The organism is Streptomyces puniciscabiei (genome assembly GCF_006715785.1).
Classification (GTDB): Bacteria; Actinomycetota; Actinomycetes; order Streptomycetales; family Streptomycetaceae; genus Streptomyces; species Streptomyces puniciscabiei.
Map to the genome: position 1 here is coordinate 3,012,118 of NZ_VFNX01000001.1, position 57,671 is coordinate 3,069,788.

Annotated in this window: 48 protein-coding genes and 1 pseudogene (2 of these 49 only partly in view); 23 read left to right on the plus strand and 26 right to left on the minus strand. The window is 71.2% G+C overall.

Annotated features, from left to right (window positions below; genetic code table 11):
• The 6 genes from FB563_RS13755 to FB563_RS13780 form a co-directional block, all read left to right on the plus strand.
• Positions 1-259: the final stretch of an endonuclease/exonuclease/phosphatase family protein gene (locus tag FB563_RS13755; RefSeq protein WP_055705335.1), read on the plus strand. It extends 695 nt beyond the left edge of the window; only the last 259 of its 954 coding nucleotides appear in the window; its start codon lies off the left edge, out of view; the stop codon is at positions 257-259.
• A gap of 38 nt (positions 260-297) precedes the next feature.
• Positions 298-2,241 carry an FUSC family protein gene (locus FB563_RS13760; RefSeq protein WP_055705336.1) on the plus strand — a complete coding sequence of 648 codons (1,944 nt, stop codon included), beginning with the start codon at positions 298-300 and terminating at the stop codon, positions 2,239-2,241.
• Between the two features lie 72 nt (positions 2,242-2,313).
• The gene (locus FB563_RS13765; RefSeq protein ID WP_142218682.1) at positions 2,314-3,951 is read left to right on the plus strand and encodes a VWA domain-containing protein; all 1,638 of its coding nucleotides are present in this window, start codon (positions 2,314-2,316) and stop codon (positions 3,949-3,951) included.
• 133 nt (positions 3,952-4,084) lie between these two features.
• On the plus strand, positions 4,085-5,800 hold the full coding sequence (metG, locus tag FB563_RS13770; RefSeq protein WP_055704843.1) for a methionine--tRNA ligase: 1,716 nt from the start codon (positions 4,085-4,087) through the stop codon (positions 5,798-5,800).
• Positions 5,801-5,906: 106 nt separating this feature from the next.
• Positions 5,907-6,392, plus strand: coding sequence for a hypothetical protein (locus tag FB563_RS13775; protein WP_079048612.1), 486 nt, complete (start codon positions 5,907-5,909; stop codon positions 6,390-6,392).
• Positions 6,389-9,085 (plus strand): HD domain-containing protein, encoded by a 2,697-nt coding sequence (locus FB563_RS13780; RefSeq protein ID WP_055704844.1) that lies wholly within the window; start codon positions 6,389-6,391, stop codon positions 9,083-9,085. Before FB563_RS13775 ends, FB563_RS13780 begins: the two co-directional genes overlap by 4 nt.
• Before the next feature lie 42 nt (positions 9,086-9,127).
• On the opposite strand, the gene FB563_RS13785 is transcribed toward FB563_RS13780, so the two are convergent.
• The gene (locus tag FB563_RS13785) at positions 9,128-9,475 is read right to left on the minus strand and encodes a DoxX family protein (RefSeq protein ID WP_055704845.1); all 348 of its coding nucleotides are present in this window, start codon (positions 9,473-9,475) and stop codon (positions 9,128-9,130) included.
• 87 nt (positions 9,476-9,562) lie between these two features.
• Between FB563_RS13785 and FB563_RS13790 the strand changes: the two genes are divergently transcribed.
• Complete coding sequence (locus FB563_RS13790; protein WP_055704846.1) at positions 9,563-10,270, plus strand: nucleotidyl transferase AbiEii/AbiGii toxin family protein; 708 nt, start codon at positions 9,563-9,565, stop codon at positions 10,268-10,270.
• Between the two features lie 14 nt (positions 10,271-10,284).
• On the opposite strand, the gene aspS is transcribed toward FB563_RS13790, so the two are convergent.
• Positions 10,285-12,048: an aspartate--tRNA ligase gene (gene aspS / locus FB563_RS13795; RefSeq protein WP_055704847.1), complete on the minus strand. Its 1,764-nt coding sequence runs from the start codon at positions 12,046-12,048 to the stop codon at positions 10,285-10,287.
• Between the two features lie 221 nt (positions 12,049-12,269).
• Between aspS and FB563_RS13800 the strand changes: the two genes are divergently transcribed.
• A complete protein-coding gene (locus FB563_RS13800) occupies positions 12,270-14,558 on the plus strand; it encodes a SpoIIE family protein phosphatase (protein WP_244329018.1) in 2,289 nt (762 codons plus the stop codon).
• Here FB563_RS13800 and FB563_RS13805 read toward each other — a convergent pair.
• Positions 14,513-15,574, minus strand: a pseudogene (locus tag FB563_RS13805) (AI-2E family transporter); the annotation flags it as partial. The gene FB563_RS13800 and the pseudogene FB563_RS13805 sit on opposite strands and share 46 nt — an antisense overlap.
• 219 nt (positions 15,575-15,793) lie before the next feature.
• Here FB563_RS13805 and FB563_RS44900 point away from each other — a divergent pair.
• Positions 15,794-15,919 (plus strand): hypothetical protein, encoded by a 126-nt coding sequence (locus tag FB563_RS44900; RefSeq protein WP_267888674.1) that lies wholly within the window; start codon positions 15,794-15,796, stop codon positions 15,917-15,919.
• Between the two features lie 64 nt (positions 15,920-15,983).
• Here the strand turns inward: FB563_RS44900 and FB563_RS13810 are convergent, their stop codons facing one another.
• Positions 15,984-16,955, minus strand: coding sequence for a pirin family protein (locus FB563_RS13810; RefSeq protein WP_055710018.1), 972 nt, complete (start codon positions 16,953-16,955; stop codon positions 15,984-15,986).
• Between the two features lie 501 nt (positions 16,956-17,456).
• Positions 17,457-17,921, minus strand: a complete 465-nt coding sequence (locus FB563_RS13815) for an SseB family protein (protein WP_031172737.1) — start codon at positions 17,919-17,921, stop codon at positions 17,457-17,459.
• A 127-nt stretch (positions 17,922-18,048) separates the two neighbouring features.
• On the opposite strand from FB563_RS13815, the gene FB563_RS13820 reads away from it, so the two are divergent.
• The 4 genes from FB563_RS13820 (at position 18,049) to FB563_RS13835 (ending at position 22,471) form a co-directional block, all read left to right on the plus strand.
• A complete protein-coding gene (locus tag FB563_RS13820) occupies positions 18,049-18,795 on the plus strand; it encodes an alpha/beta fold hydrolase (RefSeq protein ID WP_234357777.1) in 747 nt (248 codons plus the stop codon).
• A 131-nt stretch (positions 18,796-18,926) separates the two neighbouring features.
• Positions 18,927-20,753: an acyl-CoA dehydrogenase gene (locus FB563_RS13825; RefSeq protein WP_055706623.1), complete on the plus strand. Its 1,827-nt coding sequence runs from the start codon at positions 18,927-18,929 to the stop codon at positions 20,751-20,753.
• A 76-nt stretch (positions 20,754-20,829) separates the two neighbouring features.
• A complete protein-coding gene (locus tag FB563_RS13830; protein ID WP_055706622.1) occupies positions 20,830-22,128 on the plus strand; it encodes a M18 family aminopeptidase in 1,299 nt (432 codons plus the stop codon).
• Between the two features lie 88 nt (positions 22,129-22,216).
• A complete protein-coding gene (locus FB563_RS13835) occupies positions 22,217-22,471 on the plus strand; it encodes a DUF6458 family protein (protein ID WP_055706621.1) in 255 nt (84 codons plus the stop codon).
• A 13-nt stretch (positions 22,472-22,484) separates the two neighbouring features.
• Here the strand turns inward: FB563_RS13835 and FB563_RS13840 are convergent, their stop codons facing one another.
• The 3 genes from FB563_RS13840 to FB563_RS13850 form a co-directional block, all read right to left on the minus strand.
• The gene (locus FB563_RS13840; protein WP_055706625.1) at positions 22,485-24,293 is read right to left on the minus strand and encodes an NHL domain-containing thioredoxin family protein; all 1,809 of its coding nucleotides are present in this window, start codon (positions 24,291-24,293) and stop codon (positions 22,485-22,487) included.
• Between the two features lie 474 nt (positions 24,294-24,767).
• Entirely contained in the window at positions 24,768-25,361 is a 594-nt protein-coding gene (locus FB563_RS13845) for a recombinase family protein (protein WP_055706619.1), read from the minus strand.
• Between the two features lie 67 nt (positions 25,362-25,428).
• Positions 25,429-25,824, minus strand: a complete 396-nt coding sequence (locus tag FB563_RS13850) for a cupin domain-containing protein (RefSeq protein WP_055706618.1) — start codon at positions 25,822-25,824, stop codon at positions 25,429-25,431.
• Between the two features lie 51 nt (positions 25,825-25,875).
• Here FB563_RS13850 and FB563_RS13855 point away from each other — a divergent pair, with 51 nt between their 5' ends.
• Both FB563_RS13855 and FB563_RS13860 read left to right on the plus strand, forming a co-directional pair.
• On the plus strand, positions 25,876-26,874 hold the full coding sequence (locus FB563_RS13855) for a helix-turn-helix domain-containing protein (RefSeq protein ID WP_055706617.1): 999 nt from the start codon (positions 25,876-25,878) through the stop codon (positions 26,872-26,874).
• Between the two features lie 31 nt (positions 26,875-26,905).
• Positions 26,906-27,400 (plus strand): LURP-one-related/scramblase family protein, encoded by a 495-nt coding sequence (locus FB563_RS13860; protein ID WP_055706616.1) that lies wholly within the window; start codon positions 26,906-26,908, stop codon positions 27,398-27,400.
• 19 nt (positions 27,401-27,419) lie between these two features.
• Here the strand turns inward: FB563_RS13860 and FB563_RS13865 are convergent, their stop codons facing one another.
• Entirely contained in the window at positions 27,420-28,214 is a 795-nt protein-coding gene (locus FB563_RS13865) for a carbon-nitrogen family hydrolase (RefSeq protein ID WP_055706615.1), read from the minus strand.
• Positions 28,215-28,396: 182 nt separating this feature from the next.
• On the opposite strand from FB563_RS13865, the gene FB563_RS13870 reads away from it, so the two are divergent.
• Positions 28,397-29,221 (plus strand): maleylpyruvate isomerase family mycothiol-dependent enzyme, encoded by an 825-nt coding sequence (locus FB563_RS13870; protein WP_055706614.1) that lies wholly within the window; start codon positions 28,397-28,399, stop codon positions 29,219-29,221.
• A gap of 100 nt (positions 29,222-29,321) precedes the next feature.
• Here the strand turns inward: FB563_RS13870 and FB563_RS13875 are convergent, their stop codons facing one another.
• Positions 29,322-30,632 carry an MFS transporter gene (locus FB563_RS13875; RefSeq protein ID WP_055706613.1) on the minus strand — a complete coding sequence of 437 codons (1,311 nt, stop codon included), beginning with the start codon at positions 30,630-30,632 and terminating at the stop codon, positions 29,322-29,324.
• Positions 30,629-31,303, minus strand: a complete 675-nt coding sequence (locus FB563_RS13880) for a GntR family transcriptional regulator (protein ID WP_055706612.1) — start codon at positions 31,301-31,303, stop codon at positions 30,629-30,631. Before FB563_RS13880 ends, FB563_RS13875 begins: the two co-directional genes overlap by 4 nt.
• 187 nt (positions 31,304-31,490) lie before the next feature.
• Here FB563_RS13880 and FB563_RS13885 point away from each other — a divergent pair, with 187 nt between their 5' ends.
• Positions 31,491-32,402: a D-alanyl-D-alanine carboxypeptidase family protein gene (locus FB563_RS13885; protein WP_055706611.1), complete on the plus strand. Its 912-nt coding sequence runs from the start codon at positions 31,491-31,493 to the stop codon at positions 32,400-32,402.
• A gap of 73 nt (positions 32,403-32,475) precedes the next feature.
• Here the strand turns inward: FB563_RS13885 and FB563_RS13890 are convergent, their stop codons facing one another.
• Both FB563_RS13890 and murJ read right to left on the minus strand, forming a co-directional pair.
• Positions 32,476-33,276, minus strand: a complete 801-nt coding sequence (locus FB563_RS13890; RefSeq protein WP_142218683.1) for a hypothetical protein — start codon at positions 33,274-33,276, stop codon at positions 32,476-32,478.
• 128 nt (positions 33,277-33,404) lie between these two features.
• Complete coding sequence (gene murJ, locus FB563_RS13895; RefSeq protein ID WP_142219060.1) at positions 33,405-34,979, minus strand: murein biosynthesis integral membrane protein MurJ; 1,575 nt, start codon at positions 34,977-34,979, stop codon at positions 33,405-33,407.
• A gap of 272 nt (positions 34,980-35,251) precedes the next feature.
• Here murJ and FB563_RS13900 point away from each other — a divergent pair, with 272 nt between their 5' ends.
• Positions 35,252-35,635, plus strand: a complete 384-nt coding sequence (locus FB563_RS13900) for an SH3 domain-containing protein (protein WP_142218684.1) — start codon at positions 35,252-35,254, stop codon at positions 35,633-35,635.
• A gap of 411 nt (positions 35,636-36,046) precedes the next feature.
• A complete protein-coding gene (locus FB563_RS13910; protein WP_055710262.1) occupies positions 36,047-37,045 on the plus strand; it encodes a BRO-N domain-containing protein in 999 nt (332 codons plus the stop codon).
• 84 nt (positions 37,046-37,129) lie between these two features.
• On the opposite strand, the gene FB563_RS13915 is transcribed toward FB563_RS13910, so the two are convergent.
• Genes FB563_RS13915 through pdhA (FB563_RS13925) form a run of 3 tightly spaced genes read right to left on the minus strand, consistent with a single transcriptional unit; the run spans position 37,130 to position 40,755 of the window.
• Positions 37,130-38,527 carry a dihydrolipoamide acetyltransferase family protein gene (locus FB563_RS13915; protein ID WP_055710263.1) on the minus strand — a complete coding sequence of 466 codons (1,398 nt, stop codon included), beginning with the start codon at positions 38,525-38,527 and terminating at the stop codon, positions 37,130-37,132.
• 10 nt (positions 38,528-38,537) lie between these two features.
• Positions 38,538-39,515, minus strand: a complete 978-nt coding sequence (locus FB563_RS13920) for an alpha-ketoacid dehydrogenase subunit beta (RefSeq protein ID WP_055710264.1) — start codon at positions 39,513-39,515, stop codon at positions 38,538-38,540.
• A gap of 1 nt (position 39,516) precedes the next feature.
• The gene (gene pdhA / locus FB563_RS13925) at positions 39,517-40,755 is read right to left on the minus strand and encodes a pyruvate dehydrogenase (acetyl-transferring) E1 component subunit alpha (protein WP_055710265.1); all 1,239 of its coding nucleotides are present in this window, start codon (positions 40,753-40,755) and stop codon (positions 39,517-39,519) included.
• Positions 40,756-41,246: 491 nt separating this feature from the next.
• On the opposite strand from pdhA (FB563_RS13925), the gene FB563_RS13930 reads away from it, so the two are divergent.
• Positions 41,247-42,290 carry a phosphotransferase gene (locus FB563_RS13930; RefSeq protein WP_199833036.1) on the plus strand — a complete coding sequence of 348 codons (1,044 nt, stop codon included), beginning with the start codon at positions 41,247-41,249 and terminating at the stop codon, positions 42,288-42,290.
• Between the two features lie 61 nt (positions 42,291-42,351).
• On the opposite strand, the gene FB563_RS13935 is transcribed toward FB563_RS13930, so the two are convergent.
• Entirely contained in the window at positions 42,352-44,022 is a 1,671-nt protein-coding gene (locus FB563_RS13935; RefSeq protein ID WP_079049121.1) for a protein kinase domain-containing protein, read from the minus strand.
• Between the two features lie 343 nt (positions 44,023-44,365).
• Here FB563_RS13935 and FB563_RS13940 point away from each other — a divergent pair, with 343 nt between their 5' ends.
• Positions 44,366-46,033 (plus strand): Stk1 family PASTA domain-containing Ser/Thr kinase, encoded by a 1,668-nt coding sequence (locus tag FB563_RS13940; RefSeq protein ID WP_055710266.1) that lies wholly within the window; start codon positions 44,366-44,368, stop codon positions 46,031-46,033.
• Positions 46,034-46,190: 157 nt separating this feature from the next.
• Here FB563_RS13940 and FB563_RS13945 read toward each other — a convergent pair whose 3' ends face one another.
• Entirely contained in the window at positions 46,191-46,730 is a 540-nt protein-coding gene (locus FB563_RS13945; RefSeq protein WP_055710267.1) for a bacterial proteasome activator family protein, read from the minus strand.
• 173 nt (positions 46,731-46,903) lie between these two features.
• Between FB563_RS13945 and FB563_RS13950 the strand changes: the two genes are divergently transcribed.
• The gene (locus FB563_RS13950) at positions 46,904-47,695 is read left to right on the plus strand and encodes a hypothetical protein (protein WP_142218685.1); all 792 of its coding nucleotides are present in this window, start codon (positions 46,904-46,906) and stop codon (positions 47,693-47,695) included.
• A 353-nt stretch (positions 47,696-48,048) separates the two neighbouring features.
• Here FB563_RS13950 and FB563_RS13955 read toward each other — a convergent pair whose 3' ends face one another.
• The 6 genes from FB563_RS13955 to pdhA (FB563_RS13980) form a co-directional block, all read right to left on the minus strand.
• Entirely contained in the window at positions 48,049-49,029 is a 981-nt protein-coding gene (locus FB563_RS13955) for an NAD(P)H-quinone oxidoreductase (protein WP_055708037.1), read from the minus strand.
• Between the two features lie 81 nt (positions 49,030-49,110).
• Positions 49,111-50,460, minus strand: coding sequence for a molybdopterin molybdotransferase MoeA (locus FB563_RS13960; protein WP_055708038.1), 1,350 nt, complete (start codon positions 50,458-50,460; stop codon positions 49,111-49,113).
• Entirely contained in the window at positions 50,457-51,383 is a 927-nt protein-coding gene (locus FB563_RS13965) for an NTP transferase domain-containing protein (RefSeq protein ID WP_055708039.1), read from the minus strand. The genes FB563_RS13960 and FB563_RS13965 overlap by 4 nt, the downstream gene beginning before the upstream one ends.
• A gap of 69 nt (positions 51,384-51,452) precedes the next feature.
• A complete protein-coding gene (locus FB563_RS13970; protein ID WP_055708040.1) occupies positions 51,453-52,919 on the minus strand; it encodes a dihydrolipoamide acetyltransferase family protein in 1,467 nt (488 codons plus the stop codon).
• Positions 52,919-53,923 (minus strand): alpha-ketoacid dehydrogenase subunit beta, encoded by a 1,005-nt coding sequence (locus FB563_RS13975; RefSeq protein WP_055708041.1) that lies wholly within the window; start codon positions 53,921-53,923, stop codon positions 52,919-52,921. Before FB563_RS13975 ends, FB563_RS13970 begins: the two co-directional genes overlap by 1 nt.
• Positions 53,920-55,074: a pyruvate dehydrogenase (acetyl-transferring) E1 component subunit alpha gene (gene pdhA, locus FB563_RS13980; RefSeq protein WP_055708042.1), complete on the minus strand. Its 1,155-nt coding sequence runs from the start codon at positions 55,072-55,074 to the stop codon at positions 53,920-53,922. The genes FB563_RS13975 and pdhA (FB563_RS13980) overlap by 4 nt, the downstream gene beginning before the upstream one ends.
• 190 nt (positions 55,075-55,264) lie before the next feature.
• Here pdhA (FB563_RS13980) and FB563_RS13985 point away from each other — a divergent pair, with 190 nt between their 5' ends.
• A complete protein-coding gene (locus FB563_RS13985; RefSeq protein WP_055708043.1) occupies positions 55,265-55,783 on the plus strand; it encodes an Lrp/AsnC family transcriptional regulator in 519 nt (172 codons plus the stop codon).
• A 75-nt stretch (positions 55,784-55,858) separates the two neighbouring features.
• Here the strand turns inward: FB563_RS13985 and FB563_RS13990 are convergent, their stop codons facing one another.
• Positions 55,859-56,449 carry a TetR/AcrR family transcriptional regulator gene (locus FB563_RS13990; RefSeq protein WP_055708044.1) on the minus strand — a complete coding sequence of 197 codons (591 nt, stop codon included), beginning with the start codon at positions 56,447-56,449 and terminating at the stop codon, positions 55,859-55,861.
• On the minus strand, positions 56,446-57,671 hold the 3' portion of the coding sequence (locus tag FB563_RS13995; RefSeq protein ID WP_055708045.1) for a 3-hydroxyacyl-CoA dehydrogenase. The gene runs 292 nt beyond the window's last position; the window shows 1,226 of its 1,518 coding nt (coding positions 293-1,518); the start codon falls outside the window, past its right edge — the gene reads right to left on this strand; the stop codon is at positions 56,446-56,448. The genes FB563_RS13990 and FB563_RS13995 overlap by 4 nt, the downstream gene beginning before the upstream one ends.

Below are 57,671 nucleotides of genomic sequence, written 5' to 3' on the forward strand. Positions count from 1 at the left end.
GCTGGCCGGCGACTTCAACGCGACCCGGGACCACGCGGCCTTCCGGCACATCCTGGACACCGGACTGAGCGACGCCGCCCGGCTCGCCGGAGACGACCGCGCCGCCAGCTGGCCCGCGCGCACCGCCGCCGTCGTCGGCACCCAGATCGACCACGTCCTGCTCTCGCCGGACTTCACCGCGACCGGCGCCCGCTTCCTGCCCGTGGCCGGCAGCGACCACCGCGCCCTCGTCGTGGACCTCACCCTCCACGACCGCTGACCCCGGGCCGGTGGTCACGAACCGGTGATAATGGCCGCATGCCGCGCGAGTTCCCCATCGGCCTGACCCCTCCCGACTGGCTGGTCCGGAACCTCCGCCCCCAGCAGGCCCCGGTCAACAAGGCCGCCGTCGCCCGCGCCGCCGTCGCGATGTCCCTGCCCCTGGCGATCGGCCTCGCCACCGGCTACCCGGCGTACGGCGCCCTCGCCTCCATGGGCGCCCTGTCCGGCGTCATCGGCGACACCGCCGACGCCTACCGCATGCGCGTCCTCAACATCGCCGTACCGCAGCTCTTCGGCGCGGTCGGCGTGACGCTGGGCACGCTGGTGTACGGCCACGGCTGGTACGCGGTCGCCGTGGTGACCGGGATCGCCCTGCTCTCCGGCATGATCTCGACGATCGGCGCGGTGGCCTCGGTCTCGGGCCTGCTGCTCCTGCTGAACTGCGTGGTCGGCGCGGGCCTCCCCCTGCCGCACCCCTGGTGGCTGGCCCCGGCCCTGATGACCGGCGGAGGCCTGCTGGTCCTCCTCCTCGCCCTGCTGGCCTGGCCGTTGCGCTCCGGGGTGCCCGAACGCGCGGCGGTGGCGGACGCCTACGACACCGTGGCGGCGCTGTTCTCCGTCGCCGGCACGGACCGGACCGACGAGTACGACGAGGCCCGCCGAGCGGTCACCCAGTCCCTCAACCAGGCCTACGACCTGATCCTGGCCCGACGCGCCCGCCACCACGGCCGCAGCCGCGAACTCACCCGCCTGCTGGCCCAGTTGAACGCCATCACCCCGGTGGTGGAGGCGGCCCCCGCGGCCCATCTGGCAGGCCGGCCCCTGCCGCCCGGGATCCCGCAGGCGATCCGCCACCTGGCCCGGGCGGTCGCGACGGGCCACACGGGCCCGACAGCCCTGAACCTCCCGGCACCGGCGACGGAGACGGCCCGCGCGGTGGACCACGCCCTGCGCCACACGGCCGAGGTGGTGACGGCCCCCGACGTGGACCCCCGGGGCATCGACGACCGCCTGGGCCGCCCGGCGGCGCTGGGCATCCGCACGGCGAGAGCGGCCCGCAACGTGATCCTCTCCGCCAACTCCTGGCGCTACGGGCTGCGCCTCGCGGTCTGCATCGGCATCGCCCAGGCCCTGGTGTCGCTGATCCCCGTGCCCCGCTCCTACTGGGTGGCCCTGACGATCACCTTCGTGCTGAAGCCCGACTTCGGCTCGGTCTTCTCCCGCGCCCTGCTGCGCGCCCTCGGCACGGTGGCGGGCCTGGTCATCGCCGCGGTGGTCCTGGCGGAGGTCCCACTGGGCTGGTGGGACGTCCTGGCGATGCTGCTCCTGGCCCCCCTGATCCCGGCCCTGACCCCCCGGGGCTACGGCTACCAGACGGCGGCGATCACCCCCGTGATCCTCCTCCTCTCGGACATCCTGAACCACCAGGGCACGGCCCTTCTCCTCCCCCGCCTGACGGACTCACTCCTGGGCTGCGCGATCGCGCTCACCGCCGGCTACCTCCTGTGGCCGGAGAGCTGGCGCACCAGGGTCGGCGACCGCCTGGCCGACGCGGTGGCGGACACGGCCCGCTATGTGGAAGCGGCCTTCGCCCCCGACGGCGACCCGGCCGCCCGTGCCCGCATGCGCCGCCGCCTCTACCGCGACCTGTCGGTGATCCGTACGGAGTTCCAGCGGGCCCTGACCGAACCACCGCCGACCGGCCGGCGTGCCGCCGCGTGGTGGCCGCTGGTGGTGGCGGTGGAGCGGATCGTCGACGCGACGACGGCCGCCCGCGTCCGCGTGCGGCACGGGGCACCGCCCCCGGCCCCGGCCGAGATCGCCCAGGTGGTCCTGCAGCTCCGGGAGCTGTCGGAGGGCGTACGGGACGCGGAAACCCTGACGCCGGTGCGCACGGATCTCACCGGTCCCGCGGGCAGTGTCCTGGAGCCCCTCCGCCAGGAGGTCGCGGCGGCCAGGTCGATCGCTTCCCCTCACTGAGCCCTTCGCTAACCTTACGTGTCCGTCCTGGCCAGGGATCGACGGGCATCAACTCACGCGAAGGGTTGCGCAATGGGCATTCTCACTCGCCTGCGGAACGCATTCAGCCGCTCCCGCAAGGGACGCCCCACCGAGGCAGAGGATGCACACCGCCTGCCGACCCAACCGGAAACCACACCCCACACGACCGACCGCACCGTCCCCGAACCCCGCCGCTCCTCCCCCGAGGAGCACGACCTGGTGGCAGCCGCCTTCGACAAGGTGAAGGTCCCCCACCCGACAGAACCGACGAAGCCCGAGCCAGAGCCGAAGCCCGAGCCCGAGGCGCCGGTCGAGCCCGAGGCTGAGGCGCCGGTCGAGCCCGAGGCTGAGGCGCCGGTCGAGCCCGAGGCTGAGGCGCCGGTCGAGCCCGAGGCGCCGGTCGAACCCGAGGCGCCGGTCGAGCCCGAGGCCGAGACGCAGCCCGAGCCGGAGGCTGAGGCGCAGGTGAGGCCCGAGGCTGAGGCGCAGGCCGCGCCGGAAGCCGAGGCGGAGGAGGCCGTCGAGGCGGCGTCCGTGACGGTGGAGGAGCCCACCGCACCGACCGACGAGCCGACCGCCCCGCAAGCCGCCGACGGCGAGGACGCCCCACAGGGGCCACCCGCACCCGACGACGAGACCCGCACGGGTGGTGCGGGTGGGAACGACACCGCCGAAGGCGAAGCCGAGGCGGAGGCGCCCCACGCCGAAGCACCGCAGACAACCCGCGAAGCCGAGGCGGAGGAGGCCGTCGAGGCGGCGTCCGTGACGGTGGAGGAGCCCACCGCACCGACCGACGAGCCGACCGCCCCGCAAGCCGCCGACGGCGAGGACGCCCCACAGGGGCCACCCGCACCCGACGACGAGACCCGCACGGGTGGTGCGGGTGGGAACGACACCGCCGAAGGCGAAGCCGAGGCGGAGGCGCCCCACGCCGAAGCACCGCAGACAACCCGCGAAGCCGAGGCGCACGCCGAACCGGCTCCCACGCCGGAGGCGGTGTCGGCCACGAAGACCCCCGCCACCCCCCTCGCCAGGGTCAAGTCCCGCACCCCCTCCCTCGCCACCGCCTACAAGGCCGCCACAGCGACGCTGAAGAAGACCGACCTCACCGGCACCCGAGCCAAGGTCTACCTCGTGCTCGACCGCTCCGCGAGCATGCGGCCGTACTACAAGGACGGCTCCGCCCAGGCCCTCGCCGACCAGACCCTCGCCCTCGCCGCCCACCTGGACCCCGAGGCCGCGGTCCACACCGTCTTCTTCTCCACGGAGCTCGACGGCACCACCGACCTCACCCTCACCCCGGACCACGAGACCAAGATCGACGACGTCCACGCCGGCCTCGGCCGCATGGGCCGTACCAGCTACCACGCCGCCGTGGAGGCCGTACTCGCCCACTACGACCAGTACGAGAAGGACACCACCCCCCGCACCCCCGCCCTCGTCGTCTTCCAGACCGACGGCGCCCCGGACGCGAAGACCCCCGCCACCCAGGCCCTCACCGACGCGGCGCAGTCGCACCCCACCGTCTTCTTCTCCTTCGTCGCCTTCGGAGAGCACGACAACAAGGCCTTCGACTACCTCCGCAAGCTGAAGACCGGCAACACGTCCTTCTTCCACGCGGGCCCCGCCCCCCGCGAGCTGACCGACGCGGAGCTCTACGAAGGCGTACTCGCCGCCTGGCGGCCGTAACACTCGGTCACCACGGGCAATCCTCGGGCCGCCCCTTCCCACGCTGTAAAACGGGAAGCGGGCGGCCCACCCGTGTCGGCTACGATTTCAAGGTTCGAAACCGCAGAAAAGCAGCGACCTGGGAGCAGCCACGATGGCTCGACACCTCATCACCAGCGCCCTTCCGTACATCAACGGGATCAAGCACCTGGGCAACATGGTGGGGTCCATGCTCCCGGCGGACGTGTACTCCCGCTACCTCCGCCAGCGCGGCCACGACGTCCTGTACATCTGCGCCACCGACGAGCACGGCACCCCGGCCGAGCTTGCCGCGAAGGAGCAGGGCCTGCCGGTCGCCGAGTTCTGCGCCCAGGCGCACGACGCGCAGAAGGCGGTCTACGACGGCTTCCACCTCGCCTTCGACTACTTCGGCCGCAGCTCCTCCCCGGAGAACCGGGACATCACCCAGCACTTCGCCCGCAAGCTGCACGAGAACGGCTTCATCGAGGAGCGGGCGATCCGCCAGGTCTACAGCCCCGCCGACGGCCGCTTCCTGCCCGACCGCTACGTCGAGGGCACCTGCCCGCACTGCGGCTACGACAAGGCCCGCGGCGACCAGTGCGAGAACTGCACCCGCGTGCTGGACCCGACCGACCTGATCAACCCGCGCTCGGCGATCTCCGGCTCCACGGACCTGGAGGTCCGCGAGACCAAGCACCTCTTCCTCCTGCAGTCGAAGCTGGAGAACGAGGTCCGCGAGTGGGTGGCCCGGCACGACAAGGACTGGCCGCAGCTCGCCTCCTCCATCGCCCACAAGTGGCTGACCGAGGGCCTGCACGACCGCGCGATCACCCGTGACCTGGACTGGGGCGTCCCGGTCCCGGCCGACACCTGGCCGGAGCTGGCCGCCGAGGGCAAGGTCTTCTACGTCTGGTTCGACGCGCCGATCGAGTACATCGGCGCGACGAAGGAGTGGGCCGACCAGGACCCGGACAACCGTGACTGGAAGTCCTGGTGGTACGACGCGGACGAGACCGTGCGCTACACCGAGTTCATGGCGAAGGACAACGTCCCCTTCCACACGGTGATGTTCCCGGCCACCGAGCTGGGCGTGCGCGAGCCGTGGAAGAAGGTCGACTACGTCAAGGCCTTCAACTGGCTGACGTACTACGGCGGGAAGTTCTCCACCAGCCAGAAGCGCGGTGTCTTCACCGACCAGGCCCTGGACATCCTGCCCGCCGACTACTGGCGCTACTTCCTCATCGCCAACGCCCCGGAGTCGGACGACTCGTCCTTCACCTGGGAGCACTTCACCGCCACGGTCAACAAGGACCTCGCCGACACCCTCGGCAACTTCGTCAACCGCGTCCTGTCCTTCTCGAAGAAGCGCTTCGGCGAGGAGGTCCCCGCGGGCGGCACCCCCGGCGAGGCCGAGACGCGGCTCGGCGAGCAGATCGCCGAGCTCCTCGCCGAGTACGAGGGCCACATGGAGGCCATGCAGTTCCGCAAGGCCGCCGCGGCCCTGCGTGCCCTGTGGTCGGCGGGCAACTCCTACCTGGAGGAGAAGGCCCCCTGGCTGCAGATCAAGACCGACAAGGACGCCGCGGCCCTCACACTGCGTACGGCGATGAACCTGATCCACCTGTACGCGGTGGTCTCCGAGCCGCTGATCCCGGCCTCGGCGAAGACGATGCGCGAGGCGTTCTCGCTGGCCGACGACACCGCGACCTGGGTCACCGCCGACGAGGCCAGGGCACTCGCCACGGTCCCGGACGGCACCCCCTTCACGGTCCCGCCGGTGCTGTTCGCCAAGCTGACCGACGAGGACCTGGCGGCGTACAAGGAGCGCTTCGGCGGCGAGGAGCAGTAACCCCGCCGCACCTCGCTCTCGTCCACCGCCCGGCAAGTGGCCCGCACAGGCTGCGGCCGGGCGGTGTCTTACCTATCCTGATGACGGATCGGACGGGTGGGGGACGATGACGGCAACGGGGGAGACGGGGCCCGAAGGGGCTTCGGTCCGCAGGGAGTTCGCGTTAGAGCGGTACCGCTACATCCTGCAGCAGATCAACGCGGTGAACGAGAACGCCCACCGCTTCCTCGCCCTCTACCAGACGCTCGCCACCGCACTCGCGAGCGGCGCCGTCGCCCTCTTCGTGGGATACCGGAGGTGGGACATCCCCGCGTCCACCGCGCGCGGCGGTGTGATCGGGCTGCTCACCCTGACCACCGTGGTCGCCGCCTTCACCTGCACCCTGATCCTCGTCGGCGTGCTGTCCTGGCTCGACTACCGCAACGAAGAGTGCGACATCACCGACGAGTTGATCGGCCCCGGCTTCCGCGAGCGTCCCCGCCCCGGCAACTTCGTGCGCTGGTACGAGACGTACGTACTGCTCTTCATCCTCGTCTCGGTGATCGCGATGTGGCTGCTCGCCGGGCTCCTCCTCCTGCCGTCGATGAGGTGATCGTCCCGGTGCCCGAGCACGGCTACCAGAGCACCTTCCTGTGGCGGAGCACCCTGGCCGCGAGGACGGACGGTGACGCCCAGGCCGAGCAGCGCGAACAGCTGCGCACGTCGTACCTCGACCTGCGCCGGAACGCGGCGGTGCTCCTCGGGGAGAACGCCCGCAGCATGCCCGACTTCACGGTGCACGACATCAGCCATGTGGACGCCCTGTGGGAGACGGCCGATCTCGTGTGCGGACACGAGGTCACCCTCAATCCCGCCGAGGCGTACGTCCTCGGGTGTGCCTTCGTGCTGCACGACGCCGCGATGGGCGAGGCCGCGTACCGGACGAGCGTGCGGGACACCCTGGGTGAGTCACGCTGGCACGACCTCGTGTCGATGACGTACTACCACCGCAAGGGGTGCTGGCCGGACCGGGACGAGCTGGACGATCCGCCCGCCGAGATCACCGAGGAGTGCCGGGCGACCGCCATCCGCGAGACGCACGCGGAACAGGCGCGCCGCCTGGTGGACCAGGCCTGGCGGTCCAGCACGGGCCAGGAGATCCACCTCATCGAGGACGGCCGGCTGCGCGAGTTCTACGGCCCGTTGATCGGCGCTCTCGCGGCCAGCCACTGGTGGCCCGTGGACCGGCTCGCGGAGGAGTTCCGCCACCGCAGCGGTCCACTCCCCGGGCAGCCGGGCGAGTGGACCCTCGACAAGCTCAAACTGGCCTGCGTCCTGCGGCTCGCCGACGCCACCCAGATCGACGCCCGGCGCGCTCCGGAGTTCCTGTTCTCGCTGCGCGATCCGCAGGGCGGCTCCCGGGAGCACTGGCGTTTCCAGGTGCACGTCAGCCAACCGGTGCTGGACGGCGACCGGGTCAGGTACTCCTCCAACCGGCCGTTCCTCCCCGAGGACACCGGTGCCTGGTGGCTGGCCCTCGACCACCTGCGCGCCGTCGACCGCGAACTGAAAGCCGTCGACGCACTCCTGCACGACCACGGGCAGCACCGGCTCGCGGCCCGCGCGGTCGCCGGGGTCGACGCGCCGGAGCGGTTCGCCCAGCACTTCCGCGTCCAGGGCTGGCGCCCCATCGACGCCACGGTCAAGGTCTCCGACGTCCCCGCCCTGGTCAAGAGCCTGGGCGGGGAGCAGCTGTACGGCGACCAGCCGGAGGTCGCGGTGCGCGAACTGATCCAGAACGCTCAGGACGCCGTCCTGGCCCGCCAGGCGCTGCAACCCGGCTTCACCGACGGGCGCATCGAGGTCCGGCTGACCCGGACCGACGGCTCCTGGCAGCTGGAGGTCCGCGACAACGGCCTCGGCATGGACGAGGAGACCCTCATCCACGGCCTGCTCGACTTCGGCAACAGCGGCTGGAGTTCCGCCGCCGTCCGCAACCGGCTGCCCGGGCTCGCCGACGGCGGGTTCACGCCCAGCGGGCGGTTCGGCATCGGCTTCTTCTCCGTGTTCCTGCTGGGCGACGAGGTGGAGCTGATCACCCGCCGCTACGACGCCGGCACCCAGGACGCCCGCCGCCTCTCCTTCGACGGCCCGTCCAGCCGCCCCCTGCTGACACCACTGACCGGCCAGGGCTGGGTCCCGGAGGGCACGACGGTCCGCGTCACCCTGAAGAAGGGCCCCAACGACGTGCGGGGTCTGCTCTACTACACCGACGACGACCGTCTCGACCAGCTGGTGCGGCGGCTGGTCCTGGAGAACGCCGTACCCATCCGCATCTGGGAACCGGGCGCGTCCGATCCCGGGGTCCTCGCCCCCTTCTCCCTGGCCACGGGAGAGGCGGACGAGGTCTTCGACCGGCTGCATCCACCGGCGACCCACGGATGGCGCGCCGGGCAGGAGAAGCAACGTCTCCGGCTGCGCGACGACTTCGTGCGCCGGGCCACGGAACTCCTCGACGACCGGGGACGGCGTATCGGCCTGGCCACGCTCGGGGACGAACTGTTCTACGCGGGGCGCGGCAACTACCGGGGGATCGTCACGGTCAACGGGTTCCTGGCGGACGAGTCGACCGCCTTCGCCGGGTACCTCGCCGGCCGGCCCGGCCGGGCCTCGCGCGACCAGGCCGCCCTGGTCGCCACGCAGGACGGGATGCGCGCGTGGATGCGCAGCCAGGAGCAACGGCTCCGCGACCTCGGGCAGTTCAGCGACCCCTTCCAGCTGGAACACGCCTACACCCTGTACAGCGCCTTCAACGGGATCCCGGACGACGTCGCCTTCGCCATCACGGGCCAGGGCCTGCTCCGTCCGGCCGACGCCGCCGGCTGGGTCGCCCGGCGCGACGAGGTCTTCCTGTCCTTCGGTCTTCCCCTGGCATGGCGAAGCCGGCCTCCGGAGGTCCTCCACTACTTGTCGGGGCAGTCCGTGCGACTGCCCGAGGACTGGATCATCATCTGCGGCAGAGCCGCCACCGCGCCCCTGTCGGAGGTGTTCCCTGCGGTGGAGAACTTTGACGCCGACTACGGGTTCGCACGCCACCACACCACGCTGACCTGGCAGAAGGCGTGGTGGCGGATGTCGGGGGAGCTTGAAGGGCTCTTCCTTCGCGCCGTGTGCGAGGCATGGTCGTGCACCCTTGAGGCCGTGCTCGCGCCCGTCGAGCGGCGCAACTGGTACGACATCCGCCACCTGGACGACGAGAGCCTCGGCGGCGTCCTGGGCTACCTCCTGCGCCGACCGGGCCGATGACCGGTGTGCGGAACTACTTGTTGCCGCCCAGCCGCGAGAATCTCAGGCGGCGTGTCCGAGGACGAGCGCGCCGACGACGGGGGCCGCGTAGATCAGCGGGAAGGGGATGTGGGAGTACCAGCGGGCGCGGGCCACGGTGACAGCGGCCCCGAGGAAGTAGAGCACCAGCCCGATCCCGGCCAGCACCCCGATCACCGGCACGAACAGCCCGACGACCAGACCCACGGCCCCGGCGGCCTTGGCCACCCCGAGCAGGGTCCACCACGATCGCGGCACCCGGTAGTCGGTGAGCGTCTTGACGATCCACTGGGCCCGCAGCAGCAGTACGGCGCCGGAGAAACCGGCCATCAGCGCGGCGAGCAGGGTGACGACGATGTGGGCGGTGTGCATGAGAGGCTCCCGTGGAGAGGGGATCCGACTGCGGACACCTCTTTGACCCCCCGGCCCGTGCCCGTGTGACAGAACCCGGAAAAAATCTTGAACGTCCCCGAACCCCACCACCGGCTCCTCGCCGACGTCGTCACCACGGGCGGTCCGTACGGGCTGGTGCTCGCCGGTGGATACGCGCTGCAGGCGCACGGACTGGTGTCGCGTCCGCACGCGAATCTCGACTTCGCCACGGAGAGTTCCGAGGGCATGGACCGGATCGCCGCCGCGCTCGGCACGGCCCTGGAGGCGCGGGGCCGGCAGGTGCGAGTCGGTGCGGTCGCCGCGCTCAGCGCGCAGCTGACGGTCAGCGACCCGCCGACCGGCGGGAGGTGCGCCCTCGTGCTGCACAAGGAGGCCTTCTGGCAGCCGCCGGCGCTCACCGCGTACGGGCCTGCGCTCTCCCTGGAGGACGCCGTCGGCACGAAGATCCGGGCGCTGTACGACCGGGGCGCGGCCGTCGACCTGATCGACGCGCGGGCCGCCGCCGCCCGCTTCTCCCTGCCCGACCTGGAGGAACTGGGCCGTCGGCACGCCCACGACCCGTTCGATCTGCCGACCCTGCAGTCCCGGCTGACGGGTACGGACTTCTATTCCGACGTGGACTTCTTCCGGTACGGGCTGACGGAGGACCAGGTCATGGCCCTGCGCGCCTGGGCCCAGCGCTGGTCCGACGACATCGCCGAGCGCCTCCTGGAAGACGGCGCGTCCCCCGACATCGAGCCGGAGACGGACTCCGGCCCCGACGCGGGGGACTGACGGACGGCGCCGTACTACTTCGGCTGCGGCTTCCTGATGTTCAGGTGCAGCTCGCGCAGGCGGGCCTCCTCCAGCTCGGTCGGGGCGCCCATCATCAGGTCCTGGGCGTTGCCGTTGAGCGGGAAGGCGATCGTCTCGCGGATGTTGGGCTCGTCCGCGAGGAGCATGACGATGCGGTCGACGCCGGGGGCGATGCCGCCGTGCGGCGGGGCACCGAAGCGGAACGCGCGGAGCATGCCGGCGAACTTCTCCTCGACGGTCTCACGGTCGTAGCCCGCGATCTCGAAGGCCTTGAGCATGATCTCCGGCTCGTGGTTCCGGATCGCGCCGGAGGACAGCTCGACGCCGTTGCACACGATGTCGTACTGCCAGCCCAGGATGTCCAGCGGGTCCTGGGTCTGAAGGGCCTCCAGACCGCCCTGCGGCATGGAGAAGGGGTTGTGCGAGAAGTCGATCGCTCCGGTCTCCTCGTCCTTCTCGTACATCGGGAAGTCGACGATCCAGCAGAAGCGGAAGACGCCCTCCTCGAAGTGACCGGCCCGGCGAGCGGCCTCCACCCGCACCGCGCCCATGATCTTGGAGACCTCGTCGAACTCGCCCGCGCCGAAGAAGACCGCGTGGCCGGGGGCCAGCGACAGGCGCTTGGTCAGCTCGGCGACGTTGTCCTCGGTGAGGAACTTCGCGATCGGGCCGGACAGCGCGCCGTCCTCGCCGACACGGACCCAGGCCAGGCCCTTCGCGCCGAGCGAGACCGCGAACTCGCCGAGCTGGTCGAAGAACTTGCGCGGCTGGTCCTGGACGGCCGGGACGGCCAGCGCGCGCACGTGCTTGCCGGCGAACGCCTTGAACTCCGAGCCCTCGAAGACATCGGTGATGTCCACCAGCTCCAGCTTGGCGCGCAGGTCCGGCTTGTCGGAGCCGTACTTCAGCATCGCCTCGCGGAACGGGATGCGGGGGAACGGGGAGGTGACGTGGCGGCCGCCGCCGAACTCCTCGAACAGCTCCGTCATCAGCTTCTCGACGGGCTGGAAGATGTCCTCCTGCTCGACGAAGGACATCTCGATGTCGAGCTGGTAGAACTCGCCCGGCGAGCGGTCGGCGCGGGCGTCCTCGTCCCGGAAGCAGGGCGCGATCTGGAAGTAGCGGTCGAAGCCGGAGATCATCAGCAGCTGCTTGAACTGCTGCGGGGCCTGCGGAAGCGCGTAGAACTTGCCGGGGTGCAGACGCGAGGGGACGACGAAGTCGCGCGCGCCCTCGGGGGAGGTGGCGGACAGGATCGGCGTCGCCATCTCGTTGAAGCCCATCGCCGTCATCTTGTGGCGCATCGCCGAGATGACCGCCGTACGCAGCATGATGTTGCGGTGCATGCGCTCGCGGCGCAGGTCCAGGAAGCGGTACTCCAGGCGCCGTTCCTCGTTGACGCCGTCCTCGGTGTTGATCGTGAACGGCAGCGGCGCGGCGGCGCCCAGCAGCTCGACCTCGGCCACCTCGACCTCGACCTCACCGGTGGGCAGGTCGGGGTTGATGTTCTCGGTTCCACGTGAAACAACGCGGCCGTCGACGCGGACCGTGGACTCCTTGGAGATCTTGTCCAGGGCCTCGTACGCCGGCGTGCCGGGGCGGGCGACCAGCTGCGTGATGCCGTAGTGGTCGCGCAGATCGATGAAGAGGATGCCGCCCAGGTCGCGCCGATTGTGCAGCCAGCCGCTCAGCCGGACGTCGGTGCCGACGTCAGAGGCGCGGAGCTGCCCGCAGGTGTGGGACCTGTACCGATGCATCGTCGTTCATCGTCCTTCGAGAAGAGTTGGCGTCTGCCGGGTTTGCCGCCCCGGCAAGAACGGGCACGGGGCCCGGACCCATCAAGGGTACCGGGCACCCCAAGCTCGGCTCCCCACCATTTCGCGTGCCTCCGCACTGGAGGATCCTCCGAGCCGGAGCGGCTCGGGATCCTCTGTTCCTACGGTGGCACCTATCGGTCAGATCTTCTTAAAGTGGGCGAATGCGTACAGGCGAGCCCCTCCCGTCGGTCGGGGATGTCCTCGCCGCCCTCGCGACCGGGCTGTGGCACTGGGACACGGCCGCCCGAGAAGTCACCGTGGACGCGGAGGCGGCGCGGCTGCTCGGGCTGCCCGCGGAGCCGACCACCCTCACCGAGGTCCAGACCCGGGCCCGGCTGCACCCCGAGGACTGGAACGAGATCACCGGGGTGATCCCGCTGGCCGTCGACGAGGGCACGCTCGCCGAGGTGCGCATCCGGATCATGGACGAGCAGGGGAACGTCCTGCGGGTCGTCCGCAGCCGCTCCAAGCCGTCCTTCGATCCCGAGCGGCGGGCGTACGAGCTGATCGGCACCCTGCAGGAGGTCACCGAGCCGACCCCGGGCACCCGGGCCGCCCGCAGCGCGGTCACCGGCGACTGGCGGCGCTCGCGGGAGGCGTTCCTGCTGGACGCGGGCCGGGCGCTGGCCGAGGCGCGGTCCACCGCCGAGGTGCTGCGGGTGGTCGGCGGCCTGTCGATGCCGGGCTTCTCCCCGGACGGGCTCGTGGTGTTCGGGGTGGAGGGCGACCGGCTGACGATCACCGGCCAGCACGGGCACCAGCCCGGCGACATGGGCCCCTTCTCCCACATGTCGCTGCGCACCCACTACCCGGCGGCCGAGGTGGTCCGCACGGGCCGCGCGGTGTATCTGTCCTCCCCCGCGGAGTACAAGGCCCGCTACCCGGCGACCTGGCCGCTCGCCCGGCGCTTCGGACGCCGCTCCTGGGCCTTCCTGCCGCTGACGGCGGCCGGACGCACGATGGGCGCCTGGATGGCGGCCTTCGCCTATCCGGTGGCGTTCACGCCCGACGAGCGCGCCGTGCTGACGACGGTGGCCCGGATGCTCGCCCAGGCGCTGTCCCGGGCCGGGGCCGAGGAGTCCGAGCGGGAACTGACCGAGGGCCTGCAGCGCTCCATGCTGCCCTCGCTCGGCCCGGAGATCCCCGGGATGCAGGTGGCCGCCCGGTACATCCCGACGGGCGGCGGGCTCCAGGTCGGCGGCGACTGGTACGACATGATCCCGCTGCCCTCCGGCCGCTTCGCGCTGGCCATGGGCGACGTCCAGGGCCATGACGTACGGGCCGCGGGTCTCATGGGCCAGCTGCGCATCGCCCTGCGCGCCTACGCCGCCGAGGGCCACCGCCCGGACGCCGTGCTCACCCGCGCCTCCCGGTTCCTGCACGGCATCACCCACGACGACCAGATGACCGACGTCCGCTTCGCGACCTGCGTGTACGTGGAGGCCGACCCGGCGACCGGGAAACTGGAGATCGCCCGCGCCGGGCACCCGGACCCGGCGATCCGGATGGCCGACGGCACGGTCATGATGAGGCCGACGGCGGGCGGACTGCCGCTGGGCGTGGACCCGGACCCGGACTATCCGACGACCCGGTTCACCCTGGAACCCGGCGAGACGCTGATGCTCTGCACCGACGGCCTGCTCGAGACCGGCGGACACGACCTGGACAGCGGCTGGCGCCGGCTGCGCGCGATCCTGGAGGCGCATCCAGGGGGCGACGGGGCCGAAGACGGGGTCGGCCTGGAGTCACTGGCCGACGCGCTGGTGCAGGGCGTGCACGGACCGTCCTCCCACCACACCACCGGTCCCCTGGCGGACCGCCGCGAGGACGACATCGCGCTGGTGCTGCTGTGCCGGCTGCTGGAGGGCGCCGCGCGGCCCGCCGTACGGCGCACCCTGCTGTCGGTGGCCCAGGACGAGCCGGACCGGATCGCCGAGGCCCGCCGGCACGTGCGCGAGCTGCTGCACGACTGGGCCTCGGCCGAACAGGTCGACTCGGCGGTGCTGCTGGTCTCCGAGATGGTCACCAACGTCCTCGTCCACACCGACACCGACGCGCTGCTGCTCGCCGAGGTGACCGGGGAGACGGGCGCGCGTGGCCTGCGGGTGCAGGTCACCGACGCGGGCGACGACCTCCCGCACAAGCGCCGCCCCGGCGAACTGGCCTCCTCCGGCCGCGGTCTGATGCTGATCGAACTCCTCGCGGACGCCTGGGGGGTGGACCCGCGGGGCGAGGGCAAGAGCATCTGGTTCGAGCTCTATGAGTCGGGGGGTGCGGCCGGGGGTGTGCCTGGAGGCGTGCCGCGGGCTGCGTCGGACGAGGACGGGCCGGAAGGTGACGCGTCGTCGGCAGGCGGCACACCGGCGGATGGCCCGCCGGACGACGAGCCGGAGCCCGACGCGCCGGAGTCGGGCGCGTCGGAGGCGGACGCCTCGGAGGGCGCCGCGTAACGGGTCCGCAGTTCCTGTACGACCCCGAAGGCGGCCGCGGTCAGCGGGACCGCGAGCAGCATCCCGAGGATGCCCGCCACGGACGCCCCGGCGGTGATGGCGAGCATCACCACGGCCGGGTGCATCTGCACGGTCCGGCTCTGGATGACCGGCTGCAGCACATGCCCCTCCAGCACCTGCACGGCGAGGACGACCCCGAGCGTCCACAGGGCGATGACGAAGCCGCGGTCGGCGAGGGCGACCAGGACGGCCACCGCACCGGAGACGAAGGCACCGAGGTAGGGGATGTAGGCGCCGACGAAGACGAGCGCACCGAGCCCGACCGCGCCGGGCACCTGGAGGACCAGCAGACCGACAGTGATGCACACGGCGTCGATGAGCGCGATGAGCGTCGTGCCGCGCATGAACCCCTCGACCGCCTCGAAGGCACGCCGGGCGACGGCCTCCAGGGTGTCGGCGGTGCCGCCGGGCGCGACGGCCCGCAGGACCTCCACGGCCCGGTGGGAGTCGCGCAGGAAGAAGAAGACGAGCAACAGGGCGAGCACGGCCATCGCGAGGGACTCGCCGACGACGCTGACCCCACTGATGACGTTGGACGCGGCCGTGCCCCCGAACCTGCTCAGCAGCGCGCGCGAGTTCGCGGCGAGGTCGTCGAGACCGGTACCCGCGGCCCCGAAGTGCTGTGCGACACCCTTGGCGGCCTCCCGCAGCGAGGCGATGATCTGGTCGCCGGTGTCGATGAGCGCCGCGACGACGATGTACACGGCACCGCCGACGACGGCCACGACGGCGACACAGGTGAGCCCGGCCGCCACCGACGCCTGCACCCCGCTCCGCACGAGCCGCCGGTACAGCGGTCCGAGCAGCGCGGTACCGAGCAGCGCGAGCAGCACCGGTGTGACGGCGGTACGGAACTCCCCGCACAGCCGTACCCCGACCCACCCCACCCCGGCGACCAGCAGCAGCACGGCACACCAGGCGGCAAGGCGTCGAACGGGGTCGGGCAACAACTGCACGCGTCCAGCGGATCATGCGCACCGCCGGGTGTCCTGCCGCGCGGGCCCGGGCGGGTGAGGCGCACGCCGTCCCTGGTGGGCGTCCTCGGCGTGGTGCGGGAGGGCCGTTCACTCCGTGTGTGCGTTCGAGATGCAGCGCGTGACGATCTAGGCAAGCCTGAGGGCATTCCCCCAAGACCATCCGTCTTGCCGGAGGACCCAGGAAAGGAATCGATCACTATGCGTACCATCGCTGCTTTCTTCGCCGCCGCGCTCCTGACCGTGCTGGCAGCCCCCGTCGCCTCCGCTGGCGAGCACGGCAACGGAATCTGCGACAGCCACACGATCAGCAAGCTGTGCTGGTGACCTCCTTGTGAAAGGGGACAGGCCGTGGACCTAGGGTCCACGGCCTGTCCCCTTTCGGCGCAGGTCAGATACCGTTCGCGGACATCCCGTGCACCGCCGGGATCGTCCCCAGCCGGCCCTTCTGGAAGTCCTCGAAGGCCTGCATCAGCTCTTCCTTGGTGTTCATGACGAAGGGTCCGTAGTGCGCCATGGGCTCCCGTATGGGCTGTCCGCCCAGCACGACGACCTCCAGATCCGGGGTGTGGGCGTCCTGCTTGTCGTCCGCGCGGACGGTCAGCGCGGACCCGGCGCCGAACACCGCGGTCTGGCCGAGGCGGATCGGCCGGCGCTCCGCACCGACGCTGCCGCGTCCCGCGAGGACGTAGGCCAGGCCGTTGAAGTCCTCCCGCCAGGGCAGGGTGACCTCGGCGCCGGGGGCGACCGTCGCGTGGACCATCGTGATCGGGGTGTGCGTGATGCCGGGGCCCTTGTGGCCGTCCAGTTCGCCCGCGATGACGCGCAGCAGCGCACCGCCGTCCGGGGTCGTCAGCAGCTGCACGCTGCCGCCGCGGATGTCCTGGTAGCGGGGGGCCATCATCTTGTCCTTGGCCGGGAGGTTCACCCACAGCTGCAGGCCGTGGAAGAGGCCGCCGGACACGACGAGGGACTCCGGCGGAGCCTCGATGTGCAGCAGACCCGAGCCGGCCGTCATCCACTGGGTGTCGCCGTTGGTGATGGTGCCGCCCCCGCCGTGGCTGTCCTGGTGGTCGAAGGTGCCGTCGATGATGTAGGTGACGGTCTCGAAACCGCGGTGCGGGTGCCAGGGGGTGCCCTTGGGCTCACCCGGCGCGTACTCCACCTCGCCCATCTGGTCCATCATGATGAACGGGTCGAGGTGGCGGTAGTGGATCCCCGCGAACGCCCGGCGCACCGGGAAGCCCTCGCCCTCGTAACCGCTCGGAGCGGTCGAGACGGCAAGCACCGGACGCGCCACGGCGTCGGCGGGAGCGGTCACACGGGGCAGCGTCAACGGGTTCTCGACGGTCACTGCAGGCATGGTCGGACCTCCTTGTGCATCCAGATTAGTTGAGCGTTGAACTTTATGCCACCCCTAACAGAACGAGCCCGGAGGTAATTCCTCCGGGCTCCAGGTGACGGGCACTTTCCAAGGCGTCGCACAACGGCGTCGCACAAAGGCGTCACACAAAGGCGAAGAAGACGACGGGCACGGCCGCGAGCACCCCGCCGGCCAGGACCGGAATCGCTCCCGTCGGGGTCCGCGGCGCCGTAGCGGATCGACGCCCACGCCGCACCGCCCGTGTCCGAGCTCACACACTCGCGCCGCACCCCCCGAGCGTCGGTACAGGAGTAGACGTAACGCGTCAGCGGGCCGTTCTCGGTGCCGATCCCATGGGACGACTCCAGCCGCCCTTCCGCCGTGCCCCCGCCTGCGCAAACGACGGGCGCCACCCCCCCGGCCACCCCCCAGCACACCGTCCGTCAGCGCGAAGACACCGCCCCCGGCCCACCACAGCCGCCGTCCGCGCGGCAAGGGCGGCTAGCCGTACATCCGGCGCATCGCGAAGTCGACCATCTGCTCGACCGCCTTCGCGTCGAAGACCATCCGGTGTTCGCCCTCCATGTCCAGGACGAAGCCGTAGCCGGTCGGCAGGAGATCGATGACCTCCGCCCCCGTGATCACGAAGTACTTGGACTCCTTGCCCGCGTACCGGCGCAGTTCCTTGAGCGAGGTGAACATCGGGATCACCGGCTGCTGGGTGTTGTGCAGGGCGAGGAAGCCGGGGGTGTCGCCGCGTGGGCAGTACACCTTCGACGTGGCGAAGATCTGCTGGAAGTCCTCGGCGGACATCTGCCCGGTGGTGAAGGCGCGCACCGCGTCCGCGAGGGAGGGCGGGGACGGCTCGGGATACAGCGGCGGCTGCTGCCCGTAGCCGCCGGCCATCGGCTGCTGGGGTGCGGCGTACTGCTGCTGAGCACCGACGTTCTGGTCGTAGCCGTACATGGGCGCAAGCGTACCGAGGGCGGGGGTGAGGCGGATGTCGGGCGCCTTTTATGTAGCGAGCACTAGGGAAACAGGGCTAGCATTTCTATAGCGAGCGATACACATCTACTGCCCCTGGGGGATCCCTGTGCCCGACACCCACTCCCGCCCCACCCTGCTCCTCGCTCACGGCGCCGGCGGCTCGACAGCGGCCAACTACGGACCGGTGATGGAGGAGTTGAGGACCAGGTACCGCGTGATCGGCGCCGACTATCCGGGCGCGGGCAGCACCCCGCGCGCCACCGGGCCGCTCGAACTGGACGGCCTGGCCGACCGGTTGGTGGCCGCCGCCGACGCGGAGGGCGTCGAGCGCTTCGGTGTGTCCGGCTACTCGCTGGGCGGGGCGGTGGCGATACGGCTGGCCGTGCGGTATCCGGAGCGGGTGACGGGGCTCGTGCTGACCGCGCCCTTCGCCCGCGCCGACGCGCAGGTACGGCTCACCGCGCGCGTGTGGCGGGCGCTCATCGAGTCGGGCGACCCCGGCACGCTGGGCCGTTTCGTGGTCGCCCACGCCCTGGGCCCGGCGGCCCTGGAGGCGATGGCCCCGCAGGAGCTGGAGGCGGCGGTGAAGGAGAGCGGGGCGGATGTGCCGAAGGGGACGCCGGAGCACGTGGAGCTGGTGGAGCGGCTGGACGTGACCGCGGACCTGGCCCGGATCACCGTACCCACACTGGTCGTGTCGCCGGTCGACGACCGGCTGATCCCGCCCCGGCTGCACCGTGCGGTGGCGACGGGCATCCCGGGGGCCCGGCTGGTGGAGATACCGGGCGGTCACCTGACTTTCGCCGAACAGCCGGACCGGTGGGCGGCGCTGCTCAGCGGCGGGGCCGAGTAGACGCTGCTCACACTTGAGCAAGTGGGGTTGCTTGTTATTACCGGCGGGTAGCATCATCGTAGCTACTTGTTGGTACGTGAACTAGGTGCGAGGAGTCAGTGCCTCGCCGATCCCTCTACGGAGCCGTCGCCATGGGGCACTACAAGTCGAATCTCCGCGACATCGAGTTCAACCTCTTCGAAGTACTGGGGCGCGACAAGGTGTACGGCACCGGCCCGTTCGAGGAGATGGACGTCGACACCGCCAAGAGCGTCCTGGAGGAGCTGACCCGCCTCTCCGAGAACGAGCTGGCCGAGTCCTTCGCCGACGCCGACCGCAACCCGCCCGTCTTCGACCCCGAGACCAACACCGCCCCCGTCCCGGCGTCCTTCAAGAAGAGCTACCAGGCCTTCATGGACTCCGAGTACTGGCGGCTCGGCCTGCCCGAGGAGATCGGCGGCACCACCTCGCCGCGCTCCCTGATCTGGGCCTACGCCGAGCTGATCCTGGGCGCCAACCCGGCCGTGTGGATGTACTCCTCGGGCCCGGCGTTCGCCGGCATCCTCTTCGAGGAGGGCAACGAGGTCCAGAAGCACATAGCGAAGATCGCCGTGGAGAAGCAGTGGGGCTCCACGATGGTGCTCACCGAGCCCGACGCGGGCTCCGACGTGGGCGCCGGCCGCACCAAGGCGGTCCAGCAGGAGGACGGCTCCTGGCACATCGAGGGCGTGAAGCGCTTCATCACCTCCGGTGAGCACGACATGTCGGAGAACATCCTCCACTACGTGCTCGCGCGTCCCGAGGGCGCCGGCCCCGGCACCAAGGGCCTGTCCCTGTTCCTCGTGCCGAAGTACCTGTTCGACTTCGAGACCGGCGAGCTGGGCGAGCGCAACGGCGTCTACGCCACCAACGTCGAGCACAAGATGGGCCTGAAGGCCTCCAACACCTGCGAGATGACCTTCGGCGACCGGCACCCCGCCAAGGGCTGGCTGATCGGCGACAAGCACGACGGCATCCGCCAGATGTTCCGCATCATCGAGTTCGCCCGCATGATGGTCGGCACGAAGGCGATCTCCACGCTGTCCACCGGCTACCTGAACGCGCTGGAGTACGCCAAGGAGCGCGTCCAGGGCCCCGACCTCGCGCAGTTCATGGACAAGACCGCGCCCAAGGTCACCATCACCCACCACCCGGACGTGCGCCGCTCGCTGATCACGCAGAAGGCGTACGCGGAGGGCATGCGCGCCCTGGTGCTGTACACCGCCTCGATCCAGGACGCGATCCAGATCAAGGAGGCGGCCGGCGAGGACGCCTCCGCCGAGCACGCGCTGAACGACCTGCTGCTGCCGATCGTCAAGGGCTACGGCTCCGAGAAGGGCTACGAGCAGCTCGCCCAGTCGCTGCAGACCTTCGGCGGCTCCGGCTTCCTGCAGGAGTACCCGATCGAGCAGTACATCCGGGACTCCAAGATCGACACCCTGTACGAGGGCACCACGGCGATCCAGGGCCAGGACTTCTTCTTCCGGAAGATCGTCCGCAACCAGGGCGCCGCGCTGAACTCCCTCGCCGAGGACATCAAGAAGTTCCTGGCGCTCGGCACCGGCGGCGAGGAGCTGGCCGGCGCCCGTGAGCACCTGGCCAAGGCGGCCGTGGAGCTGGAGGCGATCGTCGGCCTGATGCTGACCGACCTCGCCGCCACCGAGCAGGACACCAAGAACATCTACAAGGTGGGCCTGAACACCACCCGCCTGCTCATGGCCTCCGGTGACGTCGTCGTCGGCTACCTGCTGCTCAAGGGCGCCGCGGTCGCCGCCGAGAAGCTGGCCACGGCCTCCGCCAAGGACCAGGCGTTCTACACCGGCAAGATCGCCGCGGCGAAGTTCTTCGCGGCGAACGTCCTGCCGGGCGTCACCCTCGCCCGCAAGGTCGCCTCCGGTGTCGAGCTGGACCTGATGGAGCTGGACGAGGCCGCGTTCTAGAAGGTAGTTGCGGATTCCCTGTGCGGGCCCGCTCCCTTTCCGGGAGCGGGCCCGTGCACGTCGTTAAGGTGAACCCATGAGCGCAGCATCCCGCTTCGACCGCGGCCACACCGACGACCTCATGTCCTTCCTGGCGGCGAGCCCGTCGCCGTACCACGCCGTGGCGAACACCGCCGAACGGCTGGAGAAGGCGGGCTTCAGGCAGGTCGCCGAGACGGACGCCTGGGACTCCACGAGCGGCGGCAAGTACGTGCTGCGCGGCGGCGCGATCGTCGCCTGGTACGTCCCCGAGGGCGCCGCGGCGCACACGCCGTTCCACATCGTCGGCGCACACACCGACTCCCCGAACCTCAGGGTCAAGCCGCGCCCGGACAGCGGGGCGCACGGCTGGCGTCAGGTCGCCGTCGAGATCTACGGCGGCCCGCTGATGAACTCCTGGCTGGACCGCGACCTGGGCCTGGCCGGCCGGCTGAGCCTCAGGGACGGCTCCTCGGTCCTGGTCAACGTGGACCGGCCGCTGCTGCGCGTGCCCCAGCTCGCCATCCATCTGGACCGTTCGGTCAGCACCGAGGGGCTCAAGCTCGACAAGCAGCGTCACCTGCAGCCGGTCTGGGGTCTCGGCGACGATGTGAGCGACGGCGATCTGATCGCCTTCCTGGAGCAGGAGACGGGCCTCGCGGCCGGCTCGGTCACCGGCTGGGACCTGATGACGCACCCGGTGGAGGCCCCGGCCTACCTCGGCCGGGACCGGGACCTGGTCGCCGGTCCGCGCATGGACAACCTGCTGTCGGTGCACGCGGGCGCCGCCGCCCTGGCCGCCGTCGCGACCTCCGGCGCCCCGCTCACCCGTATCCCCGTGCTGGCCGCCTTCGACCACGAGGAGAACGGCTCCCAGTCGGACACCGGCGCGGACGGCCCGCTGCTCGGCAGCGTGCTGGAGCGCTCGGTCTTCGCGCGCGGCGGCTCGTACGAGGACCGGGCCCGGGCCTTCGCCGGCACGGTCTGTCTGTCCTCCGACACGGGCCACGCCGTCCACCCCAACTACGCCGAGCGGCACGACCCGACGCACCACCCCCGGGTCAACGGCGGCCCCATCCTCAAGGTCAACGTCAACAACCGCTACGCCACGGACGGTTCGGGCCGCGCGGTGTTCGCCGCCGCCTGCGAGAAGGTGAACGTGCCCTTCCAGTCGTTCGTCTCCAACAACTCCATGCCGTGCGGCACCACCATCGGCCCCATCACCGCGGCCCGCCACGGCATCCGCACGGTCGACATCGGCGTGGCGATCCTCTCCATGCACAGCGTGCGCGAACTGTGCGGCGCGGACGACCCGTTCCTGCTGGCGAACGCCCTGACGGCCTTTCTGGAGGGCTGACCGAGGACGGGTCGAGGGCTAGGCGGGACTTCCCCGGGTACCCGGACGGCACCGGAGATTCCGGAACCGAAAGGGGAGGCGACTTCTCATGGGGCTCGGAGGATGCATCATCCTCATCGCCGTGGGGGCCATCCTCACGTTCGCGACCGACTGGCACATGCACGGCGTCAACCTCACGGTCGTCGGCCTGATCCTGATGGCCGTGGGACTGATCGGCGTGGCGACCTTCAGCGGCATCGCCCGGCGCCGCCGCGTGGTGATGCCACCGACGCCGGTGGTGGAGGAGGAACCCCACCACCACCGCCACAGCGTCGACGGCTACAGCGACGGTTACGGCGTCTGACGTGCCGTAACGCCTACTGCTGGTCCATGCCCGCAAGGACGAGCGGCAGGCGGTCCGCCCCGCCCTCGGTGAGACGGACCGGGACGCCCCAGTCCTGCTGGTGGACATGGCAGGCGGGGTATTCGTTCGCGGTGTCGTCGTCGCAGCTGGCGGCCATCGCCGAGACGTGCAGGACGCCCTCGGTGACCGCCGGGTCCAGCTCCAGGTCCCGGCTCAGGTCGGTGTCCGCCCCCTCGCCCTTGAGCAGCAGCTCGGGCGGGGTGGCGGAGACCAGGAGCCGGGTCGAGGGACCGTATCTGGTGTCCAGCTTCTGGCCCGCGGGGGCCTGGAAGATGACGTCCAGCCGGAGTCTGCCGGGGGCGACCTCGGTCGCCGCGCGCCGGGTGCGGTGGGCGACCGCCTCCACGCGCACCGCCTCCTCGGGCAGCCGCAGCCGGGTCAGCCGGTGCCGGGCCGACTCCACCACCACGATGTCCTCGCCCACGAGCACGGCGTCGCTGGGCTCGCGCAGGTCGGTGGCGAGCGTGCTGACCTCGCCGGTAGCCGGGTCGTAACGGCGCAGGGCGTGGTTGTAGGTGTCGGCGACCGCCACCGAGCCGTCCGGCAGGGCGGTGACGCCCAGCGGGTGCTGGAACAGGGCCTGGCCGGCGGCGCCGTCGCGGTGACCGAAGTCGAACAGGCCGGTGCCGACGGCCGTGTGGACGTGCCCGTCCAGGTCCACCCAGCGCAGCGCGCTCGTCTCGGAGTCGGCGAGCCACAGCCGCTCGGCGGTGGCCGCGAGACCGGAGGGCTGCGCGAACCAGGCCTCGGCGCCGGGGCCGTCGACCAGGCCCTCGTTGGTGGTGCCCGCCGCCACGGCGACCGTGCCCGCGACCGGGTCGTACGTCCACAGCTGGTGGACGCCCGCCATGGCGATCCACACCTTGCCGCCGAACACCGCCACGTCCCACGGCGAGGAGAGGTCGACCTCGCGGGCCGGGCCGGAGGTGGCCGACCCCTGCCACCACTGCCTGCCGGTGCCGGCCAGGGTGGTCACCTCACCGGTCTCCGGGTCGAGGCGACGCAGGGCGTGGTTCACGGTGTCGGCCACCACCACCGAGCCGTCCGCCAGCAGGGCGAGGCCCTGCGGCTCGCTGAAAGCGGCCTCCTCGGGGCCGCCGTCGGCGAACCCGCGCGTGCCGGAGCCGATGCGCCGTACGACCGTCTCGGCGTCCTCGGCCAGCTCCACCAGCTGGTGCCGGGTGGTGTCGCTGACCAGGAGGTGCCCGGACGGAAGCAGCAGCGCCTTGCCGGGGAAGCGCAGGGTCGTCGGCTCCGGCTCCGGCGGCACGTACGGACCGTCGCCGCGGCGCAGGGTGCCCTTCGCCCCGTGCTCCGCCTCCAGCTCCTCGACCAGCCGCTCGATGGCGTGCGCGTGCCCCTCGCCCGCGTGCTGGGCGACGACGTAACCCTCCGGGTCGATCACGACGAGCGTCGGCCAGGCCCGCACCGCGTACTGCTTCCAGGTGGCCAGCTCCGGGTCGTCCAGCACCGGATGCTCCACGCCGTACCGCTCCACGGCGTCGACGACCGCCTGGTGCTCGGCCTCGTGCGCGAACTTCGGCGAGTGCACCCCGATGACCACCACCGTGTCCCGGTGCCTCTCCTCCAGCTCGCGCAACTCGTCCAGGACGTGCAGGCAGTTCACGCAACAAAATGTCCAAAAATCAACAATTACGATGCGCCCTCGGAGCGCGGCGAGACCGAGCTCCTTGTCACCTGTGTTGATCCAGCCACCCTTGCCGATCAGTTCGGGGGCGCGAACGCGTGCGTGCTTTGCCATGATCCAGACCAACCACACCTGAGTCCAAGCTATTCCGCGTGGCTTTCGCCCGCCCAGACGATGCGGAGCCGTCTGTCGGGATCGAACCGTCGCCCCCTGCCCGGAGCCCTGGTCACCCATACCCTTTCCACTGCGGCAAAGAGGAGCCCTCGCCTTTCCTGTACCTCGCTCCGCTCCCATTGCGCCACGAGCGTCGGATTCCTGCTCAGGAAGGCGTCGACCACCGCTTCCTCGACACGGACGGCCATCGCCCTGGCTCCTGGGAAGGTGTGCCCCAGCCGTACCCCCTGACACACGTACGAGGTGCCGTTCTTGCTCATCCGTGTACCGCAGCCGTCGACGGCGCAGAACAGCAGTCCCGTAAGGAGATGAGCAGCCCCGCGGACCGGACGCCTGACACCATCGCCCCGAAGCCTGGTCCTGGACTCCAGCGCAGCGACGATCCGCCGCTGCTCCTCCACCGTGACGATTCCCTCAGAGGGACTTCCCCGCAAGCGCCTCATCGGCGATCAGACGTGCGTACACAGCGGTCTCAGGGTCCGTTGTCAGTCGTCCGGAGCCGGGGTCGATACGCAGCCCGTAGGGCGGCTGCCCGCCGATCCACCTGCCTCGGCCACGCACGTACTGCTTGGCGTGACGAATGCGTTCACCTTGCGTCTCAGCCTCGGTACGTGCCCACTCGGACAGCGAGGCCATGGCCAGCCGGTCCCCGGCGATCGTCGAATCCAGCCCGTCCATCACAGAGACCAGCCGTCCGCCGACCTTGTCGAACTCGTCCAGGAGAGGTCCGACTTCGGCGGTCCCTTTCCGGCTCAGGCGATCCTGCTTCCAGACGATCACGGTCCGTACGGCTCCCGACGTAACCGCGTTCCTGGCCGCGTCGAATCGTTTCCGCGTTACCTCCTTATAGCCGGACCTGCCTCGGTCCACGTGTACCTGACGAACCAACAGTCCATGCTGCTCGGCCCAGGTCCGGCAATCGACCTCCTGCCGCTCGATCGCCGTCTTCCCCTCCCGGTGCAGTGACAGCCGTAGACAGAGATCGGCATGGATGTCCACCTGCTGCACATCCCCTCCAGAGTTGCTCACTCCGTGAACGAACAGCAGAGTCGGAGGTGATGAACTTGGCGTGTGCCTACGTCAGCGCGCGGCCCGTCGTGACGTCCACGTGGGCTGGGACCTCCTCGTGCCGGTCGCCGACGGAGAGGGTGCCGGCGGGCTCGAAGAGGAGGACCTCGGCGCGCTCGGGCGCGGACGGCTTGTGATAGGTCCCGCGCGGGACGGTGAACACCGAGCCCCTGGTCAGGACGACCGTGCGCTCCCCGGCCGGCTCGCGCAGGCCGAGGTGCACCTCGCCGTCCAGGACCAGGAAGAACTCGTCGGTGTTCTCGTGCGCATGCCAGACGTGCTCGCCCTCGAACTTGGCGATGCGGACGTCGTAGTCGTTGACGGCGGCGACGATACGGGGGCTCCAGCACTCGCTGAAGGAGGCGAACGCCTTGTCCAGGGCGATGGGTTCCTTGGGTTCCATGCGGTCATCCTGCGGGTTCCGGTACGGCCGGACGAGTGCTAGGAATCGCATATGCCGCAAGGATCCTCTCAGCCGCCGCACCCGGGGGTGCCGCACCGGGTCGTCGTGATCGTGGACGAGGGCACCAACCCCTTCGAGGTGGGCGTCGCGACGGAACTGTTCGGCCTGCCCAGACCCGAACTGGGCGTTCCTGGACCGCCGTACACGGTGACGCTGTGCACACCCGCCCCGCGGATCCGGATGAACCACGGCTTCTTCATCCTGACCGGCGTACCCGGCCTGGAAGCGGTGGATGAGGCCGACACCCTCGTCGTACCCGGACGCCCCGACAACGTCGTACCGCGCGGAGCCGACGTCCTGGACGCCATCCGGCGCACGCACGCGCGCGGGGCGCGCATCGTCAGCTTCTGCACCGGCAGCTTCGCCCTCGCCGAGGCCGGACTGCTCGACGGGCGCCGGGCCACCACCCACTGGATGTGGGCGGACGCCTTCCGGGACCTGCATCCCAAGGTGCTGCTGGAGCCGGACGTCCTCTTCGTGGACGAGGGCGACCTCCTCACCGCCGCCGGCAGCGCGGCCGCACTCGACCTCGGGCTGCACCTCTGGCGCCGCGACCACGGCGCCGAACTCGCCGCCGCCGTCTCCCGGCGCCTGGTGTTCGCCGCCCACCGTGACGGCGGCCAGCGGCAGTTCGTGGAGCGCCCGGTTCCCGAGGTGCCCGACGAGTCGCTCGGTCCGTTGCTGGCCTGGGCGCAGGAGCGGCTGGGCGAACCGCTGACCGTGGCCGACCTCGCCGCCCGCGCGGCCGTCAGCCCCGCCACCCTGCACCGTCGCTTCCGCGCCCAGCTGGGTACGACCCCGCTCGCCTGGCTCACCGGGGAGCGGGTGGCGCTGGCCTGCCGGCTGATCGAGCGGGGTGAGGAGCGCCTGGACGTCGTCGCGGCCCGCAGCGGCCTGGGTACGGCGGCCAACCTGCGGGCCCGGCTGCGCCGGGAGACGGGGCTCAGCCCGTCGGCGTACCGGAGGCGGTTCGGTCCGGCCACACCGTGACGATCGACGCACGGCGGGGAACGGTACCCGCATGAGACTCCTCGTACACGACCGGCTGCTCGGCATCGGCGACGACTACTGGATCGAGGACGAGCACGGCCGCAAGGTCTTCCTCGTCGACGGCAAGGCCATGCGGCTGCGGGACACCTTCCAGCTGAAGGACGCCCACGGGCGCGTGCTGATCGACATCCACCAGAAGATGCTGGCGCTGCGCGACACCATGGTGATCGAGCGGGACGGCGAGGGCCTGGCCACCATCAGGCGCAAACGGCTGTCCCTGCTGCGCAACCACTACCGGGTGTCCCTGGTCGACGGCACCGAGCTGGACGTCAGCGGCCGGATCCTCGACCACGAGTTCGCCATCGAGTACGACGGCGAACTCCTGGCCGTGATCTCCCGCCGCTTCCTGTCCCTCCGCGACACCTATGGCGTCGACATCGTGCGCGAGGACGCGGACCCGGCCCTGCTGATCGCGGTGGCGGTGTGCGTGATCCATCTGGCGCAGAAGGAGCGGGAGGAGGACTGACGGGCCTGAGAACTGCCCGCTAGTGGCGCGGTGGCTCCAGGCCCAGCACGCGGTCCTTCAGCGCCGGGAACTGCTCGCGGGTGGCCGCCACCCTCGCCGGGTCGAAGTCGACGGTGAGGACCTCCTCGTCGGAGCCCGCCTCGGCGAGCACCTCGCCCCATGGATCCACCACGATCGAGTGACCGGCCTGCGGAACTCCCGCATGGGTCCCGGCCGTTCCACAGGCGAGCACGAACGCCTGGTTCTCCACCGCCCGTGCCTGAGCCAGCAGCGTCCAGTGCGCGCGTCGCCGCTCGGGCCAGCCCGCCGGGATCACCAGGGTCTCGGCGCCGGCGTCGACCAGCGACCGGAACAGTTCGGGGAAACGGAGGTCGTAGCAGGTGGCCACGCCGAGCGTGGTCCCGGGCAGCCGGACCGTCACCAGGTCCTGCCCGGCGCCCATCAGTACGGCCTCGCCCTTGTCGAAGCCGAAGCGATGGATCTTGCGGTAGGCGGCGGCCAGCTCACCGGAGGGGGAGAAGACGAGAGAGGTGTTGTAGAGCGGACCCTCCGGGTCTCGCTCGGGGACGGACCCCGCGTGCAGCCACACGCCCGCGTCGCTCGCCGCCTTGGCCATCGTCTCGTACGTCGGCCCTTCGAGCGGCTCGGCCTCGCGGCCGAAATCCTCGTAGGCGAAGGCTCCGGTGGTCCACAGCTCGGGCAGGACCACCAGGTCGGCACCGGCCTGTTCCCGGACCAGCGCGGCCACCCGCTGCCGCCGGGAGTCGACCGATTCGTCCTCGTTCACGGCGATCTGGATCAGCGAGGCGCGCACACTACCACCGTCCTGGAATTCGAGTCGTCCACACAGGCCTACGATCGTCACACGAAAGCACTGCCGGGCTGCCTGGAGGCAGCGTAACTTAGCGTTCCAGACACCCGCCGCCGTGCCGCCGACGCCCGCTGGCAACGCCGCCACAACCTGCCCGTGTACCGACCGCCGAGGGGTCCCGTTCCGTGAGTCTGCATCCCACCCTCCAGCCCTACGCCGACGCCTGGACGCACTCCATCGAAGCGATATCCGAGATGGTCCAGTCGCTCGCGGAGGGCGAGTGGAACCGGCGGACCCCCTGCCCCGGCTGGTCGGTCCGGGACATCGTGTCGCACGTCATCGGCATGGACTGCGAGATGCTCGGCGACCCGCGCCCGATCCACTCCCTCCCCCGTGACCTCTTCCATGTCACCAACGAGCACCAGCGCTACATGGAGATGCAGGTCGACGTCCGCCGCCACCACACGGCGCCGGAGATGACGGCCGAGCTGGAGTACACGGTCATCCGCCGCAACCGCCAGCTGCGGGGCGAGTCCCGCGACCCCGGCACGACGGTCCGCGGCCCGCTGGGCAGCGAGATCACGGTGGAACAGGCCTACCGCGCCCGCGCCTTCGACGTATGGGTGCACGAGCAGGACCTGCGTTGGGCCCTCGGCTGCCCCGGCAACCTGGACTCGCCGGGCGCGTACGTGGCCCGGGACGTCCTGCTGGAGGCGCTCCCCAAGGTCGTCGCGAAGAACGCGGACGCACCGCGCAGTTCGGCCGTCGTCTTCGACGTGCACGGCCCGGTGGAGTTCCTGCGCACCATCCGCGTCGACATTCAGGGCCGCGGCACCCTGGAGACCGCCCCGGCCCTCGGACCCGCCGCCACCCTCACCCTCGACTGGGAGACCTACGTCCGCCTGGCCTGCGGCCGCGTGACGCCGGAGGCGGCCGCCGACAAGGTGAAGACGGAGGGCGACCCGGACCTGGCGGCGGCGATCCTGAGGCACTTCGCGGTGACGCCGTAGGCCGTGCCGTGACGGGAGGCCGCCGACGGCGGGCACCCGAGCAGGCTGCCCAGCCCTTCAGCCGACTGGGAACGAGTGGTGCGCGGGTGGGAGAAGACGGCTAGGCCGCCGGCACGTGCACCGTCTCCACCCGGCTCGCCACCAACCGCTCCCGCTCACGCCGGGCAGCCCGCCCCCGCAGCCGCAGGATCTGGGAGACACCGAGCGCCTGCAGCAGGAACACGGCGCTGAACGCCACCGCGTAGTCGTCGCCGGTGGCGTCCAGCAGCACCCCCACCGCGAACAACGTCGTCATCGAGGCGACGAATCCACCCATGTTGGTGATACCGGACGCGGTCCCCTGTCGCTCGGGCGGGTTGGCCGGCCGCGCGAAGTCGAACCCGAGCATCGAGGCCGGCCCACACGCCCCCAGCACCGCGCACAACACCACCAGCAGCCACATCGGCGCATGCGCGCCGGGATACGCCAGCGTCGAAGCCCACAGCAGCGCCGTCGCCCCGACCGTGCCCAGCGCCAGCGGCAGCCGTGCGGCCTGGTGCCGGGCGACGATCTGGCCGTACACCAGCCCGATCACCATGTTGGACAGCACGACCAGGGTGAGCAGTTCGCCGGCGGTGGCCCGGCTCAGCCCCTGCGCCTGCACCAGGAACGGCAGCCCCCACAGCAGCAGGAACACCATCGCCGGGAACTGGGTGGTGAAGTGCACCCACAGCCCGAGGCGGGTGCCGGGCTCCCGCCAGGCCGCCGCGATCTGCCGGCGGACGTAGGCGGCGCCCTGGTGCGGGGCCGGCTCGGGCTCGTGCCCCTCGGGGCGGTCCTTCAGGAACAGCAGCGTCAGCGCGAGGACGACGACACCCGCGAGCGCGCTGCCCGCGAAGGCGGGGGTCCAGCCGATGTCGTGCAGCAGCCGGGCGAGGACCAGCGTGGAGACCAGGTTGCCCGCCATGCCGACCAGCCCCGCGAGCTGCGCGACCAGCGGACCGCGCCGGGCCGGGAACCAGCGGGTGCCGAGCCGCAGCACGCTGATGAAGGTCATCGCGTCGCCGCAGCCCAGCAGGGCGCGGGAGGCGAGCGCGGTGCCGTACGACGGGGAGAAGGCGAAGCCCAGTTGCCCGGCCGTGAACAGCACGGCGCCGATGCTCAGCACCTTCTTGGTGCCGAGCCGGTCGACCAGCAGGCCGACGGGTATCTGCATGCCGGCGTAGACCAGCAGCTGGAGGATGGAGAACGTCGACAGGGCGGACGCGTTCACATGGAAGCGGTCCGCCGCGTCCAGCCCGGCCACGCCCAGTGACGTACGGAAGATGACGGCGACGAAGTAGACGGCGACGCCTATGGACCACACGGTGACGGCACGCCGGCCGCCCGGCGGATCACCCGGAAGGGTGAGGTTCCGCGCCGGCGCGCTCATCGGACCTCACCCCGGGCAAGGTGCTCGAACCAGGTCACGTGCCGGTGCACGGCCCCGACGGCCGCCTCCGCGTCGCCGGCGCGCAGCGCGTCCAGGATCTCCTCGTGCTCGGCCAGCGTCTTGGCGATCCGGTCGGGGTGGGAGTGCATGACGGCGACACCCATCCGCAACTGCCGGTCGCGCAGCTGGTCGTAGAGGCGGGACAGGATCTCGTTGCCGCCGCTGCGCACGATCTCGGCGTGGAAGTTGCGGTCGGTCACCGCGGCCGCGGCCAGGTCACCGGCGGCGGCCTGCGCCTTCTGCAGCTGAAGCAGCTCGGCCAATCGCTCGAGCAGACCGGGCGGGGCGGGTACGGCCTTGCGGGCGGCGTGCTCCTCGACCAGCTGGCGGGTCTCCACCACGTCGGCGATCTCCTGCGCGGAGACCGGCAGGACCAGCGCGCCCTTCTTCGGGTAGAGCCGGATCAGGCCCTCGACCTCCAGCCGCAGCAGCGCCTCCCGCACGGGCGTGCGCGAGACCCCGACGGCCTCGGCCAGCTCGCCCTCGGTGAGCAGGGTGCCGCCCTCGTAGCGGCGGTCGAGGACGCCCTGCTTGACATGGGCGTACACGCGGTCGGCGGCGGGCGGTGGCTTGGGGTCTCGGCGGGCGGGCTGCTGGACGGCCGTGTTCATGCCCACAGGATAGATACAACACGTACGCAAGAGGCGGCGGCGTCCAGCATCCGGACGTGACACACGTCGCGCGCGGCGGCCGCACAACCATCTGTGCTACTTACGTGTCTCACACGTGCGGCCCTCTGCTCTGCCAGTTCAACTCGGCCGCATCCAGGGGCATTTACGACAATCGGGGTATATCGCTTTGATTACCGGCATTAAGGGCACGCGCAGCACCCACCTCCGCAGAGCCGCCGCCGTCGCCGTCACCTCCGGCGCGCTGATCGCCACCGGTGCCCTCACCGCGGCGCCCGCTCAGGCGGTCACGACGCCCTCGATCGTGGCCAAGGGCGGCTACGTGATGAACAACACGGGCGGTTCGACGCTCTACACCAAGGCGGCGGACACCCGGCGCTCCACCGGCTCCACCACCAAGATCATGACCGCCAAGGTCGTGCTCGCGCAGTCGAACCTCAACCTCGACAAGCAGGTGACGATCCAGAAGGCGTACAGCGACTACGTCGTCCAGAACAACGCCTCCCAGGCGCACCTGATCGTCGGCGACAAGGTCACCGTCCGCCAGCTGCTGTACGGCCTGATGCTGCCGTCCGGCTGCGACGCCGCCTACGCGCTCGCCGACACCTACGGCAGCGGCACCACCCGTGCCGCGCGCGTGAGCAACTTCATCGGCAAGATGAACGCTGCCGCGAAGAGCCTGCACCTGACGAACACGCACTTCGACTCCTTCGACGGCATCGGCAACGGCAACAACTACTCGACGCCGCGCGACCTCACGAAGATCGCCAGCAGCGCGATGCAGAACTCCACGTTCCGCGCCATCGTCAAGACGAAGTCGTACACCGCGAAGACGGTCACCAAGACGGGCAGCACCCGCACGATGACCCCGTGGACCAACACCAACGGGCTGCTCAGCAGCTACAGCGGCACCATCGGTGTGAAGACGGGCTCCGGCCCGGAGGCCGGCTACTGCCTGGTCTTCGCCGCCACCCGCAACGGCAAGACGGTCATCGGCACCGTCCTGTCCTCCACCTCCATTCCCCAGCGTGAGTCGGACGCCAAGAAGCTCATGGACTACGGCTTCGCCAAGCTCGGCTGACACACCCCAGGCACACACGGGCCCGTCGCGACCAGCGGCGGGCCCGTTCTCGTCGCGGGGGCAGGAGTCGGCGTCAGCGCGAGAGGTTCCCTCCGTTCCGTCTCCGGTCGTCATCCCGAGGGGCAAGCTGGTCGTAGGTCTTGAAGGTGTACGAGGCGTCGTACGACAGCAGGTTGCCTTCGGCCGCCGGCAGGCCGAGGCGTCGGTCGAGGGCGCCGGTGAGAGGCCCGCAGTGTTCGGCGGACGGGGCGGTGAAGGTGTCGTCGTAGGCGGAGAACCCGATCACCGGGGGGTCCTGGGAGACCCACTTGGAGGGGCCGGAGCGCTTCAGCTGGAAATCGACGGGTGCGCCCGCGCCTATGGTGCAGCTGTGCGGCACCAGTGGGCCGAGGAGGCGGAACCGCAGGCTGAACCGCCCGGCGTAGAAGTCGGACCGGCCGCCGTACTCCGGCTGTATCGCCAGGCCCAGGACGGCCGCGCGATCGCCCGCGGGCGTGCCGGTCACTCCGCCCGGGACGGCGGTGGGGGAGCTGTGCATCGCACCCCACACCTGGCCGTTGCTGCCGTCCGGCATCGGGCCTTCGGCGTGCGTCATGGTGATCGGGGCGAGGTTCACCGTGACCTTGCCGAGGGTCAACCGCGGGGCTGCCGTGTGCACTTCGCACCTCCAGCGGGCCGGGTCGACGCCGTCGGGCAGTGCCGGGCAGTCGCCGAAGTCGGTCGCGGCTGCAGCAAAGACGCGAGGCGCCGAGTAGGCGACACCCGGTGCGCACACCGCCGCCGTACCGGCGAGGACGGCGGCGGCGCCCGCGAGGGCGGCGACACGGCGGACGGGGGAGGCGGGACCGGGGCGAGGAGCAGCGGTTTTCGTCATGGCACCAGCGTGCCGCCGTGGCCACTCCCTCACCATCCGTGACGTCCCCGACCCGACCCTGAGCTGTCCCTGATGCAACGTCAGGGAACCGCGCGGGCGCGGGCCCACCCGCCGAGACGTGAAGGGCGTCAGCCGAGGCCGGGAATCCGGATCCGCCGGAGTTCGTCCACCTTCAGTGCCCTGGCCAGCAGCAGATAGACGACGGCGAGGGCGAGCGTGCCGGCGGTGGTCGTGAGGGCCGTGCCCGCCGTACCGTGCCCCAGCACCCCGACACAGCCCCGCGCCGCGGCCCAGCCGGCCACCCCCGCGGCGCCCGCGGCGCACAGCAGCCGGGCGTAGGTGCCGCGCAGGGTGCCGTCGTCCAGCCGGCCACCGGTGCGGCGGGCCAGCAGACGTGCGGTGAGGAGGAGCCCGGCGAAGTAGGAGACGGTGTAGGCGCCGGCCATGCCGGTGACCGCCCACCGGGCGGGCAGCAGCAGGTGGCAGGCGGTGGCGAGCGCGATGTTGACGGCCCCGATCCACACGGCCATGAAGAACGGCGTACGGGTGTCCTCGAAGGCGTAGAAGCCGCGCAGCAACAGGTACTGCGCGGAGAACGGGATCAGCCCGAGCCCGAAGGCCTGGAGCATGTGCCCCAGGGGCTGGGCCGTGGCGGCGTCGGTGGCGCCGTGGGCGAAGAGGAGGACGGCGATGTCCGGTCCGAGCGCGGTGAAGAGGACGGCGGCCGGGACGATCACGACCCCGCTGGCCCGCAGCGCCCGGGACAGATCGGCCCGCAGGTCACCGGTCCTGCCCTCGGCCGCCGCCTTGCTCATGCGCGGCAGCAGCGCCGTGACCAGGGACACGGTGACGACGGACTGGGGCAGCATCCAGATGGTCTGTGCGTAGCTGTAGGCGGTGTACCCGACGCCCGCCTTCGGGAGCTGCGTGTCGGCGGAGTTGGCGTAGTGGGTGACGACGGTGAGGGCGACCAGATTGGTCAGCACGAACAACAGTGTCCACTTCGCGGCGTGGACCCCGGAACCGAGTCCCGCGCCGCGCCAGTCGAAACGGGGCCGGAACCGGAAGCCGGCGGCGCGGGCGAAGGGGACGAGGGCGAGGGCCTGTACGGCGATCCCGAGGGTCGTACCGATTCCGAGCCAGCGGACCTGGGCGTCGGTGACGTCGGCGACGGAGCGGGGGACCGTCATCATCCCGAGGTAGACGCCGAACATCGCCACGAGGACCACGTTGTTGAGCACGGGCGTCCACATCATGGCGCCGAACCTCTCGCGAGCGTTCAGCACTTGGCCCATGATGGCGAACAGGCCGTAGAAGAAGATCTGCGGAAGCAGGAACCGGGCGAAGACGACGGTCAGCCGGAACGCCGCGTGCTCCCTGGGCGTATCCCTTATGTACAGGCTCACGATCTCCGGGGCCGCCCACACGGCGAGCGCGGTCCCGACGGCCAGCACGCTGACGACGAGGGTGACGAGCCGCTGTTCGTACGCCCGCCCACCGTCGGCATGGGTGGCCCGCGCCCGCACCAGCTGCGGCACCAGCACGGCGTTCAGCGCGCCGCCGATCAGCAGGGTGTACAGGCTGGTCGGCACGGTGTTGGCAGTGTTGTACGTGGTCGCGAGCAGCCCCGTTCCGAGCGCGGCCCCCTGCAGCATCTGCCGGATCAGCCCACTGGCCCGCGATACGACGGTGCCACCGGCCATGAGCACAGAGGCCCGCCCGGCGCCCGCCTCCACCCTGGGTTTCGCGTGCCGGGCTGCCGCCTTCTCCCCCGTTACCATGCCGTGAATGTAAGGCAGTTGGGGTCATCGGCTGCCACCGGGCCCGCGCCGCCCCGCAGTTCGCCGGACCGATCCGCGGCGACATCGTCGCCCACACCGCACCGAACGCCCAACTATCCCCGTGAACAAGGACACCTGGGCCGATACGCCTCATACTCGTCGGCCGTTGTAAGGTGCCGATGACCATGTACACGATGAATCGGGGAACAGTGCATCTCTCTCTGAAGGCCGCGACCGTCACCGCTTCGCTCATCGGCGCCACGGCGTTCGCGATCGCACCGGCCGGCGCCGCGCCCGCGCAGACCACCGCGAAGACCACTTCCGCGGCCGCGTTCAGCTGCCACGTCTACAACCAGTCCGGCTCGGAGTTGAACGTGCGCAGCGGGGCCGGGACGACGTACTCCGTCATCGGCACCATCCCCGCCAAGGGCAAGCTGCCGTGCGGCAGCCTCGGCGAGAGCTCCGTGAACCGTCAGCGGTACAAGGCGTGCGGCATCACCAGCAACGAGTGGATGACCGTCCGGATCAACGGCCACGACGGCTGGGTGGCCGTGGCGTGCGTGGCACTGGGCGTCTGAGCACCTGAGTCCCACCGAGCCGCCAGGGGACGCCGCTGCCCTTCCCGGCGGATGAGCAGGATGCCGCCGCCCGTCGGCCTACTCCTGGCGGCTGGTGCGTGGGGGACGCCCCGGACGAGCTGCCCGCACTACGACAGCGAACCGGGCCGCCGTTCCTCCTACCGAGCGGCCGTGGTCGCCGGCGGGCTCCGTCCCGGATGGGCCGTGGAGGACGGTGTCGGCGCCCATTTCATGAAGACGGCGTCCTGGGGGCGGTGACGCGTACGCCGGGAGAGCCAGGTCGGTGAGGAGCGACTCGCCGTTGCCATGTCTGTGTTTTTCGGGGAACTTCATCCTCAATCGTGAACCTCCCGCTTGCAGCTGGCATATTCGATTTCCTCCGCTCTACGTTCCGCAGCGGAGGTGGTTCACATGAGCGAACCCAGCAAGCGACCCGACTCGTCCGAACGGCACGAGGCCATCGACATCAGCGACTTCGTGTACGCGGCGACCGGAGCCCGTGTGCGGAGGCTGACCATGCCGGACGGGAGTCACTGGTTTCCGGCGGTGGATGTGTGCAAGGAGCTCGGGCACACCAACCCGCAAAAGGCACTCGCCGACCATGTGCCGACCGACCATCGAGAGTCTCTCGAGACCCTAACTGGAGGTTACGGTCTCAGCATTCCCGCAGGTAGAGAGTGGCGCCGAGACCTGAATGTCATCTCACTCCAAGGTCTCATCCTTCTCGTCAACGCCTGCACCAAACCCGCCTGCGCCCCCTTCAAGCAGTGGGCCGCCGAGGTCATCGAGACCGTGCAGCGGGAGGGTTCCTACACCCTGGAAGAAGCCGAGGTGCAGCCCCTCGAGCCGGGCGCTCCGATCGCCTACGCCATGCCGGAGCAGGTCGCCGAGGCGATCGTCCGGCTCGAGGCGCACAACCTTCAATTGGACGAGGAGCTGGCGAACGGTCAGCGCAAATCGATCGCGCTGCAGGAGGAAACGCTGGTTCTGCAGAGGGAGTCCCTGACTCTGCAGCGGGAGATGCTGGCCACGCAGAAGGCCACCCTCGCCGTGCAGCAGGCCATGGTCCGGGCGATGGAACGGATCGCGGACCGGCTCGACGCCCTGGTCCTGGGCCCTCGGATGTCTGCCGGGCACGTCGGTGTGCTGCCCACCACGGAATCCGTACTGGCCGACTGGCGGCAACGCCTCTCCGTCACGGCGGACGTATGGGCCGTGGCCGTCGTCATCGCACCTGTCCTCGTGGAGAAGGGTGAGCTGCGGGAGCCGCTTGAATCGCTTGCCGCCCGTACGGGGCTCTCCGTGCACCGCGTCAACGAGTGTCTGCGCCTGCTGCGCAAGCACGCTTGTATCCGCTCTCGCGGTGGCGCCGAGGACGGGGCGCCTGTGTATGTGCTGAACCCGTCCTGAAAGGACCTCGAAGAACAGAGGGGCGGCCGCAAGACGATTTTGCGGCCGCCCCTCACGTTTTAAAACGCTACCGGTCCAGGACCGTCACGCCCAGGTAATCAACCTTTTCGGCTGCTCCAGAATCGCCGCCACGTCTGCCAGGACCTTGGAGCCGAGTTCGCCGTCGACCAGGCGGTGGTCGAAGCTGAGTGCCAGGGTCGTCACCTGACGCGGCTTGACCTTGCCCTTGTGGACCCAGGGCTGGAGCTTGATCGCGCCGATCGCGAGGATCGCCGACTCGCCGGGGTTGAGGATCGGCGTGCCGGTGTCGACGCCGAAGACGCCGACGTTGGTGATGGTCACCGTGCCGCCCTGCATGGCCGCCGGGGACGTCTTACCCTCGCGGGCCGTCGCCACCAACTCGCCCAGGGCCTCGGCCAGTTGGGGGAGCGTCTTGTCGTGCGCGTCCTTGATGTTGGGCACGATCAGGCCGCGCGGGGTGGCCGCCGCGATGCCCAGGTTGACGTAGTGCTTGACCACGATCTCCTGCGCCGCTTCGTCCCAGGACGCGTTGATCTGCGGGTTGCGCTTGATGGCGACCAGCAGGGCCTTGGCGATCAGCAGCAGCGGGTTGACCCGCAGGCCCTGCATCTCCTTGTCCTGCTTCAGCTCCTCGACCAGCTTCATCGTGCGGGTCACGTCGACCGTCACGAACTCCGTGACATGCGGCGCGGTGAACGCCGAGCCGACCATCGCCGCCGCCGTGGCCTTGCGGACACCCTTGACCGGGATACGGGTCTCACGCGTGCCGTCATAGGAGGCGACCGGGGCCGGCGCCACCGCAGGCGCGGCGACCGGGGCCGGTGCCGGCTCCGCCGGCTTCGGCGTGGCCGCTGCGTGGACGTCGTCGCGGGTGATGATGCCGTCCGGGCCGGACGGGGTGACCAGGGCCAGGTCGACGCCGAGGTCCTTGGCCAGCTTGCGCACCGGCGGCTTGGCCAGCGGGCGGGGCGTGCCGACGACCGCGCCGTGGCCGTGGCCGTTCAGCTCGGTCTGGATCGCCTGGGCCGGCGCCGGGACCGTGACCTCGGGACCCTTGCGGGGACGGCGCTTGGTGGAGGACGTCGACACGCCATAGCCGACCAGGACGGGCTGGCGGCCCTCCGGCTTGGCCTCCGGCTCCGGCTCCGACTCCACGGCAGCTGCCTGCGGCTGCTCGGCCGGGGCTTCGGCGGGTGCCGTGCCGGTCACTTCTACCGCGATGATGGAGGTGCCCACGTCGACCGTGGTGCCCTCGGGGAAGTGCAGTGCGCGGACCACGCCGTCGTAGGGGATGGGCAGTTCAACGGCCGCCTTGGCCGTCTCGACCTCACACACCACCTGCCCGTCGGTGACCGTGTCCCCGGGCTGGACGTACCACTTGAGGATCTCCGCCTCGGTGAGTCCCTCGCCGACGTCCGGCATCCTGAACTCACGTACCAGCGCTTGCGTCATCGTCGTCACGACCCTCTCCTCAGTACGCCAGCGAGCGGTCGACGGCGTCGAGCACACGGTCCAGGTCCGGCAGGTACTCCTCCTCCAGACGCGCCGGCGGATACGGGGCGTGATAGCCGCCCACCCGCAGCACCGGAGCCTCCAGGTGGTAGAAGCAGCGCTCGGTGATCCGAGCGGCGATCTCCGCTCCGGAGCCGAAGAACACCGGTGCCTCGTGGACCACGACCAGCCGGCGGGTCTTCTCCACCGAGGTCTGGATGGCGTCGAAGTCCAGCGGGGACACCGACCGCAGGTCCAGCACCTCCAGGCTCTTGCCCTCCTCGGCCGCGGCCGCCGCGGCCTCCTGGCACAGCTTCACCATCGGCCCGTACGCCGCCAGAGTGAGGTCGGTGCCCTCGCGGACGACCTGCGCCTTGTGGAGCGGGGCGGGGATGGCGTCGACGTCCACCTCCGCCTTGTCCCAGTAGCGGCGCTTGGGCTCGAAGAAGATCACCGGGTCGTCGCTCTGGATGGCCTGCTGCATCATCCAGTACGCATCCGACGCGTTGGAGGGAGAGACGATCTTCAGGCCGGCCACGTGCGCGAACAGGGCCTCGGGGGACTCCGAGTGGTGCTCGACCGCGCCGATGCCGCCGCCGTAGGGGATACGGACGACGACCGGCATCTTGACCTTGCCCAGCGAACGCGCGTGCATCTTCGCGAGCTGGGTGACGATCTGGTCGTAGGCCGGGAAGACGAAGCCGTCGAACTGGATCTCCACCACCGGGCGGTAGCCGCGCAGGGCCAGGCCGATCGCGGTGCCGACGATGCCGGACTCCGCGAGCGGGGTGTCGATGACGCGGCTCTCGCCGAAGTCCTTCTGCAGACCGTCCGTCACACGGAAGACACCGCCGAGCTTGCCGACGTCCTCACCCATCACCAGGACCTTGGGGTCCGTGTCCAGGGCGCGGCGCAGCGACTCGTTGATGGCCTTCGCCATCGCCATCTTCTCGGCCATCTCAGCGACCCCCTTCAGCGTCCGCGAACGACGCCTGGTAGGCGGCGAACTGCGCTCGTTCCTCGTCGACGAGCGCGTGCCCGTCCGCGTACACGTTCTCGAAGATGGCGAAGTGGTCCGGGTCGGGCATGGCGCGGACCGCTTCGCGCACTCGTTTGCCCAACGCCTCGGACTCGGCCTCGAGTTCCGCGAAGAATCCCTCGTCCGCGTGGTTTGAGGCCTCCAGGTACCGGCGGAGGCGCAGGATCGGGTCCTTCGCCTCCCAGGCCAGCCGCTCCTCATCCCCCCGGTAACGAGTGGGGTCGTCGGAGGTGGTGTGCGCGCCCATCCGGTAGGTGAACGCCTCGACCAGGGTGGGGCCCTCACCGCTGCGGGCCCGCTCCAGCGCCCACCGGGTCACCGCGAGACAGGCCAGCACGTCGTTGCCGTCCACCCGCACGCCCGGGAAACCGAAACCCTGCGCCCGCTGATACAACGGCACCCGGGTCTGCTTCTCGGTCGGCTCGGAGATGGCCCACTGGTTGTTCTGGCAGAAGAACACCACCGGCGCGTTGTAGACCGCGGAGAAGGTGAACGATTCGGCGACATCGCCCTGGCTGCTCGCGCCGTCGCCGAAGTAGGCGATGACCGCGCTGTCCGCGCCGTCCTTGGCGATGCCCATGGCGTAGCCGGTGGCGTGCAGCGTCTGGGAGCCGATGACGATCGTGTACAGGTGGAAGTTGTTGCTGTTCGGGTCCCAGCCGCCGTTGTTCACGCCGCGGAACATGCCGAGCAGGTTGGTCGGGTCGACATCGCGGCACCAGGCGACGCCGTGCTCGCGGTAGGTCGGGAAGACGTAGTCGTCGTCGCGCAGCGCTCGGCCGGAGCCGATCTGGGCGGCCTCCTGGCCGAGCAGGGAGGCCCACAGACCCAGCTCGCCCTGGCGCTGCAGGGCCGTGGCCTCGGCGTCGAAACGACGGGTGAGCACCATGTCGCGGTACAGGCCGCGCAGGTCTTCGGGGGTGATGCCGGCGACGTAGGCGTCGTACTCGGCGTTCTTGACCCGCTCACCCTCGGGCGTCAGCAGCTGTACGAGCTCCGGCTCGGTGCTCTTCGCGGTGGCGCGGGTGCTGCGGGTGGTGCGCTTGGTGCCGGTGGCTCCGGACTTGGTACCGGCCGTGCCGGTCTTGCTGCCGGTGGTGCCGGCCTTGCCTGCGGCGCTGCGTCGCGGCTTGCGCGCGGCACTGCTGTCCACGGTCACGTGTGCTCCTCCGTCGTTCCGGCCCCCGGGGTTGCCGGTAGGCCAGTGCGGCTCACCTGTTTCGACCACCGGGCACGGGGTGGGTGCCACTCGGCCGGGAACAGGCGTGACAGGTGCCCCGGCGAGCGCCCTGCAACCATCACGTTACCCACAGCTCCACATTTCTGTGAAACCCCACCTGACCTGCGATTTTGCTTGGATTTCCAAGTAAATCGGGGAGGTGTGGAAGCGTGCTGGTCACAGCCCTGCTTCAACGCCGAAGCAACGGAACGTTAACCCGCTCACCCGGGTCACGGGAAGAGTCGAATTGTTTGCGTGCGAGACCGGCTGCGCCGCTTATCTCGTCCATATCGAGGTCGAGAAGATCGGAAGCAGCGGAAAACTTTGATAAAGGCCGCGGCATGCTCACCACGTGACCGAAAGCGATCACCGGCGACCGCCTGTGACAAGCCCCAGCTCACAGCGGTTTTGGGTGCCCTAGCATCTGCGGCGTGCCGCGCTCATGTGTACCACCCGTTGTACCCAACGCGCCCCCTCTGGGCGCCCTGCTGCACCTGTACGCCGCCGGCACCGCCCTCACCTGTGAGCCGGTCGATCAGGGCCTGCTCAACCGCGGCTACCGGCTGCGCACCACCCGCGGCCGGTTTTTCCTCAAGCACCACTTCGATCCCGACACCGCCGACCCGGCCGCGATCGAGCGCCGGCACCGCGCCACCCAGCGCCTGGCCGACCTGGGCGTCCCCGTCTCGGTACCGCTCGCGCACCGTGAGGGCCGTACGGTCGCCGTCGTCGGCGGCCACGCCTACGCGCTGCACCCCTGGATCGACGGCAGGCACCGGCACGGCGGTCAGCTCACGCGCGGGGAGAGCGCACGCCTCGGCGCGCTCCTGGGCGCCGTGCACGCCTGTCTGGAGCGCGTGATGCCCCCCAAGGGGCGCACGCGGCCGGCCACAAGCCCCCACCCGGTGGAGAGCGCCGACCCGGCCGACACCTTCACCCTCATCGACGACCTGCTCGCCCATGTGCGCCGGCACCGGCCCGCCGACGCCTTCGACGAGCTGGCCCGGCACCGGCTGCTGGAACGCCGGGCGCTCCTGGAGCAGCACGCCGACCGGCGCCCGCCGCGCGGCGGCTCGGTGGGCTGGGTGCACGGCGACTTCCACCCGTTCAACGTGCTCTACAAGGGCGACGCCCCGGCGGCCATCGTCGACTGGGACCGGCTCGGCGTGCAGCCCCGCGCCGAGGAGGCCGTACGCGCCGCGGCGATCTTCTTCGTACGCCCGGTGGGCGCCCTGGACCTGCCGAAGGTACGCGCGTACGCGCGCGCGTACCGGCGCGCGGCCGGCGCCACGCCCTCCGAGCTGGCGGCGGCCGTGCGCCGGGTGTGGTGGGAGCGGCTGAACGACTTCTGGATGCTGCGCTGGCACTACGAACGCGGCGACACGCGCGCGGACTGCCAGTTCCCGGCCGCGTCCGCGCTCGTGGTGTGGTGGACACGCGAGTACGACGCGGTGTGCGACGCGTTCACCGAGTGACGGCGCCCGCCCTGCCGGTGCCGGCTCAGGGGGACGCCGTCGAGGGCGATGCCGGCATCCTTCAGCCGGTGGTGGCGCCGGTGTCGAGGCCGCCGTTCGTCGTGGGGCCTGCGTTCGTGCCGCCGTTCGTCGTGGGGCCTGCGTTCGTGCCGCCGTTCGTCGTGGCGCCGGTGTTCGTGCCACCGTCCGTCGTGCCGCCGTCCGTCGTGCCGCCGGTGTTCGTGCCACCGGTGTCCGTGCCACCCGTCGTCGTGCTGCCCGAGGACTGCGACGGCGAGGTCGACGGATCCGTCGGCTGGTCCGTCGGGCCCGTGCTCTGCGACTGCGAGGTCTGCGGGTCCGACGGGGTGTAGCCGGTGCTCCCCGAACCCGAGTCCGAGCCGTTGTCGGTGCTGGGGTCCGACGGCTGGTCGGTGGTGTCGTCCGACGGGCTCGGGGAGTCCGAGTGGTCCTGCGTGGACGTCGACTGCGTGGTCGGCGGCTTGGTGTCCGTGCCGTTGCCGTTGCCGTTGCCGGTGTTCTTGAGGGCGAACGCGACACCCGCCGCGATCGCGATGACCGCGAGGACGGCGAGGATCCACAGCTTGCCGCGGCCGCTGCCCTTGTTGCCGTGCCCCTCGAAGGCGCCGTCGTCGCCGTTGCCGTAGCGCTGCGGCAGGATCGGCTGCGGGATCTGCGCCGTCCCGGCACCGAAGTCGCCCGGGTGCTGCATCGCGGTCGTCCCCGTGAAACCGCCCGCCGGGGTGTGCCGGCCGTCGTGCGCCTCCACCGGGCCGGTGTTCCAGGTGCCGGTGTGCCCGCCCTGCTCGTAGAGCATCTGCAGGCCGTACTGGACCATGCCACGCATCTCCTCGGCCGTCTGGAACCGGTCGTCCGGCTCCTTGGCGAGCGAGCGCATGACCAGGCCGTCCAGTTCCGGCGGGCAGCCGTCGGAGAACTCGGAGGGCGGGGTCGGGATGTCCTGGACGTGCTGGTAGACCACCGACAGCGGGGTCTCACCGGTGAACGGGGGCCGCAGGGCGAGGAGTTCGTACAGCAGGCAGCCGGTCGCGTACAGGTCGGAGCGGTGGTCCACGGCCTTGCCGAGCGCCTGCTCCGGGGAGAGGTACTGCGGCGTGCCCATGACCATGCCGGTCTGTGTCATCGTTGTCGACGCGCCGTGCAGGGCCCGCGCGATGCCGAAGTCCATCACCTTGACGGCGCCGCTGTTCGTGATGATCACGTTGGCGGGCTTGATGTCGCGGTGCACGATGCCGTGCTGATGCGAGTAGGCGAGCGCGTCCAGCACCCCGGAGACGATGATCAGGGCCTGCTCGGGGCCCGGCGCCTCCGCGTTCAGCAGCAGGTCGCGGATGGTGCGGCCCTCGACCAGCTCCATCACGATGTACGGCACGGACTGACCGCCGACGAAGTCCTCGCCGGAGTCGTACACGGCGACGATCGCGTGGTGGTTGAGGCCGGCGACGGACTGCGCCTCGCGCGTGAAGCGGGCCTTGGAGACCGGGTCCTCCGCGAGGTCCGCGCGCAGCAGCTTCACCGCGACGGTACGGCCCAGCCGGACGTCCTCGGCGGCGAACACCTCGGCCATGCCGCCCCGGCCCAGCCGGTGCGTGAGCCGGTACCGGCCGTCGCCGACGAGCCCTCCGTTGCCCCACATCTCCGGCGCGTCCGACGTACCGCCGCCAGTCGCCTCGGGGTCGGACGGGCCCTGGGCGCGCTGCGTCTGGTCCATCAGTCCTCGCCGTCGTTTCTGCCCGCGGTGCGCGCGGTGTTGTTACGGTCTCCGTCGGCCACGCTACAGCCTCGGCGTGAGCCACCGGTTCGGAACCGGAACCGGGACGGGCCGAAGCCTGACCGGCCATGAAACCTGTAGCACGCGCTGTCGTGCAAATTCTGTGGACCGCTCGTACGCCCCCTGTAACGCTTGCGCGACGCTTCTTGCGCGTACGGTCACGGAACGGGCACCGAGCTTGACGTGTCAGTGCCCTGGGGCAGACTTGGCCGGGAATGACGCATTCGATCAAGGGCCCTGCGATCAGCGAAGGCGCCGGACGGCCAGTGGGGGACGGGGAGAGATGAGCCAGGACGGCGCGCACGACCGGCACGCGGGGCAGTCGCTGGCGGGCGGTCGCTACCAGCTGCGGGACCTGCTCGGCCAGGGCGGCATGGCCTCGGTGCACCTGGCGTACGACGCCGTGCTCGACCGCCAGGTCGCGATCAAGACCCTTCACACGGAACTCGGCCGGGAACAGGCGTTCCGCGAGCGCTTTCGCCGCGAGGCCCAGGCCGTGGCGAAGCTCACGCACACCAACATCGTGTCGGTCTTCGACACCGGCGAAGACGATCTCGGTGGCCTGACCACTCCGTACATCGTCATGGAGTACGTCGAGGGCCGCCCGCTGGGCTCGGTCCTCGACGAGGACGTCCGGCAGTACGGCGCGATGCCCGCCGACAAGGCGCTGAAGGTCACCGCGGACGTACTGGCCGCGCTGGAGATCAGCCACGAGATGGGGCTGGTCCACCGCGACATCAAGCCGGGCAACGTGATGGTGACCAAGCGTGGCGTGGTCAAGGTCATGGACTTCGGCATCGCCCGCGCCATGCAGTCCGGTGTGACGTCGATGACGCAGACCGGCATGGTCGTCGGCACCCCGCAGTACCTCTCGCCCGAGCAGGCCCTCGGCCGGGGCGTGGACGCCCGTTCCGACCTGTACTCGGTCGGCATCATGCTGTTCCAGCTGGTCACCGGGCGGCTGCCGTTCGACGCGGACTCCCCGCTGGCGATCGCGTACGCGCATGTGCAGGAGGAGCCGGTCGCGCCGTCCTCGATCAACCGTTCGCTGCCGCCCGCGGTGGACGCGCTGGTCGCCCGGGCCCTGAAGAAGAACCCGAACGAGCGTTTCCCGACCGCCGAGGCCATGCGCGACGAGTGCCTGCGCATCGCCGCGTCCTTCCAGGCGGCCGCGCCGAGCATCGTGCCGGGCGCCGGGCCGGTGCAGAGCGGCGCGGGCGTCGGCTCCGCGGTGTTCCCGCCGGTCGACCGGACCGCCCAGGCGGCCCCCGGCCCGGTCCAGACGCCGTACCAGCCGGGCCCGTACGGCGCCCCGCAGACCCCACCGCAGGCGACCGCCCCGGCCTACGGCTATCCGCAGCAGGGACAGCCGAGCGGCTACCAGACGCCGCCTCCGCTGGGTTACGGCCCGCAGGCCGCGCCGACCCCGCCGCCGTACACGATCTCGCCGCAGACGGCCGCGCAGCCGTCCGCTCCGGGCTCCGGCGGGGGCAAGAGCAACAAGCCGGTGATCATCGGCTCGGTCGCGGTGTCGCTCGTCGCGGTCGTCGCCCTGATCGTCGCTCTGACGCTGAACAGCGGCGGCACCGGCGGCAAGGGTGGCACCGGCGGCGCGAGCGCCTCGGCGAGCGCCTCGGCATCCGCTTCCCACCCGGCGGGCTACCGCGGGCCCGACCGGACCCGGGTGATCGACAAGACCAAGTGCACGGAACCGTACAAGTCCTGGGACGACGAGACCAAGGTCGAGCTGCCCGACTTCCGGTACAAGGACATCAACTCGGTGAAGGCGTGCTTCCAGGCCGCGCAGTGGAAGTACACGATCAAGCAGGTGAACGACAACACCTGGGGTGACGGCACGGTGATCGACCAGTTCCCCTCCGCGGACACGGCGGTCGACCCGAAGAACCCGGGCACCATCGAGCTGAGCGTCTCGAACGGCAGTCCCGCCTGACATCACCAGGCTTCCCGGACAGCTTCCGGGACAAAGGTCGGGCCCGGCACTTCACGTGCCGGGCTCCGGTCGTTTCAGGTGTGGCTTGGGGGTTTTTCAGGTACGGCCCGGGCGTTTCGGATACGGCCTGGGGTGTTACGGGTACGACCTGGGACGTTTACAGGTACGGGCCGCCGGACCGGCCGCCCGCGCGCGGGTCGTCGCCCTCGTGTCCCGTCACGCCGGGCGGAAGCGCGCGGCGCATCTGCTCCAACTGGGCCCGCGCGGCCATCTGCTGGGCGAACAGCGTCGTCTGGATCCCGTGGAAAAGGCCCTCCAGCCAGCCCACCAACTGCGCCTGTGCGATGCGCAGTTCCGCGTCACTCGGGGTGGCGTCGTCGGTGAACGGCAGGGAGAGCCGCTCGAGTTCCTCGACCAGCTCCGGCGCGAGGCCGTCCTCCAGCTCCTTCACCGAGCTGGCATGGATCTCCTTCAGCCGTACCCGGCTCGCCTCGTCCAGAGGGGCCGCGCGCACCTCCTCCAGGAGCTGCTTGATCATGCTGCCGATGCGCATGACCTTGGCCGGCTGTTCCACCTGATCCGTCACCGGGGTCTCACGGGACTCGTCGTTCCCGTTGCCGCCGAGCGCCATCCCGTCCTGGCCCACGACGAGGATCTGGGGGTTCTCCGGCGACCGTTCGTTCCTCGGCATCTCCATGCCGCCATTCTCTCGCACCCGTACACCTCATCACCGTGGTGCCCCCTCATGGGGCTGATCCACCGTTTAGACCCGACGGCCCAATCTGAAATGCCCGTTTTGTCATTGAATGTGAGGCTAATTTCTGTCGGTCAACCATCGATCACGACACCGGGCTCCGGGAGGTCACCGACGTGACTCCATGGCTGCGCATCACCCCCCGCTGCATACGGCTGCTGCTCACCCTCGCGGTGGCCCTGCCCGCGTACGGCATCGGCACCGAACAGGCCACGACCACGTACGCCGCCGAGCTCACCCCGAGAAGCTCGGCCGACCCCGGCCCCGACCCACCGGACCGGCCGGCCCCCGCCGCAGCGGGCCACTCCGCCCCCGGAAACACGGACCACCACGCATCCACGGATCCGGGGCGCCCGCCCCGCACCGGCCGCCCGGAACCCTCGGCGCACGGCGGCCGCCGGCCCACGGACAGTGGCGCTTCAGCACCTCCGAAGTCCACCGGCCCCGGGCACAGTCGGAGTCGGGGTGAGAGTGACGGCCACAGTCACGGGCACAGCCCCGGACACGTCTCTCCCATACCCTCCGATTCCGCCTCGGCCTCGTACCGTCCGGCAGCCGTCGAACCGACGCGTGCGGGCAGCCGGGCCGGCGAGGGGCGGATGCGGCCGGGCCGACCGGACGGCCCCGCGGCCGAGGTCGAGGGCGACGACGACCCCGTGCCGCCCCACACTCCCCGCACCGGCCGGGCGGAGGAACCGGAGACCGCAGACCTTCCGCCCCCGACACCGGCGGCCTCCACCGCCCCCGACGAGGCCGGCCTCGACCACCCCCCGGCCTCGAACGCCGCCACCGAGGGCTCGAACGCCTCCGAGCCGGTCCTGCAGATCCTCCCCCTGGGCAGCGGGCTGATCCTCATAGGCCTGGGCCTCGCCCTGGCCTTCCTGGGCCTCAGACTCCGCAGAGACTGACCCGCCCCGCCGACAGCCGGCCGTGAGCACACCTGCGCAGCTACGGACGATCAGCTGCGGTCATACCCGAGTAGCCGCCGGCACTCGTATCGCTGGCTCGGCGCCCACCCCAGCAACCACAGTCGAACCCGCACATCCTGTTCCGCACAGCCTGCGGGCAGTCGTGCCGCTGGGGCGGCACGGGTGGGCGCAGGCGGCACCCGGCCAGCGCCGGCAAGCGACCCAATCCCCCGCCCGCGCCGGCACCGGGCGCCCATCGACAAACGGCACCCGCAACCCCCTCGCGCCCGGCACCCGCACGCGCGCCCCGCACAGCCGGACCCGCCGCACCGGGCACCCACCAGTCCCCGGCGTTACGACGTGACCAGCAGCACCTTCCCCACGTGCCCGCTGGCCTCCACCACCCGATGCCCCTCGGCCGCCTCCGCCATCGGCACCTCGCGATCCACCACCGGCCGCACATGCCCCCCGGCCAGCAACGGCCACACATGCTCCCGCACAGCCGCCACGATCGCCGCCTTCTCACTCAGCGGCCGCGCCCGCAGTGAGGTCGCACTGATCGCGGCCCGCTTGGTCAGCAGCGTGCCGATGTTCAGCTCCCCCTTCACCCCGCCCTGCATACCGATGATGGCGAGCCGCCCGTTGACCGCGAGCGCCTGGACGTTGCGGTCCAGGTACTTCGCCCCCATGTTGTCGAGGATGACGTCGGCTCCCGCACCTCCGGTGGCCTGCTTGATCTCGGCGACGAAGTCCTGCTCGCGGTAGTTGATGAGGATGTCCGCGCCCAGCTCGGCACACCGCTCCAGCTTCTCCTTCGTGCCGGCCGTCACCGCGACCTTGGCACCGACGGCCTTGGCGAGCTGGATCGCCATGGTGCCGATGCCGCTGGACCCGCCGTGCACGAGCAGCGTCTCACCGGGCCGCAGATGGGCGATCATGAACACGTTGGACCAGACCGTGCAGACGACCTCGGGCAGCGCGGCCGCCCGCTTGAGGTCGACCCCCTCGGGCACGGGCAGCAGCTGCCCGGCCGGTACGACGACCTTCTCGGCGTATCCGCCGCCCGAGAGCAGCGCGCACACCTCGTCGCCGACGGCCCAGCCGGACACGCCGGGTCCGAGCGCGGCGATCCTGCCGGAGCACTCCAGGCCGGGGTAGGGGGAAGCACCGGGCGGTGGGTTGTAGAAGCCCTGCCGCTGCAGGATGTCGGCACGGTTGACGGCGCTGGCCACCACCTCGACCAGCACCTCGCCCTCGCCGGGCGCCGGATCGGGGACCTCCGCCCACACCAGCGCCTCGTGACCACCAGGTTCGGGAATCGTGATCGCATGCATGCCCGTGACGCTACTCCCCGAGGGTGGCGTCTCCGGGGCAGACCCGCTCGCTCGCCGGTCCGTCAGCCGGGCCCGGAGGTTTCACGTGAAACACACCTCGATCCCGGCCGTCGCCCACGGCAGCTCCAGCAGCTCCGCCTCCTCCCCCTGCCGGGCTCCACCGGGCGGTACGACGGCCAGCGCATCCGCGGCGGCGATACCCCGGAGCATGGCCGGACCGTTGTAGTGCAGCGGTACGGCACGGTCACCGCGCAGCATCACGGGGATCAGCCGGGTGTCGTACGGATGCCCCTGGACCGCCTCGCTGAGCGGCAGCGTGTACGGCTCCGGCGCCGGGTGGGCGGCCAGCGTGCGCAACAGCGGCTCGGCGAGTGTGAGCAGCCCTGAGACGGCCGCGAGGGGGTTGCCGGGCAGGCCGACGAGGTACTGGGTGTCCTTGGTGCGGGCGAGCAGCATGGGGTGGCCGGGGCGCACCTTGACGCCGTCGACGAGGAGTTCGGCGTCGATGCGCTCCAGGATGGGGTGCACGTGGTCGACGGGTCCGCCGGCGGTGCCGCCCGTGGTGACGATGAGGTCGGCCTCGGAGCCGGTGACGGCCCGGTGCAGGGCCTTGGCGTCGTCGCCGATCCGCCGCACCCTGATGACCTCGGCGCCGAGCGCCCGCAGCCACGGCGGCAGCATCGGGCCGAGCGCGTCCCGGATCAGCCCGTCGCGGGGCAGTCCCTCGGCCAGCAGTTCGTCGCCGAGCACGAGGACTTCGGCCCGGGGCCGTGGTACGACGCTGACGGTGTCGTATCCGGCCGCCGCCGCGAGCCCCAGCACGGCGGGGGTGATCCGGGTGCCGACGGGCAGCAGCTGGTCGCCGCTGCGGCACTCCTGGCCGCGCGGGCGGATGTCCTGGCCGTGGACGATCTCCCGCGTGGCGTGCAGCCGCCCCTGCGCGTCGCTGCGTCCGTGCTCGCTGCGCAGGACGGCGGTGGTGTCGGCCGGGATGCGGGCACCGGTGGCGATACGGACCGCCTCGCCGTCGGTGAGCGGCTCGGGCTGGGCGTGTCCGGCGAGCACTCCCTCGTCCCGTACCTCCCAGGGCCCGGGTCCGGCGACCGCCCAGCCGTCCATCGCGGAGGTGTCGAAGGAGGGCAGGTCGGTGAGCGCGTCGAGCGGGGCGGCCAGGACCAGACCCAGGGCGTCACCGAGCGGCACGGCGACGGGGACGCGGCGGGGCCGGGCGCGTGCGGCGCGTGCGGCGGTCTCGCGGGCCAGGGTCCACGGGGTGGCCTTGTGCCGCTCGCCGTGTGCTTCCGGCGCCGGAGCGGGGACCTGGCCCGCACGGTCGTCCTTGGCTTCCCTCACGAGGGCCAGAGCCTCCTCGACGTCGAGGTCGTCGCTGTCCTCGGCGGGCGCTTCGGCCCGGGTTCCGGGGGCGGTCATCCGGCGTCCGGGGCGCCCGGGCCCCCGCTGCTCCCGCCCCTGCCGTTCTCTTCCCCGCCTGCGCCGGCTTCTTCCTCCCAGCGCAGCGCGAGCGCGGCCGCCTTGCGGGCGGCCTCGGCGACCGCTTCGGGGCCGCCCTTGCCCTGGGCCGCGGCGTAGCCGACGAGGAAGGTGGTCAGCGGTGCGGCCGGCCGGGCCACGCCGTGCGCGGCGTCACGGGCCAGGTCGAGCAGGACGCCGGTGTCGACGTCCAGGTCGATGCCCAGCTCGGCCTTGACTGCGGAGATCCATTCATCCAACACGTGCCCATGCTCCCTGATGCGTGCCCTGGCGTTGACGAGGTCGTCCCAGGTGTCGCAGTCGAAGGACGCGAGCGGGTCCGGGACGCGGGTGAGACGGAGGGCGCCAGTCAGCCGGCGCAGGGGCAGACCGGTCAGGCCGTCGGGTCCGGCCTGGAGGGCGGCCAGCTCGCGGCGGAGCGCGGCGGTGCGATAGGCGGCCACGAGCGGCTGGTCGCGGCCGTCGCCGTCGGTGAGCAGCGCGCCGTCGGCTCCGGTGTCGCCGAGGGCGGTCAACAGGCGCCGCAGCGTGGCCGGCCGGAGGAAGGGCAGGTCGGCGGAGAGGACGACCGCGTGCTCGGCGGTGGTGAGCCGCAGCCCTGCTTCCAGGGCGGCGACCGGTCCGGCGCCGGCCGGCTCCTCGAGCGCCCAGCGCACCGGCCGCGCGGTGGGCCGCCGGTCGGCCACCACGACCGTCGTCCCCGCGCCCGCGCAGGCCGCGAGCACCCGGTCGAGCAGTGCCCGGCCGCCGACCCGCAGACCGGGCTTGTCGGCCCCGCCGAGCCGCCGGGCGGCGCCGCCGGCCAGCACAACGGCGTCGTACGGCACGGGCGTCCCGGGAGCGGCTGGGGCGTTGTCGGTCACCCCCCGAGTATGTCCCGACAGGCCTCGCTCGTGTCCTGCACGGGGTCCTCTTTCCGGGCCCCGCGTGCGTCACAGGGTGCGCAGGAGCACCGCCGGCTGTTCCACGCAGTCCGCCACGTACCGCAGGAAGCCGCCCGCCGTGCCGCCGTCGCACACCCGGTGGTCGAAGGTGAGCGAGAGCTGGACGACCTGACGCACGGCCAGCTCGCCTTCGTGCACCCACGGTTTGGGGACGATCCGGCCGACGCCGAGCATGGCCGCCTCGGGGTGGTTGATGATCGGCGTGGAGCCGTCGACACCGAAGACACCGTAGTTGTTCAACGTGAAGGTCCCGCCGGTGAGTTCCCCGGGCGTGAGCGTCCCGCTGCGGGCGGCCTCGGTGAGCCGGGCGAACTCGGCGGTCAGGGACTCGGCGTCGCGCCCGTGGGCGTCCCGGACGACCGGCACGACGAGCCCGCGTTCGGTCTGCGCGGCGAACCCGAGGTGGACCTGGTCGAGCCGGACGACCTCACGGGCCTCGGCGTCGACGTAGGAGTTCAGCTCGGGGAACCGGGCGAGGGCGGCCGTGCAGATGCGGGCGAGCAGCGCGAGCAGGGAGATCTTCGGTCCGCCGGCCGCGTTCATCGCGGCACGCGCACGCATGAGCTCGGTCGCGTCGGCGTCGACCCAGCAGGTGGCGTCCGGGATCTCCCGGCGGCTGCGGGAGAGCTTGTCGGCCACCGCGCCGCGCACGCCCTTGAGGGGGATGCGAGTGCTCTCGGCGCGCGTGGCGGAAGCGACGGCGGGAGCCGAAGGGGCGGTGGCGGTGGCGTGTGCCGCCGTGGTGGCCGCCTCGGCCGTACGGCTGCCCACGGCCGCCTTGGCCCGCAGGGCGTCCTCGACGTCCGCGCGCAGGATCAGCCCGTCCGGGCCCGAGCCCGCCAGCAGCCGCAGGTCCACCCCGCCCTCGCGGGCCAGCCGGCGGACCAGGGGGGAGATCACCGGCACCGGTCCCTCGGCGTGGAGCGCGTCCACGCACGCGTGGGCCGTCCCGGTGGGCGCCGTGCCGCCCGGGGCGGCCGTTCCGTCCGGTCGTGCCGCCCCGGAGGCCGCAGCCGGACGCCGGCGGCCGTCCGGGCCCGTGCCGGAGGGCGTGCTCGGGGTCCGTGCGCTGTCCGCGCCGGTGGAGCCGTTCACGGCACCCGTCACCGCCGGAGCCGGCCGCACCCTCCGGCGCCGCGCCGGGGCTTCCGAGGTGCCGTATCCGACCAGGACGTTGCCCGACCCCGCGCTGTCGGCCGCCGGGGCCTGCGGTCCCACCGCCACCGTCAACAGCGGCGCTCCGACCGGCAGTTCGGTGCCCTCCTCGCCGAAGCGGGCGGTGACCACACCGCCGTAGGGGCAGGGCACCTCGACCATCGCCTTGGCCGTCTCGACCTCGACGACCGGCTGGTCGACGGCGACGACGTCACCGACCTGGACCAGCCAGCGGACGATCTCCGCCTCGGTGAGTCCCTCACCGAGGTCGGGGAGCTTGAACTCCAGCACCTGTGCCATCAGCCCTCGGCCTCCCACTGCAGCCGGGCCACGGCGTCGAGGATGCGGTCGACGCCGGGCAGGTGGTGCCGCTCCAGCATGGGCGGCGGGTAGGGGATGTCGAAGCCGGCCACGCGCAGCACCGGCGCCTCCAGGTGGTGGAAGCAGCGCTCGGTGATCCGGGCCGCGATCTCTCCGCCCGGGCCGCCGAACCCGGTGGACTCGTGGACGACGACCGCGCGTCCGGTGCGCCGTACGGCCGCGCACACCGTCTCGTCGTCGAACGGCACCAGCGAGCGCAGGTCGATCACTTCCAGGTCCCAGCCCTCGGCCTCGGCGGCCTCGGCGGCCTCCAGGCAGACCGGCAGGGAAGGGCCGTAGGTGATCAGCGTGGCGCTGCGGCCCGGCCGGCGCACGACCGCGCGGCCGATGGGTTCCACGTCCGTGGGCTGCTCGGGGTTCCAGGAGTCCTTCGACCAGTACAGCCTCTTGGGCTCCAGGAAGACGACCGGGTCGTCGGAGGCGATGGCCCGGCGCAGCAGGCCGTAGGCGTCGGCGACGGTCGCGGGCGTGACCACGTGCAGTCCCGGGGTGGCCATGTAGTAGGCCTCGGAGGAGTCGCTGTGGTGCTCGACGCCGCCGATGCCGCCTCCGTAGGGGACACGGACGGTGATCGGCAGGGGCATCTTCCCGCGCGTGCGGTTGCGCATCCGGCAGACATGGCTGATGAGCTGCTCGAACGCCGGGTAGGCGAACGCGTCGAACTGCATCTCCACCACCGGGCGCAGGCCGTACATGGCCATGCCGACGGCGGCGCCGAGGATGCCGGCCTCGGCGAGCGGGGTGTCGGTGCAGCGGTCCTCGCCGAACTCCTTGGCGAGGCCGTCGGTGACCCGGAAGACACCGCCGAGGGTGCCGACGTCCTCGCCCATGACGTGCACGGTCGGGTCGGCGGCCATGGCGTCGCGCATCGCGCGCGTGAGGGCCTGCGCCATGGTGGCGGGCTTGACGGCCACGGTGGTCATCGCACGCCGCCTTCCTGCTCGCCGTGGTGCTCCTGCTCGGCTTCCAGCTCGGCCCGCAGCAGGGCACGCTGTTCGCGCAGCTGGGCGGTCGTCTCGGCGTAGACGTGGTCGAAGAGGGCCATGGGGTCCAGTTCGGGGTCGCGGTTCATGCGCTCGCGCAAGGAGGCGGCCATCGCCTCGGCTTCCTTCCGTGCGGCCTCGATGCCGGCCTCGTCGAGCAGCCCGCGCTCGGTCAGCTCGTGCTCCAGCAGCTGGATCGGGTCGTGTGCGCGCCAGGCCTCGACCTCGGCGTCACCTCGGTAGCGGGTGGCGTCGTCGGCGTTGGTGTGGGCGTCGATGCGGTACGTCACGGCTTCGACCAGGGTCGGGCCGCCGCCGGCGCGCGCGTGCCGTACGGCGTCGCTGAGGACCTCGTGGACGGCCGCCGCGTCGTTGCCGTCGACCAGGCGGCCCGGCATGCCGTATCCGACGGCCTTGTGGGCCAGGGAGGGCGCGGCGGTCTGCTTGGCGAGCGGGACGGAGATGGCGAAGCCGTTGTTCTGCACGAGGAAGACGACCGGTGCCTGCCAGACGGCGGCGAAGTTCAGCGCCTCGTGGAAGTCGCCCTCGCTGGTGCCGCCGTCGCCGACCATGGCGAGCGCGACCACGTCGTCGCCCTTGAGGCGGGCGGCGTGCGCGAGGCCGACGGCGTGCGGCAGCTGGGTGGCCAGCGGGGTGCTCAGGGGGGCCACGCGGTGGGCGTAGGGGTCGTAGCCGCTGTGCCAGTCGCCGCGCAGCAGGGTGAGGGCCTCCACGGGGTCCACGCCCCTGGCGACCACGGCGAGGGTGTCGCGGTAGCTGGGGAAGAGCCAGTCGCGCTCTTCGAGGGCGAGGGCGGCGGCGACCTCGCAGGCCTCCTGGCCGGTGCTGGAGGGGTAGACGGCGAGGCGCCCCTGCTTGGTGAGCGCGGTGGCCTGCGTGTTGTAGCGGCGGCCGCGCACCAGCTGGGCGTAGAGCCGGCGCAGCACGTCCGGGTCGGTCTTGGCGGCCGCCTCGGTGCCAAGGACGCGGTAGGGCTCGGCGTCGGGCAGCAGCGGCGCGGGGTCCATACGGGGTTGCCAGGCGGGCGGCGGCGATGGCCGGTACGCGCCCCGCTGCTCCATGACCGTCATGACGGCACCTCCTCGTGGGAGCGGCTACGGGAGGCGCGTCGGCTGTGAGGCGCCTCACCAACCGATTGTTCGGTCGTCGGCACATTTTGGCTACAGGCCCCTTCAGGCTGTGGACAAACGGTTCTCCACAGCCTGGAATGAACGCAGGACGTCCACGGCGAGGGAGCGGGGGGCAATGGCAGCTGAACAAATGGCCGACGGGCCGCAGGACGGCACCGCGCTCCCAGCCTCGCGCCCGCCGGACGGCGCCCCGCTGCCGCCGCCTCGTCCGCTCGACGCCATCGATCAGGACATCCTGAAGATTCTCCAGGCGGACGGCCGTGCCTCGATACGGTCCGTCGCCGAACGCGTCCACGTCTCGCGCGCCAACGCCTATGCGCGCATCAACCGCCTGGTCGAGGACGGGGTGATCCGGGGCTTCAGCGCGCGCGTGGACCACGAGCGGGCGGGGCACGGCACATCGGCGTACGTCACGCTGAAGATCGTCCAGAACACCTGGCGGACGGTCCGCGAACAGCTCAGGCAGCTGCCCGGCGCCTCCCACATCGCGCTGGTGGGCGGCGACTTCGATGTTCTGCTGCTGGTGCACACCCCCGACAACCGGGCGCTGCGCGAGCTGGTGCTCACCCGGCTCCAGGCGATCCCCGAGGTGCTCAGCACCCGCACGCTGCTGGTGTTCGAGGAGGAGGACCTGGAGCCGGAGGCGTGAGGAACGGGGTGTGCGGGGGGGTGAGGATGGGGGTGTGCAGGAGGCGTAGGGAAACGGGTGTGCGGGAGGCGTGAGCTAGGCGGCCCTGCGCAGTCCCGCGAAGACCAGCTGGACCACCGCGTCGGCGACCTCGCGTTCGCCTGCGCCCCTCGGGTCCGGCCGGTACCACTCCACGATCGAGTTGATCATTCCGAAGACCAGCCGGGTGGCCAGCCGGACCTCGACGTCGCCGCGTACGTCCCCGTCGGCCGCCGCGGCCTTCAGCAGTTCCGCGACCCGGTGGTCGAAGTCGCGCCGCCGTTCCAGTGCCCACCGCTCGGTGGCGGTGTTGCCGCGCACCCGCAGCAGCAGCGTCACGTACGGCAGCTCGCCTATGAGCACCTCGACCATGCGCCGTACGACGTGCTCCAGCCGGTCGACGGGCCGCCCCACGCGTGCGTGCTCCTCGTCCAGGATGGCGAACAGGCCGTCCAGGGCGCGGCTGACGGCCCGGCGCAGCAGCTCCTCCTTGCCGCTGACGTGGTGGTAGATCGACGACTTGGAGATGCCTGCCGCCTTGGACAGGTGCTCCATGGAGGTGCCGTCGTAGCCGCGCTCGTTGAACACCTGGACGGCCACGGAGAGCAGCGTCTCGGGCGTGTAGGTGTCGCGTTTGGCCGTGGTCATGACGTGCCCTCCCGCTTGTCCTCGATGGCGTACGCGTGGCGGTAGAGCGCGAGGGAGGGCGCGTAGCGTCCGGAGGGATCGCGCTCGTGCATCTCGTCCAGGACGTCGAAGGCGAACTCGCGGCCGAGCCTGCGGTCCCACTCGAAGGGGCCGAGGGGGTAGTTCACCCCGAGGCGCATCGCCGTGTCGATGTCCTCCTCGGTGGCGACGCCCTTGGCGACGGCGTCGTGCGCGAGGTCGATGATCCTCGCGACCGTGCGCGCGACGATCATGCCGGGGACGTCGCCGATGACGCTGACGTCCTTGCCGAGGGCCTGGAAGAGGCCGATGGCCTCGGCGAGGGTCTGCGGCGAGGTGTCCTGGGAGGTGGACAGGGCGATGCGGGTGGCGGTGCGGTAGTCGAGGGCGAGGTCGAAGTAGATGACGTCGCGGAACTCGATGGACGTCTGGCCGTCGGCGAGCACCAGCTGGCCGCCGCTGGGCAGCACCAGGCGGGTGCCGTTGTCCTCGTCCTCCTCGCGGACCTGGATGCCCGCCTCGCGGATCAGGGTGAGCAGCTCGGCCGCGGGGCCGAGGCCGCCCTCGGCGACGACGTGGGCGGGCGGCTGTTCCTTGTCGGCGGTGTGCGGCTCGGGGCCCTCGGCGCCCTCGGCGTGGTCGTACCAGCCGTGGCCGGTCTTGCGGCCCAGGCGGCCGGACTCCACCAGCCGGCGCTGGGCGAGGGAGGGCGTGAAGCGCACGTCCTGGAAGAAGGACTGCCACACCGAGTGGGTGACGGACTCGTTGACGTCCTGTCCGATCAGGTCGGTCAGCTCGAAGGCGCCCATCCTGAAGCCGCCGCACTCGCGCAGGACCGCGTCGATGGTGGCCGGGTCGGCGGCCTGGGCCTCGTAGACCGCGAAGGCCTCGGCGTAGAACGGCCGGGCGATCCGGTTGACGATGAAACCCGGGGTGTCGGCGCAGGCCACCGGGGTCTTGCCCCAGACGCGGGCGGTCTCGTACGCGCGCGTGGCCGACGTGACGTCGGTGGCGAACCCGGAGACGACCTCGACCAGCGGCATGAGCGGTGCCGGGTTGAAGAAGTGCAGGCCCACGAAGCGGCCGGGCCGGCGCAGGGCACCGCCGATGGCCGTCACCGACAGCGAGGACGTGTTGGTGGCGAGCAGGCAGTCCTCGGCGACGATGTCCTCCAGCTCGCGGAAGAGCTGCTGTTTGACGTCCA

Excerpts from the sequence above, each read along its gene's own strand:
- FB563_RS13815 (WP_031172737.1), bottom strand. The coding sequence starts at position 17,921 with ATGTACGGCTACGACCAGAACGTCGGTGCTCAGCAGCAGTACGCCGCA.
- FB563_RS13775 (WP_079048612.1), top strand. The coding sequence starts at position 5,907 with ATGACGGCAACGGGGGAGACGGGGCCCGAAGGGGCTTCGGTCCGCAGG.
- FB563_RS13800 (WP_244329018.1), top strand. The coding sequence starts at position 12,270 with ATGCGTACAGGCGAGCCCCTCCCGTCGGTCGGGGATGTCCTCGCCGCC.
- FB563_RS13890 (WP_142218683.1), bottom strand. The coding sequence starts at position 33,276 with ATGACGAAAACCGCTGCTCCTCGCCCCGGTCCCGCCTCCCCCGTCCGC.
- FB563_RS13835 (WP_055706621.1), top strand. The coding sequence starts at position 22,217 with ATGGGGCTCGGAGGATGCATCATCCTCATCGCCGTGGGGGCCATCCTC.
- FB563_RS13960 (WP_055708038.1), bottom strand. The coding sequence starts at position 50,460 with ATGACCGCCCCCGGAACCCGGGCCGAAGCGCCCGCCGAGGACAGCGAC.
- FB563_RS13920 (WP_055710264.1), bottom strand. The coding sequence starts at position 39,515 with ATGGCCGAGAAGATGGCGATGGCGAAGGCCATCAACGAGTCGCTGCGC.
- FB563_RS13760 (WP_055705336.1), top strand. The coding sequence starts at position 298 with ATGCCGCGCGAGTTCCCCATCGGCCTGACCCCTCCCGACTGGCTGGTC.
- FB563_RS13975 (WP_055708041.1), bottom strand. The coding sequence starts at position 53,923 with ATGACCACCGTGGCCGTCAAGCCCGCCACCATGGCGCAGGCCCTCACG.
- aspS (WP_055704847.1), bottom strand. The coding sequence starts at position 12,048 with ATGCATCGGTACAGGTCCCACACCTGCGGGCAGCTCCGCGCCTCTGAC.
- FB563_RS13985 (WP_055708043.1), top strand. The coding sequence starts at position 55,265 with ATGGCCGACGGGCCGCAGGACGGCACCGCGCTCCCAGCCTCGCGCCCG.
- FB563_RS13860 (WP_055706616.1), top strand. The coding sequence starts at position 26,906 with ATGAGACTCCTCGTACACGACCGGCTGCTCGGCATCGGCGACGACTAC.
- FB563_RS13935 (WP_079049121.1), bottom strand. The coding sequence starts at position 44,022 with ATGGACCAGACGCAGCGCGCCCAGGGCCCGTCCGACCCCGAGGCGACT.
- FB563_RS13850 (WP_055706618.1), bottom strand. The coding sequence starts at position 25,824 with ATGGAACCCAAGGAACCCATCGCCCTGGACAAGGCGTTCGCCTCCTTC.
- FB563_RS13945 (WP_055710267.1), bottom strand. The coding sequence starts at position 46,730 with ATGGAGATGCCGAGGAACGAACGGTCGCCGGAGAACCCCCAGATCCTC.
- FB563_RS13765 (WP_142218682.1), top strand. The coding sequence starts at position 2,314 with ATGGGCATTCTCACTCGCCTGCGGAACGCATTCAGCCGCTCCCGCAAG.
- FB563_RS44900 (WP_267888674.1), top strand. The coding sequence starts at position 15,794 with ATGCGTACCATCGCTGCTTTCTTCGCCGCCGCGCTCCTGACCGTGCTG.
- FB563_RS13825 (WP_055706623.1), top strand. The coding sequence starts at position 18,927 with ATGGGGCACTACAAGTCGAATCTCCGCGACATCGAGTTCAACCTCTTC.
- murJ (WP_142219060.1), bottom strand. The coding sequence starts at position 34,979 with ATGGCCGGTGGCACCGTCGTATCGCGGGCCAGTGGGCTGATCCGGCAG.
- FB563_RS13910 (WP_055710262.1), top strand. The coding sequence starts at position 36,047 with ATGAGCGAACCCAGCAAGCGACCCGACTCGTCCGAACGGCACGAGGCC.
- FB563_RS13880 (WP_055706612.1), bottom strand. The coding sequence starts at position 31,303 with ATGAACACGGCCGTCCAGCAGCCCGCCCGCCGAGACCCCAAGCCACCG.
- FB563_RS13970 (WP_055708040.1), bottom strand. The coding sequence starts at position 52,919 with ATGGCACAGGTGCTGGAGTTCAAGCTCCCCGACCTCGGTGAGGGACTC.
- pdhA (WP_055708042.1), bottom strand. The coding sequence starts at position 55,074 with ATGACGGTCATGGAGCAGCGGGGCGCGTACCGGCCATCGCCGCCGCCC.
- FB563_RS13940 (WP_055710266.1), top strand. The coding sequence starts at position 44,366 with ATGAGCCAGGACGGCGCGCACGACCGGCACGCGGGGCAGTCGCTGGCG.
- FB563_RS13875 (WP_055706613.1), bottom strand. The coding sequence starts at position 30,632 with ATGAGCGCGCCGGCGCGGAACCTCACCCTTCCGGGTGATCCGCCGGGC.
- FB563_RS13785 (WP_055704845.1), bottom strand. The coding sequence starts at position 9,475 with ATGCACACCGCCCACATCGTCGTCACCCTGCTCGCCGCGCTGATGGCC.
- FB563_RS13840 (WP_055706625.1), bottom strand. The coding sequence starts at position 24,293 with ATGGCAAAGCACGCACGCGTTCGCGCCCCCGAACTGATCGGCAAGGGT.
- metG (WP_055704843.1), top strand. The coding sequence starts at position 4,085 with ATGGCTCGACACCTCATCACCAGCGCCCTTCCGTACATCAACGGGATC.
- FB563_RS13810 (WP_055710018.1), bottom strand. The coding sequence starts at position 16,955 with ATGCCTGCAGTGACCGTCGAGAACCCGTTGACGCTGCCCCGTGTGACC.
- FB563_RS13830 (WP_055706622.1), top strand. The coding sequence starts at position 20,830 with ATGAGCGCAGCATCCCGCTTCGACCGCGGCCACACCGACGACCTCATG.
- FB563_RS13900 (WP_142218684.1), top strand. The coding sequence starts at position 35,252 with ATGAATCGGGGAACAGTGCATCTCTCTCTGAAGGCCGCGACCGTCACC.
- FB563_RS13990 (WP_055708044.1), bottom strand. The coding sequence starts at position 56,449 with ATGACCACGGCCAAACGCGACACCTACACGCCCGAGACGCTGCTCTCC.
- FB563_RS13955 (WP_055708037.1), bottom strand. The coding sequence starts at position 49,029 with ATGCATGCGATCACGATTCCCGAACCTGGTGGTCACGAGGCGCTGGTG.
- FB563_RS13855 (WP_055706617.1), top strand. The coding sequence starts at position 25,876 with ATGCCGCAAGGATCCTCTCAGCCGCCGCACCCGGGGGTGCCGCACCGG.